Origin of the sequence: Luteolibacter pohnpeiensis (assembly GCF_016595435.1) — a bacterium.
GTDB lineage: Bacteria > Verrucomicrobiota > Verrucomicrobiia > Verrucomicrobiales > Akkermansiaceae > Luteolibacter > Luteolibacter pohnpeiensis.
In genome coordinates this window covers 115,343-167,023 of record NZ_JAENIJ010000008.1, presented here as the reverse complement: position 1 = coordinate 167,023, position 51,681 = coordinate 115,343, and the positions used below count along the sequence as shown (strand labels likewise).

The following is a 51,681-nucleotide window of genomic DNA, read 5'->3' as shown; positions in this document are numbered from 1 at the left end:
TCGATGCCTTCGTGGATGATCTTGTCTCCGAATGGATCGTATTCCTGGCGTGCCACCACCTGACCGGTCGCTTTATCAGCCCATGCGACGATGTTGCCATTGCCATCATAGCCGGGAGCGTAGCTGGAACCGCCTATCACTGCGACAGAGCGGAGCCCACCGACACCACCGGCTCCTTGCTCGGTTCCCGATAGGTCCAATCCCCATGCGTAAGCGCGCTTAAGGGAGAATACACCACTCGTCACCGAATACTCTGAGTATAAGTTCCAGCCATCATAAGCAAATCGCAAATCCTCAGTTGGTGGCCAGGCTGATGCACTACTGAATGCCTGTTTCCGCATCCGACGCCCCATCCAATCGTAGGTGAAGCGAAGTTTCCGATAGGATACTCCGGCGGATTGGGATGCGGTACTCGTGGTCATCGAAGGGATGCGATTTTCAGCAAATCTAACGTAATTCTAACCACTGTCGGAAGTCAAGTTGTCGTTTCCGTCGCAAACCGCAAAAAAATCATGAAACCCTTGCCCACCTAGCCCATAACTGGACCTACTAACACACATTTTTCTACACTGATTTCATGTCCATGCAGCGTTTGCCGCGAAATATTTTCTACTTTCACCGCCGCCTTCGATGTAATACTCTTAGGTGCAACATTACAAGTGACAGCAGCAGACAGTTCACCAAAATCAATATTTACATGAAATGAGTCTCCTGTCCAACCTCCACAATTCTGCACCGTAGACGATCCAGATTGCATTGTCACTATTTTAAAGGCCCATTCAGGTGATGCACTTTTAATCGAATTCAGCAATTCATCATTAATAGAATATACTTCTATAACATCAGAGAACCCCATTGGTAAAAATATATACTTTTTATCACCGCCCTTCGGGCTGAATGGGATCAGCCTTAATCAGACTAGATGAGGCTATCAAAAATACCATAAATAGTGCGGCATGTATATTTATCATTTTTGTTTATTTGTTGCGAGTTTCATCATCTGTATGGTACCATACAAGTCCTTACCAACTGGAATCAACGTTATACCACGAAATAAAAAAGCCCTTTGCGGACTTTTGACATCTCACTTTTACTGACATGGGTTGCCGGATGTGCCCTGAATTCAGTGATGTCGCGTTGCCGTTGTTTGGATTTCCTGCGAGTTGGTGAAGATCCTCGCAGGTTCAGAAATCTAGCTCACCTGAATCAGCACTCTGGATCAATGATCTATTGATTCAGAAGGATACGCATGCTCTCAAGAACCGCATGCTGAACCGTTCAATTCACGGTTTCAGAAGGTCAATTGGGGAAATATTTGACAAGTTTGATTAAAAAACAACCCCGAACGACGCATCGTCCGGGGTTAGATTCGAAACGGATTCAGTGAACTGATTCGGGATCAATAACGGTAGTGGTCCGGCTTGTAAGGACCTTCGACAGGAACACCGATGTAATCCGCCTGCTCCTTGGTGAGCGTCGTGAGCTTGGCGCCGATTTTGGACAGGTGGAGGCGTGCCACTTCTTCGTCGAGATGCTTTGGCAGCACTTTCACCTCGCCAGCCTTGTAGCTATCTTTGTTCTTCCAAAGATCAATTTGTGCCAAGGTTTGGTTGGTGAATGAGTTCGACATCACGAAACTTGGGTGACCGGTAGCGCAACCAAGGTTCACCAGACGACCTTCAGCCAGCATGTAAATGCTGTTGCCCGTTGGGAACGTGTACTTGTCGACTTGCGGCTTGATGTTGTTGCGGGCGACACCGGGAGCTTCGTTGAGCTTATCGATTTCAATCTCGTTGTCGAAGTGACCAATGTTACAGACGATCGCCTGATCCTTCATTTTCTCCATGTGCTCCAGGCGAATGATGCCGAAGTTTCCGGTGGTGGTGACGTAAATATCGCCCCAGCCAAGGGTGTCTTCGATCGGCAGAACGCGGTAGCCTTCCATGGATGCCTGTAATGCGCAGATCGGGTCGACTTCGGTCACGACGACCTGTGCGCCCGCTCCACGAAGTGCCTGGGCGCAGCCTTTACCGACATCGCCGTAACCGCAAACCACGCCGACCTTGCCGGAAATCATCACGTCCGTCGCGCGTTTGATGCCGTCGAGAAGCGACTCGCGGCAACCGTACAGGTTGTCGAATTTCGACTTGGTAACCGAGTCGTTCACGTTGATGGCAGGAACCAACAGCGTGCCTGCTTTCGCCATTTGATAGAGGCGATGCACGCCAGTGGTGGTTTCCTCGGAAACGCCCTTCCAGTCTTTGACGATCTTGGCGAAAATCCCCGGCTGCTCCGCATGGATTTTCTTGAGCAGGTTTTTGATCACCTTTTCTTCCAGGCTGCTGGACGGGCTATCGACCCAGGTTGAGCCATTCTCAAGCTCATAGCCTTTGTGAATCAACAAGGTGGCATCGCCACCATCGTCGACAATCAATTCAGGTCCGAGGCCAGCTGGATTCACCATCGCTTGCCAAGTGCACCACCAATATTCTTCGAGAGTCTCACCCTTCCAGGCGTAAACCGGGATTTCACGGGCAGCGATTGCTGCAGCAGCGTGGTCCTGGGTGGAGAAAATGTTGCAGCTGACCCAGCGAACTTCGGCGCCGAGATCTACCAAAGTTTCGATCAGCACCGCCGTCTGGATGGTCATGTGCAGTGAGCCCATGATCCGCACGCCTTGGAGCGGCTTTTCCTTGCCGTATTTTTCACGGGTAGCCATCAGGCCCGGCATTTCATGCTCCGCGATTTCGATTTCCTTGCGGCCGAAATCGGCAAGGCTCAAGTCCGCGACTTTGAAATCGGTAAATCCACCCGCTGCCGGTGTGGCTGGTTGTTCTTTGCAATCTGTAGCGCTCATATTGGTTAAAATGGATTGGAGTTCGTGATGATTCCTCAGGCAATTGCCGCTTTGAGAGCTTCCGCTTTGTTGGTTTCCTCCCATGGAAGCTCGGCATCTTCTTTCCCGAAGTGGCCGTAGTTGGTGGTCTTCGAGTAAATCGGCCGGAGCAAGTCCAGTTGCGCAACGATATCGGCTGGTTTGAACGAGAACACTTCCAAAATCGCTTTCAAAATCACCGAATCCTCCACGGTGCCAGTGCCGAAGGTATCGACATGGACGCTAACTGGCTGGTGGTGACCAATCGCATAAGCAAACTGCACCTCGCACTTGGTGGCGAGACCAGCGGCGACCACGTTTTTGGCAACCCAGCGGCCCATGTAGGCAGCCGAGCGATCGACCTTCGATGGGTCTTTTCCGGAGAAGGCACCACCGCCGTGGCGTCCCATACCGCCGTAGGTGTCGACGATGATTTTCCGTCCGGTCAAACCGCTGTCACCTTGCGGGCCGCCGATGACAAATTTGCCGGTCGGGTTGATCAGGTAGCTGGTCTCTGCGGTGAGCATTTCGGTCGGAAGGACCTTTTTGATCACTTCCTCAATGCAGAATTTTTCGATTTCCGCGTGAGTCGTGCCTTCCGCGTGTTGGGTGGAAATGACGACGTTGACGATGCGGGTCGGCTTGCCATCGACGTATTCAACGGAAACCTGGCTTTTCGCATCGGGGCGAAGCCATGCCACCTCGCCGCTCTTGCGAATGCGGGTCAGCTCCCGACCCAGGCGATGGGCGAACATCACCGGTGCCGGCATCAGCTCGGTGGTTTCTTTGGATGCATAACCGAACATGATCCCCTGATCCCCTGCTCCTTGTTCTGCGTGAGATTTGCCTTCGACCTGTTTGGCATCAACGCCTTGAGCAATATCCGGAGATTGCGTCGTCAGGTAGTTGTTGATGAAAAGTTTATCCGCGTGGAATACGTCGTCGTCATTGACATATCCGATGCCGCGGACGGCATCACGGATGATCTGCTCGATATTGATCACCGAACCGATTGGTTTTTGACCGATGCTCGGGATCGTGATCTCGCCACCGACGACGACGACGTTGCTTTTGACGAACGTTTCGCAAGCGACGCGGCTTTTTGGATCAACTGCAAGGCAGGCATCAAGAATTGCGTCGGAAATCGTGTCCGCAACCTTGTCCGGATGGCCTTCGCCAACGGATTCTGAGGAAAAAATGTAGGTGCTCATTCGCTTTTCGTTTTTCGTATCGTCAAATCGTGATGCGTTGATATAACCGCCCCACCATGTCGTCAACGTTGAAATCCCTGAAGCTTCTTTCCGACCCGACGCGTCTCCGAATCCTCATGCTTCTTGCTCAGGAATCGTTGTCGGTGGCGGAGTTGCAGGAAATTCTCAACATGGGGCAAAGCCGGATTTCCACCCAACTTTCGCAGCTCAAAAGCGGTGGACTGGCAACCGATGAACGCAGCGGCAAAAACAACATTTACTCCTGCAAGGCGGATTCCGATCTAATGAAAGTCGCCAACATCGCTGCGGCGGAAGTTCCGGAAATCGAAGCCGATCAGGCGGCTCTGCGGCATTTGCTGCGCAAGCGCAAGGACACGGCGCGCGCCTATTTCGATGAACTGGCTGGACGCTTCGGCAAGGATTACGTGCCCGGTCGTTCGTGGAAGGCGCTCGCAGAATCATTGATCAAAATTCTCAATTACCGAGTTGTGGCCGATCTCGGAGCGGGTGAAGGAACGCTCGCCCAGCTTCTCGCCCAGCGGGCGGAAAAAGTGATCGCGGTGGACCTATCGCCAAAAATGGTCGAATTCGGCCAACAACTTGCCCACCAAAACGGTCTTCAGAACGTCGAGTATCGGCTGGGCGACATCGAAGAACCGCCGATTGAGCCCGGCGAGCTGGACCTGGCCATTCTCAGTCAAGCGCTGCATCACGCGGAGCATCCGCAGCGGGCGCTCGACGCGGCTTTCCGCATCCTGAAACCTGGCGGTCGGCTGATCGTGCTCGATCTGGTGCAGCATAATTTTGAGCAAGCCCGCGAACTCTACGCCGATCGCTGGCTCGGATTCGCCGAAGGTCATCTTGCCTCCATGCTGGAAAAGGCCGGATTTTGCGGGATCGAGACCGTCGTTGCAGACCGGGAAACAGAAGCTCCCAAATTCCAAACCTTGCTGGGCATCGGAGTGAAGTCGGAGTAAGAGCATTGCGTTGCCATCCTGCCGACTTTGTGCGATGCGCAACCATGCGATCGCCGCTTGTTCTGCTTCCCATCTTTGCTTTGACCGCCTGTTCGCCGGTCCGGCCATCGGCTCACTCCCCTGCTCCGATTCGCCCTCCCGCCGCAGAGCGAGTTGTCGAAAACAACCCTGCTCCCCAAACGGAGCTCGTGGAAAAATCGAGCGATCCAACTCCTGCAAGACAAGCCACACCGGCACGTGCGCCGAAAATGACTCGAATCCGACTGTCTGGGATTGAGTTCATCGGCATCACGTTCGATTCACAAACGCATCATCTGATTGTCGTCGATCAGCCCCGTGGTCCCGGAAGTCTTTGGCCGGATGCGGAATCCGCCGCGCGTGCGAAGCATGGAATCGCCGCGATCAACGCCGGATTTTTCACCCCGGAAGGCGCCCCGCTTGGCAAAGTCGTCTCGGCAGGAAATCCCGCAGGTGCCTGGAATCGCTCATCGCTCGGCAGCGGAGTTTTCTTTGAATCCCGCTCGGGAATTCTCTCCATCGAGCGTCGACAAAAAGTTGATTCGAATCAGCAGGAACTCCTTCAAGCCGGGCCCTTTCTTCGCGAAAATTCGCGTATGGTGGACGGCTTATCCGATGGTAAAACCAGCGCCCGGAGCTTCATCGCCTGGGATGGCGCCAATCGCTGGTGGATTGGGCGCGCCTCGCCATGCACGCTCAAAAAACTGGCGTCGACGCTGGCGCAACAATCGCCCTGTGGCTTTCCGATTCAGACCGCGCTGAATCTCGATGGTGGTCGTTCCTCCGACCTTTTTATTTCTGGAAACGTGTCAGGCGGACCAATCGTCGAGCGCGGGATCCTGAACCGTCCGGTGAGAAATTTCCTCATCTTAACGCGCAAAAATCCTTAATTTTTCTGAAGAGATTGTTTCAAAAGACGAAGTGGACAGGACCGTGGAAGCTGGTAAGTTCGCTGGTCAACCAGCTCCCCACCATGAAAGCCATGTCCCAGGCTCGCCATTTTTTCATCCTCTCTATGCTCATCCCTTTGTCCCTGACATCTTGCGGCTCCATCAAGGAGACGACGAGTGCGCAGGTCTCAAAGATCTCCAATTTTTCCATAAGCGGCTTACTTCCCGGCCACATCCCGGTGGTAGAAGCTCGGGAAAAAGATCTGGTCGATTTACCTAGCGGCAAAGAACGCGCTCTCGCGTATGAACAGGAAAAAGCGCAACGCGAAATGCTGCTCGCTGGGCCAATCAATATCAAAGAACCTGCCCTGCCAGAAGGAGATGATTTTGTGATTGGGGGGCTGCTTCCAAGCAAACCTGAGTGAGCGCGATGGATTCCCGCTTGAAGACAGGCGGGACATAGCGATCATCGATTCATGTCACGCCAGCTCTGCGTCATCATTTCCGCGCTGACCTTCACGGTCTCGCTCATCACGTCTTGCGGAGGAAATCCGCCACCGCTTTCCCGCACTCCGAATCCTGCACCGAACGCCACGCCCGTTCGCGTTGCCGCGATTCCACTCAACCCGCCACCCAACATCGCGGGCGAAAGCGCAATTGTCGTGGATATCGATAGCGGCCGGGTTCTTTACGCGAAAAATGCGGACGTACACCGCCCGGTAGCTAGTACCCAGAAAATTGTCACCGCTCTTTGCGTGATGGATGATGGCAACATCGACAAAAACGTCACCATCACCTCGTCCGATGAGGCCTGTGAGCCCACCAAGCTATACGTCAAACCCGGCGACGTTTACACCCGGCGTGATTTGTTGAAAGTCCTCATGGTGAAAAGCGCCAATGACATCGCACGTGCACTCGCACGCGATGTTGGAGGCTCCCAGGAAGATTTCGCCAAACTGATGAACGCGAAAGCGGCTTCTCTCGGCATGCGGAATTCCTATTTCGTCAATCCGAACGGCCTGCCTGAACCGACTCAGTATTCGACTGCCCGGGATCTCGCGATCGCTGCCCGAGCCGCCTACCGCAGCCCTTTATTGCGCTCCTTTTTCGCGACAAAGGCTTACACTTTCCGCTACGCCGACGGTCGAACCAGATACATTGAGAACACCAACAAAGTGCTGAAAACCGTGGCCTATTGCAACGGCATGAAAACCGGCACCACCAATGCAGCTGGCCGCTGTCTAGTTGCGACCGGCACCCTGAATGGGCGCTCGGTCGTTACCGTCGTTCTCAAATCCAACACTCCGAACATCTGGTCAGATTCGAAAAAGCTGCTGGCTTGGGCTCTCGAACGCCCTGCTTCTGAATCCTGATCACCGCCGCGATGCGAAATCCCGCAGAAAGCCTGCGCCAGATCTCTGCCGACGGCCTGCTGCGAAAGCTTCGCACGATCGAAGCACCCGGAATGCGTATTGCGCGTGAGGGGCGTGAGTTGTGGAATTTCGCCTCGAACGACTATCTGGGGCTTGCCGGGCATCCAGCTGTGGCCGAGGCCTTGATTGAAGGGGTGCAGCAATTCGGCGCGGGGGCGACCGCGTCGCGTTTGGTAAGCGGATCACATTCCCCTCACCTGCAATTGGAGGAAGACATCGCCGCAGCGAAACACGCCGAAGCGGCGCTCGCCTTCAGCTCCGGATTTGCCGCGGCGATGGGAGCCATTCCGGCAATTGTTGGCAAAGGCGACACCATCGTGTTGGACAAGCTTTGCCACGCATCGCTGGTGGATGCCGCACGCCTTTCCGGGGCAACGATCCGCGTTTTCCCTCACAATCGGGTCGAAAAACTGCGACAACTTTTGGAATCGATCCGCAAAAAAGACGCCGCAAGCCACATCCTTGTCGTGACGGAATCGGTCTTCAGCATGGATGGCGATCTGTGCCCGCTCGCGGAAATTCTCGATCTGACCGAGCAATTCGATGCGGATCTTTTTCTGGATGAAGCGCACGCTGTAGGCGTTCTGGGCGAAACCGGCATGGGGCTGGCGGACGATGCCGCCTTCCGGAAACGAGTCGCGTTTCAGATGGGCACCCTCAGCAAATCGGTCGGCCTTTCCGGTGGCTACATCGCCGCAAGCCGCGAATGGATCGACCTGTTCATCAATCGCGCCCGCTCCTTCATCTACTCCACCGCCCCGCCGCCTACGATTGCGCATGCAGCGAGACGCTCTTTGGAGATCATTCGCTCCTCTGAAGGCGACACCCTGCGATCCGCCCTGCGCTTCAACATTTCCCTGCTCGATCCCCAACAAACGACTCCGATCGTCCCTGTGATTTGCGGCAGCAATGCCTCGGCAATTGACGCTTCCGGTAGGATGGAAGATAACGGCTTTCTCATTCCGGCTATCCGCTGGCCCACCGTGCCTCGTGGCTCCGCCCGCCTCAGGGCAAGTCTTTCCGCCGCTCACCCGGCGGACGTGGTGCGTGAACTGCGGACTCGTCTGGATGAGATGTTCTACAAAACACAATCCCCGTAAACGACCTATGAAAAAACTACTCGCATGCCTATTGCTCATCGCCAGCCCCGCCTACGCGCTGGAAGCTGGATTCAAGGAGATCTTCAATGGCAAGAATCTCAACGGCTGGACATCGGTCAATGGCGACGGCAAATACGAGGTGAAAGACGGAGAAATCGTCGGCACTGGTGACAACACCAAGGCCAACACTTTCCTCCGCACCAAGAAAACCTACAAGGACTTCGATTTCCGCTTCGAGTTCAAATTCGACACCCTCGAAGGCAATTCCGGTGTCATGTTCCGCGGCCTCCAACGCGACGGCAAAGACGGTCGTGTTTATGGCTACCAGTGCGAGCACGATCAGGACAAAAAGCGCGCCTGGACTGCTGGCATTTACGATGAAGCGCGCCGCGGCTGGTTGATGCCCGCTTCCAATTCCGACGAGGCAAAGAAGGCATTCACTGCTCAAGGCCAGGAACTCATGAAATGGGACGACTGGAACGAAGTCCGCATCGTCGCCGAGGGCAAGCATCTGACCATCTACCTGAACGGCAAGCTTCGCAGCGACTACACCGACAACGACGAGAAAAACTTCACTCCTGAAGGATTCTTCGCGCTCCAGGTTCACGCTGGCAAAGCCTGCAATGTCCGTTGGAGAAATCTTCGCGTCAAAGAGCTCTAACACTTAAAGCGGCTTGCAATTGGCCGGTTCATTTTCCACGACTTCGTGCCTATGGCCGGCTTTTTCAAATCCCTGATCAACAAAATCTCCAATCGTGCCGACATTGATTGGGACGATCTGGAGGCGAGCTTGATCGCCGCTGACCTGGGAGTTCACCTCACCACTTACATCATCGACGACCTGCGCGATCTCGGTCGCAAAGTCACGGTCGATGATGTGGTGGAAATCACGCGCCGCCATCTTTCCGACAAACTGCCACCGGATTTCCCCGAACTCACCCCTCGCCCGGACGGCAAGCCCTTTGTGATCCTCGTGGTCGGCGTCAATGGCACCGGGAAAACCACCTCATCCGCCAAACTCGGGCTTTGGTTGAAAAACCGGGGTCACTCGGTTTGCCTGGCCGCGGCCGACACATTCCGCGCTGCAGCCGTCGAGCAATTGCAACGCTGGGGCAATCGACTCGATATTCCCGTGGTCGCCGGAGCACCGAATGCCGATCCGTCATCGGTTTGCTTCAATGCCCACAAGCAAGCGATCGCTGACAAAACCGATTTCCTGATTTGCGACACCGCTGGCCGCCTCCACACCCGGCACAACCTGATGGAGGAGCTGACCAAAATCCGCCGCACCATGGCGAAGCAGGACGAAACCGCGCCCCATCTGACCCTGCTCGTGGTCGATGCCACCACTGGCACCAACGCGATGCAGCAAGCGAAGGAGTTTCACAAAGCCTCTCCGCTTGATGGCCTCATCGTCACCAAAATGGACGGCTCCGGCAAAGGCGGCATCGCCATTACCATTTACGAAAATCTCGACATCCCGCCGCGTTTCCTCGGCATGGGCGAAGAGCCGGATCAGTTCGCCATTTTCCGCCGCGACACCTTCGTCAAAGAAGTCCTCTGAGTTCCTGTCGAAGTTGCCCGAATCAGGGCTTCGGCAAATGCTCCTCGCAATACTCCCTGCCATCGGCACCGATGCGGAACTCCAACTCCGGATCGGAGACGTCGGTTCGCTTGCAAACCGCGCAACGGTGAAACGCCTCTGAATCCGGGATTTGCTTGGATTTGAAAGCGCGTCGCCGTTTCGCCGATTGCGCCAACCTTGCGCCACCGCGCAGTGCCGGAATCCCGACGAACAAGATGTAGTTGGAAAAATATATGAGCAGCAGTGGAATCCAAACCACCAAGGAAATCGGGTGCTTAAGAACTGGCAATAAAATCAGAAATACTGTTCCGATCGCGATGAATCTGACCTGAACCGGTATCAGCATCATCAGACGAATTTCCACTTTTGGATAATAGGTAGCGAACGCAAAGATTACCGAAGAGTATAAGTAGAATTTGCTGTCGATCTGGATCGAACCCAATAGGAAATTGATGACGATGTAAGTTAGAATGCCTAAGTAGCAATACATTGAGGTCCGAAATGTTCCCCAGACGCTTTCCAAGCCATCACTGAACATGAAGATCAGCTGAACTACGAAAAAAAGGAAAACAATATTGACGACGCTCAGACTCAAGAACCCCGAGCTAGCAAAGAGAAAGGTAACCAACCTCCAAACCTCGCCTGACATGATTCGACCTCTGTCAAATACCAGAAGTTCCTGAAGATCAGGGCGTATAAGCAGCAATCCATAAGTCAGAATATGGAAAAGGACGTAGAACCGCAGAAATCCGGGAAATGCCAACCAGCCAAAACGCCGTTCCATTCGATCGAGAAAAGCCATACGCAGCGATCTTCCACCTGTTCGCCAGATTGACAAGCGCCAGTCGCTCTCACACTCTCCGCGCGTGACCGCTGACGATCTTAAACGCACCCCGCTTGAAGCCTCCCACCTTGCGCTTGGCGCACGCCTTGTGCCCTTTGCCGGTTGGAACATGCCGGTGCAATACACCTCCATCCTGGACGAGCATGAAGCCGTGCGCACCCATGCCGGCATTTTCGACATTTCCCACATGGGCCAAATCTTGGTCAGCGGCCCAAGTTCCGCCGAGTGGTTGAATCGTCTGCTCACCAACAACGTGCTCACCCTCGCCCCCGGTCATGGCCAATACACGCTCATGCTCAACGACAAGGGCGGCGTGATCGATGACCTGATCGTTTACCGCACGGGAGAAACGGACTACCTTTTGGTCGTCAACGCATCGATGATCGAGGAAGATTTCGACTGGATGGTCCGCCATCAGGATCCGCAAGCGACCCTTCGCAACGAAAGCGGACTTTGGGCTGGCATGGCCGTTCAGGGTCCGAAATCGGCTGAAGTTTTCGCCACCGCATGCCCGGGCGAGTCGCTGCCACCACGCAACCAGATTTTCCCAACTGGCGACGGTGAATACGTTTGCCGCACCGGCTACACCGGCGAAGACGGATTCGAGTTTTTCTGCCCCGCTGCCGATGCTGCGATGTGGTGGGACAAATTCATCGCCGCTGGAGCAAAGCCATGCGGCCTTGGCGCGCGTGATACCCTGCGCTTGGAAGTCGGCTATCCGCTGAACGGAAATGACCTCGCACCGGACAAAACTCCGCTCGAAGCCGGCCTCGGATTTTTCGTCGATCTGAAAAAAGGCCCGTTCATCGGCTCTGAGGTTTTGACCGAACAAAAAGCAAACGGATTGACGCAAAAACTCGCCGCCATCCGTTACCTCGACAAAGGCGCACCACCACGCGCACACTATCCAGTGCAGGATTCAGAAGGAAATGTCATCGGCGAGCTTGCCAGTGGCGTTCTTTCCCCCAGCCTGAAAACCGGCATCGGCATGGCCTACCTGCCGATTGACCAAGCAAAGATTGGCACCAAGGTGAACATCGATGTCCGTGGACGTCTGTTCCCTGCAGAAGTCGTCAAAAAGCCGTTCTACAAGCCTGCCTGATCCACCCATTTTAAAACGAACCAACAACCAACACCATGTCCATCCCTGCTGAACTCCGCTACAATCCTTCCCACGAATGGGTCCTCCTCGAAGGCGACATCGCCACCGTTGGCATCAGCCATCACGCCCAGGAAGAACTGACTGACGTGGTTTTTGTCGAGCTCCCAGAAGTCGGCAAAGCCGTTGACAAAGGCGACCCGACCGCGGTGGTTGAGTCCGTGAAAGCTGCCAGCGATATCTACGCCCCAGCCGGTGGCGAAATCGTCGAGGTCAACCCGGATGTCGAAGCCGATCCTTCCCTGATCAACACCGATCCCTACGGCAAAGGCTGGATTTTCAAAATCCAGATCAAGTCCATGGCAGACATTGATGAAATGCTGACCGCCGAGGCATACGCCGAACACATTTCCTGATTTTTTCCCGTTCACTACCCGATCCACTCGACCCCCAGTAATGTCCGCTCGACTTGATTTCCGTTCCCGTCACATCGGCCCCTTTGGTTCCGAGCGCGAGGAAATGCTCCGCGATATTGGCTACGAATCGCTGTCCGCCCTTGCTGACGCAGCCGTGCCCGCTGGCATCCGTCTCGATGACTCATTGAACCTTCCGGAACCGAAGTCCGAACAGGAAGCTCTGACTTGGCTGAAGTCCATCATGGGCAAAAACCAGGTGGTCAAATCCTTCATCGGCCAAGGATACCACGGCACCCACGTTCCCGGCGTAATCCAGCGCAACATCCTGGAAAATCCAGGCTGGTACACCGCTTACACCCCGTATCAGGCGGAAATCGCGCAAGGCCGTCTCGAGGCGTTGCTGAATTTCCAGACGATGATCACGGATCTCACCGGTCTCGACATCGCCAACGCCTCATTGCTCGACGAAGGCACCGCTGCTGCTGAAGCCGTCACGCTCGCCCTTTCCAGCAAGCCAAAGGGCAAAGCCATCTGGGTATCGGATCGCTGCCATCCACAAACGATCGACGTCCTGCTCACCCGCACCGAGCCGCTCGGCCTCGAGGTGATCATCGGCGACTGGGAAAAATTCGAGCCAACCGAAGGCGTGTTCGCCGCTTTGGTTCAATACCCGGACACCCGCGGCCGGATCGATGATTTCGAAGCGTTCTTCCGCAAGAACACCGAAAACGGCATCGTCAACATCGTTGCCGCTGACGTGCTGGCGCTGACCGTGTTGAAGGCACCGGGCGAATTCGGTGCAGACATCTGCGTCGGTTCTTCCCAACGTTTCGGCGTGCCGATGGGCTTTGGTGGTCCACACGCTGGATTCATGGCGTGTAAAGACGCTCTCAAGCGCAAAATGCCAGGCCGGATCATCGGTGTTTCGGTCGATCCCTACGGCAAACCAGGCTACCGTTTGGCATTGCAAACCCGCGAGCAGCACATCCGCCGCGACAAGGCGACCTCCAACATTTGCACCGCGCAGGTTTTGCTCGCCGTCATGGCCTCCATGTTCGCCGTTTACCACGGCCCAGAGGGCTTGATCCACATCGCCAACGAAGTGCACTCGAAAACGGCGGCCCTCAAGGCAGCGCTCGAAAAAGCGGGCATCGCCATCGAGGAAGGTCCGTTTTTCGACACCTTGGTCGCCAAGGTTCCAGGCAAAGCCGCGACTTACCTCGCTGCCGCTCTGGAAGCTGGATTCAACCTTCGCTCGATCGATGCCGATCACCTCGGCATTTCGTGTGACGAGACGACCACGCTGGAGGAAATCGCCGCTCTCGCCGCTGCATTCGGTGCCAGCGCACCGGAAGCAAGCACCGGCACCGCTTGGCCGGATTCGCTTTCTCGAAATACGCCGTTCCTCACTCAGAAGGCCTTCAATTCGTATCATTCCGAAACGGAAATGCTGCGCTACCTGAAGCGCCTGGAATCGCGCGACCTTGCACTCAACGAGTCGATGATCGCCCTCGGTTCCTGCACGATGAAGCTGAACGCGACCTCGGAAATGATGCCGCTCAGCTGGCCGGAAGTTTCCAGCATTCACCCGTTTGCGCCAGAAGCCCAAACCGTGGGCTACCGTGAAATGCTCAGCCTGCTCGAAGACTGGCTCGCGGAAATCACCGGTTTCGCCGCCGTTTCCCTGCAACCGAACGCCGGTTCGCAAGGCGAATACGCCGGATTGCTGGCCATTCGCAGCTATCACAAGTCGCGCGGTGACGATCACCGCAACATCTGCCTCATCCCCGTTTCCGCGCACGGCACCAACCCGGCGTCCGCCGTCATGGTGGGCATGAAGGTGGTCGGCGTGAAGTGCGATGAAAACGGCAACATCGACATGCAAGACCTGGCGGCTCTCACCGAGAAGCATCGCGACAATCTCGCCGCATTGATGGTGACCTATCCATCGACCCACGGTGTGTTCGAGGAAACGATCCGCAGCATTTGCGAAATCATCCACGAAGCAGGCGGTCAGGTTTACATGGACGGCGCGAACATGAACGCGCAGGTCGGACTCACTTCGCCCGGCTTCATCGGCGCGGATGTGTGCCACCTCAACCTGCACAAAACGTTCTGCATTCCGCACGGCGGCGGTGGCCCGGGCGTCGGCCCGATCGGTGTGGCATCGCAACTGGTGCCGTTCCTTCCGGGACACGCCACCTTGGAAAACAAAGCCAATGCCGTTTGCTCCGCACCATGGGGCAGCGCCTCGATCAACACCATTTCGTGGATGTATATCGCGATGATGGGAACCGAGGGCCTGACCGAAGCGACTCAGTCGGCAATTCTGGGTGCCAACTACATCGCACGCCGCTTGGCTGAGTTTTTCCCGATCCTCTACACCGGCAACGAAGGTCTCGTCGCCCACGAGTGCATCATCGACGTCCGTCCGTTGTCCGATCAAAGCGGTGTGACGGTGGAAGACGTCGCAAAGCGCCTGATGGATTACGGATTCCACTCCCCGACCATGTCCTGGCCGGTTGGTGGAACTTTGATGATCGAGCCGACTGAATCGGAATCGAAAGCTGAGCTGGATCGTTTCTGCGACGCAATGATTTCGATCCACGGTGAAATCACCGCCATCATCCGTGGTGAAGCCGATGCCAATGACAACCTGCTCAAGAACGCTCCGCACCCGACCGAGGTGATTTGCGGCAACGAGTGGACTCATGTTTACACCCGCGAACAAGCAGCGTTCCCGCTCCCTTACCTGCGCCAGCACAAGTTCTGGCCATACCTGGGACGGATCGACAACGTTCACGGCGATCGTAACCTGGTCTGCACCTGCGACACGGTGGAAGCCTACGCCGCTGCTGCTGGAGCCTGAGTTTTGAAACCGCCCTCCCTCATCGATTGGTCGCGCTGGATTCCAGAGATCCAGGCGACCATCATGTTCATCATCCGGGACGGGCGGATTCTTTTGATCGAAAAAAAACGCGGCCTCGGAGCGGGCAAAATCAACGGTCCCGGCGGGAAAATCGATCCCGGCGAGACACCGCTTCAGGCTGCGATTCGCGAAACGCAGGAGGAACTTCACGTGACTCCTGCCGATCCGCGCAAGCTCGGCGAGCTGCACTTTTGGATGAGCCAAGAAGTGCCGCACATCCTCTGCCACGTCTATCGCGCCGACGATTTCACCGGCATTCCCACGGAAACCGAGGAGGCAGTCCCGGTCTGGACTCCGCTTGATAAAATTCCCTACGACCGGATGTGGGAAGACGATCGGTATTGGCTTCCTCTTTTGTTAGAAAATCAAAGTTTCCTCGGCAAATTTGCCTTCGAGGGCGAAACTTTGATAACGCGTGAGATTGCCACCGATCTCTCTAGCGACCCTCTGAGATCCTGAGGTTGTTAGAATTTCGACGCGTCGTTCTTTGCGAATCCGGCCGCCGCTTTACCGGCGGCTTCTCCGGTGGCGAAACAAGTGCCCATCACCCGGATTGATGCGTGCGCTTCGTGGTCGGCTGAAATACAACGGCCAGCGACGAAAATCCCATCCATCCCCTTCGGCTTCAAGCAACGCAAAGGAATCCCGGCAGGCTTCTGGTCCATTGGAAATTTCAACTTCGGCCCTTTGGCATTCTCTCGAAATTCCATCGGCCAGGCGGCCAACGCGATCTCATCCTCAAAACGTCGGGACTGCCGGATATCGTCACCTGTTAGAACATATTCACCCATCCAGCGTCGACTTTCACGCACGCCCGCTCGCACCGGCCAGTGGCTCACGTAGGCATGACTCCAGTGATCCGCATTTTCCTTCAGGTAGCGGATGGCATCGGATGCAATCCGACGTCCTGAAAGCTCCAATTGCCCGAGGCATGCTGCGTCTAACGGATCGTAATTTGCAGTATCCTCGCCGCCTGTTAGATCAATCGTGCCAAAAATTTCCCCTGCGCGACCCGATGCTCTGAAACTCAGGCCCAACGTTGCTTTGGACAGCTGCCCACACCGGATGCCTTCGACCACCGTGCCCGCAATCCTCAACCGCATGGCATCGTCAAAGCCGACCACGCCTTGAATGCCGAACACGTAGGCTGGCCTTTGCAATCGTGGAGCGTGGGTCATTTCCGTTTCACACTCCAGAAAATCGGCAACCACCGCATCGCCGGATGCATCGACCAACGCCTTGGCATTGAGAAACTCAGATCCGCCTCGCCCCGCCAAACCGAATGACCAGAGCGAATTTTCCCGTTTCACTGACACGACTTCGGAGTGGAATCGAACGGTTAGATGCGGTTCGTTGGCGACCAGCTCATCCGCGATGTTCACAAACTCGACCGGATGTTGGGGCAGAACTTCCACCCGCCCCATGCGAATCGGGCCGAGGCCTGTCGCGGCAATCATGCGCCGCGCCATTTCCTCAGCAAATCCGGAATTGGCGAGAACCGGATTTCCAACCTCACCTTGAAGATAGAGGCCGCAAAAGGTATGCACCAGCGAGGCAGTCCCCATTCCTCCGAGGAAACCGTAACGCTCTAACAAAATGGTCCGGGCACCGAGGCGAGCCGCAGTTACAGCAGCGGCGAGACCGGCACTGCCACCACCGACCACCGCCACATCGTATGCCACGGGTTCCGGATTCATGACTGCTTCCGGCAAATCAACTCTGCCAACGCTTGGGCTGTTGCCAGATTTTCGCGATTGATATCTGCGGGGCCAAGCACCACGCCGTATTTTTCTTCAGCGAGAACCACGAGTTGCATCACCGCCATCGAATCCAAACCAGCGGCAAATAAATCGCCGTCCTCGGGAAATCCGTCTTCGATTTCCAATAGCTCCTCAGCCGAAAGCCAATCCAAGACCTCACTCGCATTCACCATGCCGAAAACGCTGCGCGGAGCCATCATGATTCGCAAGCGGAAAGCCGTCAGGATCTGCAGTGCAAATGTCGGATTAAGTCAGCCGTTGCTGTATTGCTTCATCAAACGCTCGGCCAGTTTCTTCAAATCCTCGACCGGGATGGCATAACTTTCCGCACGATTTGCCCGCGCGATGTTCATGCCCAGGCACCTGCCCTGCAAGTCGAGCAACGGACCACCGATCATCTCCTTGTTAGCGATGATGTCGTGCTGCAGTACACGAGGAAATCCGCTCCGCCGCTGTGAAAACGCACCACTCATCGTGTCATTTCGAGTCAAAGGGCCAGGTTTGAGCAAGGGCTCCGCAGTGATTTCCTTGCCGTCTCTCAAGACCATCATTTTCACCGCCGTGCCTGCGCGGCGCTCCTTCATCACTTCAACCACATCATCGAAACTGCCGATTTGATGGCCGTCTATTTCAACGATCTGATCGTCCTTCTTCAGCCCCGCCAAACTGGCGCCGCCTTTCGGGTCCAAATCTTCGATGATGACGGCACCCGACTTTTCCTGAATGGAAATCCCCAGATTACCACCACCATCGGGGATGGTTCGGGTTTTCGCGCTGATGATGCCGACCAAGGCACGCCTGGCTTTGAGGCTGGTTGCACCGTTCGCGACCACCCACGTTCCCTGGGGCACATCGCTCGATGGCGCATAACTGACCGGTGTTAGATCCGTCGCCTCGATTTTCAGTAAGGCCACATCCCAATCCTCATCCGTGCCGAGCAGCTTCACCTCGCGATAAAGATCGGTATCCACCCGAACCCAAAGATTGCTCACTCCAACAAGCTCGCTCGCCTTCGCCAGGATGTAGCCGTCTGCTGAAATCACCACGCCATATCCAATCTCGGCGCGTTTATCCAGAATCACCGCACTCGATGTCTGAAGGACCTGGCGTTGCATTTCAAAAGCCGCCACGACTGAATTTCCATTCCGACGATTGGCCGTTTCCAGGGTCTGGGCTGCCTGCAATGACCCAGCAAGCAACAGTATGAATGGAATCAGTTTAGCGTTCACCAAGTCTCAATTTCAGGGTTTCCTCTTTGCCGTTTTTCCTCAGCATTTCGAGCTGCAGTGGATCACCGGCAGCCATCTCATCCAAAAGCTCCACCAATTGATCCTTGGTGGTGAGCTCGGTGTCGTTGAATTTCAAAATCACATCTCCTTCTTCGATCCCCGCTTCTTCAGCCGGCGATTCACGGCCGACTTTGGTGACCGACAAGCCTCCCTCCGGGCGTGGTTCCGCAGCCACGCCAAGAAAACCGGAGCCTTTTTTAGGCCTCTCGGCAAATGGACCATCGCCAAGAAACTGCGATGCCAGCATCTCATCCCAATGAGCGGTGAACTCCGACATGGGAACGTGCATGTTCACTGGCAGGTTCGTGCCTACGCGGGAGTGAATGCCGATCAGCTTGCCATTCAAATCAAACAACGGGCCGCCTGAATCACCGCCGATCAGTGAGCAATCGGACTGAAAGGTTGAAGGCGAAATGCGAACCAGGCGCCCCAGCCGCAGAACCGATCCGCGTGCCTTGTCAAAACCACCGGAATGCCCCAACGCAAAAACCCAGTCGCCCAAGCGTGTCTGGTCATTGCGATCCAGTTCGACGAAAGGATACGGGCCACCTTTTGAATCGGTGATTTTCACCATGGCGGCATCCGTATTCGAAACCAATCCGAGACTTTCGCCATCGTGCTCGGTGCCATCTTCCATGATCACCTTGACCTTTCTTCCCACCCCGCCGCTGACGTGCGCAGCTGTTAGAATCAGCCCCTCTGGTGAAACAATCACGCCGCTGCCTGAGCCTTCTGCAATTTCGAGGCAGACTGTTGCCTTCCGTGCATGAGGCAACGCTTTGATCAGAGCCGACTGGATCGCCTCCAGATCCTGGAGATTTTCGGGAACCTTCTTATCGTTTACATAAAGCCGATCCTCCTGAGCCATGGCACCCAGTGGCAACATGGCCGTCAGCAAAAACATGGTGAACGCTTTCATCAATCGGTGAATCACCGGACCTTAAGCATAACCGCACGAATCTGCAACCCGCAGCTGATCAGGCCCGGCGCAAATAGTCCGGCATTTGGTCACGCTGACGTGCTGGCGGCAAATTCGCGGAGGCAAACGAAATCACAGCTCCAACACCCGCCGCATGGGATGCTCCCAACCGAGGTTCGGCATCGAGATCGGCAAAAACGAATTGTGCCCGACGGCGCCAGTGGATTGCCAGGACCAAAACTCCGATCGCGACAAACAAAACACAACCCGCAACCGGTCCCCAATCCTTGAGGAATTTCACCACATTCTCTTCCAAAACCACTCTGGCAGAAACCGGCTTTTCGGGCACCGGACTAACCTCCGCCACTGCTGGAGTCGCAGGGGTAAAATTTCCCTCCAGCGTTCGCTCCATCCAATACAGACGGATCGACATCTGCATCGTAAATGCCTTCAGCTGAGCTGCAGGGTCATCTTTCGCCATCGTCTTCAGCACCGAGCTCTCCATCGCGCGGCGTTGCTCAGGAAGGGCAATTTTCCCAGATAGCTCGGGGCTCAGTGCCATTTCTGAACGTTGCGGATCTCCCAAATAATAGAAGACTACCGCCGCTGGCCGACCTGTGGAAAATAGCCGTTCGACGAATTCTTCCGATCGGACTTCGCTAGGAATTTCCTGGATTTTCCCGAAGACGTAAACGAAAAGGTCAATGGCGGAATCTCCCGCGTGGTATTTCAGAAAACCAAGCTGGCTCGCTGATTCATCAGCATTCAGCAAGCCTTGAGGATCGATCAGAAATTGCGTTGGCCGGTTTTCGAAGTAAGCGTCCAGAAATTCATTTGGAACAGGATCCAACGGCGCATCTGATTCAGCCAAATCTTCTGGAGTAGGCGGTGCCACATCGACCGGCTTCAGAGAATCAAGCAGCGACATCTCAAGCTCCGGATCTGCAGCGAGGCCATGATTCAAAATTTGGTCCCCGGCGATCCATCCATCTTTGATGGCCTGTTCACGCTCACCATCCAGCCAACGAGGCAGTGGCATTTCTTCGGCCAACAGCGAACCTGTAAAAACTGCCAGCAATAGCAAAGGCAGCTTCATCGGGCTACCTCCTGAGATTTTGATGGCCTTGAATTAGAAGTCTGATGGCCTGATCGGATTTTTTTAATCAGGTCCCGCTTGGATGCGGCAGGTTGATGTTTTTTCTCGAATCGCTCCGGATCACGACGCGCTTGCCGCGAGCGCTTTTTCAACACACCTGCGAGGTGATCGACCAACCTTACGATCCCATCCGCATACTTGCCCTCCAGCCAATGGGCGTGGGCACGCGACAATGAAAGAAACGTATCCGCTTGATCCAGGTATGGATCTAACAAATAGCCAAAGGTGATGGTCGCAGCCTTCGATTCGGGATCGATGGTCAACAAAATCCCAGCTTCGTTGGGAATTTCCACTGGAACATCTTCGAACGCACCCCGATTCAACAACCAAAATCCGAACTGGCGGATGTTTGCAACTTCACCAAGCGACCCGGTATAAACGGCAAAAAACAGCTGTGGAAAACTGCGGGAGAACTTCGCCAGCGCAGCTTCAACCCGAGCACGATCGCCACGCCGAATCAATCCAGCAGCATCGGTAAGACGTCTCAACCTCACTTCCTCAGCACCGAACGCAAAGTCTGCATCCGCCAACGTAAACCCACAATGCGGGCACGATTCCGCCGCACGGTGGATTTGTTGCACACAGCGAGGACACTTCATCTCAATCTCAGGATAAGCTGAGACTACGATGCAGCCCGTAGTTCGTCAAAGTGAATGATTAAGAAAACTTAAATTTTATTGCGCAATTCTAACGCAAATCCCCCAGGCGCTCCAACTCAGCCATTCTTCAATAGTGCTGCTGCGTAGAAGCCATCGAAGCCGGTCTGGTGTGGAGAAACGGGTTTTTCTTTGATCAAACTGAAACCACCGGACGCAATCAAACGGTCAACTTGCTGGCGGTTCTCGGATGGCAGGATCGAGCAGGTGGCGTAGACCAGCCGACCACCGGGCTTTAGCATGGCGGTGTAATTTTCTAACAATTCCTGCTGGATTGCTCTTACGCGATCCAACTGGGCCGGCTTCAACCGCCATTTCAGATCCGGCTGACGTTTAAGGGTTCCGAGTCCCGAGCATGGTGAATCGATCAACAATCGATCGGCCACCCCGGCGAAATCCTCGGCCATGGTCTCGACGATGAGCTTGGTCTTGAGGCAGCTAGCGCGGGCACGTTTGGCACGGCGCTCCAGCTCCGATAGCTTTTTCTGGTCCACATCCATGCCAAACACCCTGCCCTCGTTTTGCATCAGCGCCGCCAAATGCAGGGACTTCCCGCCGGCACCAGAACAGGCATCGATGATGCGTTCACCCGGTTGCGGATCGACCAGAGGAGAAATCATTTGTGACCCGGCATCCTGAATTTCGATCCGTCCGTCGAGCCGCAGCGGCTTCGGCAAAACTTTTCCGGCCGGAAGGACGAGGGCATCCGGCAAGCCTGGGACTTCGCTGGCCGTGACGTGATTCTCCGCCAACCAGGAAATCGCCTGATCGCGAGTGGCACACAGCGTGTTGACCCGTAAATAGACAGGCGCGCGTTGGTTGAGCGCGGCGATTTCCGCATCCCAGGCATCGCCGAGTTCTACAACACCCAACTCGTCCAGCCAATCCGGGATTGACTCACGAATCGCTCTTGGCTGGCCAGCGATTTCCGCTTCCCGACTGCGGATCTCGTCCACAGAAGCGCCATTGTAGTTCCACCAATCCGGCAAATCATAGCCCATGCGCACCCATTGCGCCGCGCAGAGCGCCGTGGTTTCTTCACTATCCACCAAAAATCCGAGCACTCGCCGCCAGCGCACAACCTCAAACACCGTCTCAGCGATGAAGCTGCGATCGCGCTTGCCCCAACGCGGATTCGCATCGAATGCGGCGGCCAATTCGTGATCCAGAACGCGATGTTCCCGGAAAACGGATTTCGCGATTTCGGCGGCGGCTTCGGCCAACAGGCGGTGCATTCTCATGCCGCCATCCTTCCTGAATCGCGGCCGACGACAAAGGCTTTCTTCATTCGACTTCCAATCTTTCTCGAACAATGATCATTCTCCGCCTGTGCCGACTGTCCGAATCAAATACCAAACTTTCCATCCATCCATCTGGCCGAAAATGATCGGCGAGGTTTCCCGTGACGCGACCCCAGGTGCCCTGGTCCAGGTGCTGGGAAAAGAAGGCACACCTTTTGGCTGGGGACTGTGGAATCCGAAGTCGCGCATGCCGCTGCGTGTGGTCAGCCACTCGCTCGACGATCTCGACGAAACCTTTTTCGAAGACGCAATCCGCCGCGCCGCCAGCCTGCGCCGTGAAGTGTTCAAACTGGACGAAGAAACCGACGCCTATCGCGCGATCCACGGCGATGCCGATTTCCTGCCGGGCCTGGTCGCTGACAAATTTGGCGATGTGCTTTCGCTCGAAATCACCAACCTCGCCGCTTGGCAGCGCGTTCCTGGCTGGTTGCCCTTGCTCCACGAATGCTTCGATACCCGCCGGACCATCATCAGCGTGGACCCGGATTTAGGACGGATCGAAGGCATCCCCCGCTACGGCGGCCCGGAATCGGATCAAATCCGTAGCGTGAAAATCCGTGAAAATGGGGTGCGTTACGAAGTCAACTTTGCAGACGGTCACAAGACCGGATTCTTCTGCGATCAACGCGACAACCGCGCGAAATTTGCGAAACTCGCCGCCGGAAAATCCGTCCTTGATCTCTGCTGCTACACCGGTGGATTTTCCGTCTCCGCCGCGCTTGCCGGTGCGGCGGATGTGACGGCTGTCGATCTGGATGAGGCCGCAATCGAAATGGCCAAACGCAATGCCAACCTGAATTCGGTGCGCGTGAAATTCACCCACGCCGATGCCTTTACCTGGATTCGCACCATGATCGAAAATGGCCGCACCTGGGACCTGGTGATCGCGGATCCACCAAAATTCATCCATGGCCGCGAAGACGAAATCGGCGTAGCAAAGTATGCGGACCTGAACAAACTCGCCACCCAACTGGTGACACCCGGCGGCTTGTATGTCACCTGCTCCTGCTCCGGTCACCTCAGTGCGGACGCGTTTGAACGCATCGTGATTTCATCCACCCACCGCCAAAACAAGCGTCTGCAAACCTTCGATCGCACGGGCGCCGGTCCGGACCATCCCACGCTCTCAAATTATCCGGAATCCCGTTATTTGAAGCTGATCTGGTCGCGCTTGATTTAACGGCGGCGTGAATTTCACTGCCTGGTCACGATCCGATAAATCAGGAATCCGATTCCCAAAAGGATGACGGCGCCAAACAGAAACAATCCGGCAAACGGATGAATCACCATCACAGCCATCGCGACTAGCATCAGTGAAATCGCGATCAGGGTTGGAATTCCAAATTTCATAAGCAGTGGCCACGCGTTCGCTGGTCCTCGAAGACTCAATCAGGATCAGCAAATTCGCAAAGGAATCAATCGGAATTCCGATTGAACACCACCTGCGGCGAAATCTCGCTTGACGTTCGCCGTCGGCAATGCAAGTAACCGCTTACATGCAAATGGACGAGGAAACGCAGGAGCAATCGACCGAACAGCGGCTGCTATGTGCCGCTCGAGAAGTTTATTCCCGGGAGGGAATTGCCAAAGCGACGACTCGTGAGATTGCCAAAGTCGCCGGTGTCAATGAGGTCACCCTTTTTCGCCGATTCCAGAGCAAGCAGGGATTGCTCGCTGCGGTGCTTGAGGAAACTTTTCTGAACGTCGCAAAATCCCCTGGTTGCCGCACGGTCGCCGATGGCGCGACTTTGAGAGACATCGTCACCTTTTATGCCAATGCCGATTTTGATCGGATCAATAACAACATCTCGTTGATGCGGGTCATCATCGGTGAAAGCCACCGCCTGGGTGAGCTGGAATCTGAAGTTTTGCTGCGAATTTTCCGCCCATGGAAAGAGGAGTTTGCGGGCAAACTGCAGGAAGCAAAAGACCACGGATTGATGCGAGCGGACCAAGAGCCAATCATCGTGGTTGATCAATTGAGTGCGATGATCTTCGTCGGCGCATTGCGGGCAGATACCCGCCGCTGCATCAACTACACGCCGGAGACTTACCTGTCCGCCTGCATCGAAAATATTCTGCGGGCCATCGCGCCCTGAAGCCAAACGCATGAGCGAATCACCCACTTTGTACGGCGCGGATCCCGCGTTCCTGTCGCCACTTGCGGCCCGATTGTTAGAGCGTGGACTGCTGAAATGGATCATCGCCATCAGCGCCTCGCTGGGGGCGATTCTGGAGGTGATCGATACCGTGATCACCAACGTCGCGCTCGTCGACATCCGGGGAAATCTTGGCGCGAGTTTGTCGGAAGCGGGCTGGATTTCGACCAGCTACGCATGTGCAAACGTCGTCGTGATTCCACTTTCCGCGTGGCTCGGATACCGCTTCGGCAAACGGAACTACTTTGTTTTTTCATTGCTGGGATTCACCGCGGCATCGCTGCTGTGTGGCCTCTCCACCAATTTGGGAATGCTCATTTTCGCCCGTGTGTTGCAGGGGCTGGCGGGCGGCGGATTGCTGGCGAAAGCGCAATCGATCGTCTTCGAGGCTTTCCCGGCAGGAGAACGGGCGGTTGCTCAGGCCATTTTCGGCATGGGCGTGATTGTTGGCCCTGCGATTGGTCCGCTGTTAGGCGGCTGGCTCACGGATAACATGGGCTGGCGCTGGATCTTTTTCATCAACATCCCGGTGGGACTGCTGGCCGTTGCCATGTCGCGGATTTTCATGCCTGTGGATGACAAAACGAAACTCAAAAAAGATTCGACCGTCGACTGGTCTGGAATCGGTCTGCTCGCCGTCGGACTGGCCTGCTTCCAGATCATGCTCGAAGAAGGCCAGCAGGAAGACTGGTTTGATTCACCGTTAATCTGCATCACTGCCATCGCCAGCGTCATTGGCATCGCCTTGTTCATCTGGCGTGAACTCACCACCGAACATCCAGCGGTGGATCTGCGGGTGTTGAAATATCCGTCCATGGTTGGAGGCACGATTTACTCCGCGATTCTAGGTATCGGCCTTTACGGGATCATGTTTGCGGTGCCGGTCTTCGTGCAAGATTACCTCCACTACACCGCGTTCCAGAGCGGCCAGTTGTTAGTCCCCGGTGCCCTGGTGTCAGCGGTCGGCATGATGCTTTTCGGACGAATCGGCAACATCGTCCCCCCCAGACGCTTGATTTGCATCGGCGCACTTCTCACCAGTGTCACGGGATTCCTGTTGATGAACATGAATCCGAACACCGGCTACGGCCAAATCATCCCGGCATTGCTGTTCCGTGGAATGGGAAGCGTGTTGATTTTCATGCCACTCAGCATCGCCACCCTCGGGCCATTGCCGAAAAAAGACATCGCCGCGGGTTCGGGGCTATACAGCCTGACCCGCCAGCTTGGCAGCAGCATTGGCATCGCCCTCATCACCACCATGCTTGCCCGTCGAGAAGCGCTTCATCGCAGTGTTTTGGTGGAAAAACTCACCGCCTACCGCCCGGTGGTTCAGGATCGGCTCAACACATTGACCGGTGGATTTTCCGGGTTCAATCCAGATCCGGTCGCGGTGAAGCATCAAGCCTATCAGCTGCTGGATCAGACTGTGAATGGCCAATCCACGCTGCTGGCGTTTGAAGACATCTTTTTCTACATCGCCATCATGTTCATCTGTTCGCTGCCGCTGCTTTTCCTCCTCGGAGGCAAAGGCGGAAAAGACGCATCCAAAGCCGCCGCTGCGGCACACTAAATTTCCCACGCCTCCCCCCTGATTTCATATGACAACGAAAGCTCTCACCACGCCCAGCGACATCCCTGAGACGGATGCGCCTGCCAGCAAAAGAAGCCGCACCGGGATCAAAGTGATCGCCGGCATCGCCGCCCTTGCCCTCGCCGCAACTGCTGGCAATCATTTCATCCGCCTTTCTTTATTCACAGAATCCACTGACGACGCCTACATCAGCGGCCACGTTCACCGGGTCAGCGCCAATGTTGCCGGTCCGTTGTTAGAAGTCCTCGCGGACGATAACGAATTGGTCAAAAAAGGTCAGGTTCTGGCAAAAATCGATCCTCGGGAATTCGACATCATGGAGAAAAAAGCCATCTCCAGCATGGAGCAGGCGCACGCGGCCGAGCTGCAAGCCGCTGCAAAAGCAGCCGAAGCACGCGCTGCCGATCTCCAGGCAAAGGCGGGCATTTCCAGCGCCGAGGCGGAAATCAAAGGCAGCGAAGCCAGACTCGAATTGGCGAAAATCACGCTCAATCGGAACGAATCCCTGCTCGGCAGCGACAACCCGGCCGTTTCGCAATTGGTGGTCGATCAAAATCGCAGCGAAGTCGAGGCGTCCGAAGCACAGCTCAATGCGTCCAAGGCAAATCTTGAGGCCGCGCAAGCCACTCATGAATCCTCGCAAGCTTCCATCCAGGCAGCCGAGGCGGATATCGCATCTGCCAAAGCGGAGATTGATGTGCAAAAAGCCGCGATCGATGACATTCATCGCCAGCTTTCCTACACCGAAATCATCGCTCCAGAGAGCGGGCGGGTCGGCGCAAAGAACGCGGAAAACGGCAACCGCGTCGAAGTCGGCCAGTCACTCTTTGCCTTGGTCGAGCAAGACTACTGGATCGTCGCCAATTTCAAGGAAACCCAGCTGAAAAAAATGACCGCCGGGCAGAAAGTCGACATCGAAGTCGATTCGTTAGGCGGCAAGCATTTCTCCGGAACGGTCGATAGCATCGCCCCGGCAACCGGCTCACAATTCGCGATTCTTCCTCCAGACAATGCCACTGGAAACTTCACCAAAGTCGTCCAGCGCGTGCCTGTGAAAATCACTTTCGATCCTGAATCGATTCGTGGATTTGAAGATCAACTCCGCCCGGGTCTGTCCACGGTAGTGCGCGTCCAGACCCATTGAGAGGCGACTCAGTCCTTCACCTCGATTTGCGTCGGGTCCCAATCGACCTTCGGGAAATCCATATTCAGGCTCTTCAGCGTGTCGCACATGATCTGCGCCACGCATAAATTGCGATACCATTTGCGATCCGCCGGGATGACATACCACGGTGCAAATTCCGTGGACGTTTGTTCTAACACATCCTCGTAAGCACGCATGAACTCGCCCCAGCGGGCGCGATCGGCCAAATCATCCGGGTTGAATTTCCAGTATTTCGCAGGGTTCGCCAGACGCGATTCCAAGCGCTCTTTTTGTTCGTCCTTCGAGATGTGGAGGAAGAGTTTTACAATCGTTGTCCCCTCCTCTGCCAACATGCGCTCGAACTCGATCACATGACGCTTGCGGCGTTTCCAGACTTCATCCGGAAATAGATTTTTCACCCGCACCGCGATGATATCTTCATAGTGGCTGCGATTGAAAATCACCAACTCGCCATTTTTCGGCACCTGCTGGTGGATGCGCCAGAGGAAATCATGCGCCAGTTCGTTTTCGCTGGGCTTTTTGAACGCCTGGACGCGGATTCCTTGGGGGTCGATCCGTGAAAATACATGCTTGATGCACCCATCCTTGCCACCGGTGTCCATCGCCTGGATCACCACCAGAACCCGATGCTTGTTTTGAGCGTAGAGCAGTTTCTGAAGATGCTGCAGTTCGCTTTGCATCGCTTCGAAAAGCGGTTCGCAGCTGCCTTTTGACTCATCTTCGAACAGGGTTTTTTCGCCGCTATCGATTTGGTCCAGATGCACATGGCTCCCCGGTTTTACCAAATATCGTTCGCGCGCTTCTTTTACGGCCATGAAGAGTTATCCCTCCACTCCGCATTTTTGACAAGCGAAGTCTCGCCCAAAGCAGATTTGTCACCGATTTCGGGATTGAAAATGAGCTAGTCCGCAGTTTTATCAATGGATGCCGCCAGCGACGAAATCGAACGACCTCCCGGATAAAACGGCGTCAGCAGCCGTCACGCTGCAAACCGCCCTCCACATTGGAGCCAGTTCGGTGTCCATGATGGTGGCTGAATTTCGCGAAGATCACACGCTCGTCCCGATCGATTTCCTTGAGCAACCAGCTCCGCTCGCCCACGACATTTTCAAAAATGGCAGCGTCAGCGCCCAAACCACGGAACGCATCGTCTCCATCATCAAAGGCTACCAACGCTCGCTGGTCGAGCTGGGATATGATGGTAGCGACTTCACCCGCGCCGTAGCCTCAAACATTCTCGCTGAGGCCGCGAACCAAGACATCGTGATGAACCGCATCCGCATCGCCTGCGGGCTCCGCATCAATACGATTGATGACGGGGAAATGACACGCCTGATCTACCTAAAAACCCGAAGAAGATTGCAGGATCTGCCGGCCATGCACGACCAGAATACCCTGGTCGTCCACGTCGGACCGGGCAATACCCGCGCGCTTTTGTTTCAGAATGGCAGAATCAGCCGCTACACGTCCTACCGGCTCGGCACCCACCGCACCCGGGAAGCGATCGATGGCTCGCATTCGGAAGGACCCGGCTTCATTCGCGTCATCCGCGAGCATGCTTCGGGAAACTTGGGCCAGCTTCGCTTTGATTATTCCGATGTCGAAATCGAAGGCCTGATCTCGATTGGCTATGAAATCCAATCCGTGGCTCCATCACTCACGAAATCCGGCAAAGCCTGCTCGGTGAAAACACTACGGCAGGTCACCAATGAAGCCGCCAGCCTAACCGATGTGGAGTTGGTGAAACGCTTCCAGCTCGATTATCAAACGGCCGAAGCCCTGGTCCCATCACTGGAAATCAACCTGGCCATCGCCGAAACGCTGAAGCTGCCGGATTTGCAAATTCCTTTCAGCGAATACGAGCACGGCCTGCTGCACGATCTGCTTGTCTCACAAAATCTAACAGGAACCTTCGCGGATGAAGTCGTGCGCTCCGCACGCATCCTCGCCGCGCGCTATCAATCGGACGCCAGCCACGGCGAGCATGTCGCCAACTTGTGCGCCAAGTTTTTCAACGATTTGGCGGATCTGCATCAAATGACCGAACACGATGCGCTCTTGCTCCAGGTCGCTGCCATCCTTCACGAAGTGGGCACCTACATCAGCCCTCGCGCCCACCACAAGCATTCGGAATATATCATTCTCAACTCCGAGATCTTCGGTCTGGACCGTCTCGATATCACCATCGTCGCGCTGGTCGCACGCCACCACCGGCATTCCGGGCCCAAGCCGGAGCACCGCAGCTACGCGGCTCTGTGTATCGACGATCGCATCCGGGTTTCCAAACTCGCATCGCTGCTGCGCGTCGCAGACGCTCTGGAGCGCACGCACGTCCAGCGCGTGAATCAGATTGAACTTAAACGTGAACACGGCAAACTCGTCATCCGCCTCCCCGGCCTGGCTGATGCCGCAGTCGAACGCCTGGCGATGGACGCCAAGGCAGACCTCTTTGAACAAACATTCGGCCTGGCCGTGGTCATTGAAGAAGACAGCTGAACCAAAATCCCTTTCATCTAACATCTTTCACCGTTCCGCATGACCGTCCCCTATCTCAATCGCGAGCTTTCCTGGCTTGAGTTCAATCAACGCGTGCTCAACGAGGCATTGCGGCCGGATGTTCCCTTGTTAGAACGGTTGAAGTTTCTTGCGATCACCGCCTCAAACCTCGACGAATTTTTCCAGGTTCGTGTGGGCGGTCTCAGTTTGTTGCGCCGCAGCGGTCGCAAGACGAGCGATGCATCAGGCCTCACTCCGGCTAAAAATCTCGCCGCGATTCGCAGCCGCATTCTGGAAATGAGCGCCGCACAATACGAGCTGCTCAACCAAACGCTCCTGCCGGAACTGGAAAAGGCTGGCATTCGTAAACTGCGGCCAGCCGATCTCAATCCAGCACAGTCCGCCTACATCGCCGCTGTTTTCGAAGACGCGATTTTCTCCCTCCTCACACCGCTCGCAGTGGATGCCGATGGGACATGCCCGATCGTGCCCGCACTTCAGATCATCATCGCCTGCCGCCTGTTCGACCCGGAAACCGGCAAAATCCGCCACGCGCTGATTCCGATTCCTGAAATGATCGGCCGCCGTGTCCCGGTTACGAATGAGGAGAACAACTTCGACTACCTTCTCATCGAAGATGTCGTCGCCCTCCATGCGGACCAGCTGTTTCCCGGTGAACTGGTCAACGCGACAACCGCCTTTCGCGTGACGCGGAATGGAGACATCGCCGTGCAGGAAGAAGACCAGACAATCGATCTTTCGGAGAACATGGAAGATGTTCTAACAGCCCGCAAATTTGCCGGCACGGTTCGGTTGGAACTCCGCTCGAACGCACCGCGCGATCTTGCACGGATCATTCAAATCGTCACCGGCACAACCCCTCAGGATGTTTATCGAATCGATGGACCTCCTGGGCTGGCTGCATTCATGGACATTGTCGCCGTGCCTGGTTTCGACCATCTGCGCGACATCGATTGGCCGCCGCAAAACTCACCAGCCATCACGCCAGGCGCATCCATGTTCGAGACGATCGCGGCTGGCGATGTGCTGTTATTCCATCCCTACGAATCATTTGAGCCGGTGCTCCGCCTGATCGAAGAAGCAGCCGTCGACCCCGACGTTATCGCGATCAAGCAGGTCCTCTACCGCACTGCACGACGTTCTCGTATCGTGGATGCATTGATCCGTGCTGCGGAAAATGGCAAACATGTCACTGCCTTGGTTGAGCTCAAAGCACGCTTTGACGAAGCCAGAAACCTAACCCGGGCTGACGAGCTTCAGCGGGCTGGCGTCCAAATCGTCTACGGCGTGAAAGGGCTCAAGACGCATGCGAAAATTCTACTCATTGTCCGACGTGAGTCCGGTCACCTTCGCCGCTATCTTCACCTTGGAACCGGGAATTACAACGAATCGACATCCCGGCTTTACACCGATTTATCCTATCTAACCTGTAAGGCGGATTATGGAAACGATGCATCGTTGTTTTTCAATGCCGTCACAGGCAGATCCAAGCTGATCCGATTCCAGAGGCTCGTGCCTGCACCGAACGCGATGAAACCGAAACTTCTCGATCTCATCGCCGGAGAAACGGAACGCGCCAGCCAAGGACTCACCGCCCGTATCATTGCCAAAGTAAACTCGCTGCAGGATCCAGATATCATCAGCGCCCTCTACGCGGCATCTCAAGCTGGAGTGGAAATCAAACTCAATGTCCGCGGGATTTGCTGCCTGAAACCAGGTGATCCAAAGTTCTCAAAAAACATCGAAGTCATTTCCGTCATCGATCGATTTCTGGAACACGCGCGACTGTTCTATTTTCATCAGGGTGGAGATTCTGAAGTCTACATCGCTTCTGCGGACTGGATGATCCGCAACTTGGAAAAACGGGTCGAGCTCATGATCCCCATCGAGCACGCAGCTTCAAAGCGACGCCTCATCCGCATTCTCGATTCCTATTTCATGGACAACGTGCAAGCTTCCCGCCTGCTACCAGATGGCACTTCACAGCGCCTTACCAAGGAGCGTGGCAAGAAGGCCTTCCGCGTTCAGGAGCACTTCTATCAACAAGCGCGCAAAGCTGCGAAAGCCCGGGAACATGAAAGATCCATGACCTTTGAACCGCATGTACCTGCGGACTAACCCATTGACGAAATGAGCAAGAAACTTGAGGACATTGATGTAAAATTGGCCGAATGGATTGGCCTGCAAAAAATCTTTTTCGTTGGGACCTCTCCGCTATCCAGCAGCGGACACGTCAATGTCTCGCCAAAAGGCGGTGATAGTTTCCGCATTCTAGGGCCACTTGAAGTTGCTTATCTCGATTACACCGGCAGCGGCGCGGAAACCGCCGCTCACTTGCGCGAAAACGGCCGCATCGTGATCATGTTTTGTGCGTTTGAGGGCCCGCCAAAAATCGTCCGATTGCATGGTACGGGGACTGTAGTTGAGTCCGGTGATCCTGAGTTCGAGCGATTGATTTCGCACTTCCCTGAAAACCCAGGAACCCGATCCATAGTGCGCATTCTGGTCGAACGTGTTTCCGATTCATGCGGCTACTCCATTCCATATTTCGATTATGTGGAACCTAGGGAAACTTTGGATAAATGGGCCGCCAACAAAGGCAAGGACGGCTTGGTAGAATACCGCTCCACGAAAAACCGATCAAGCATCGACGGCCTACCCGCCTTTGATCCTCCTTCTGAAATCTAACAGAACACTTCGCATGAAATTGCTAGCCACCAAAACCTACCAGCAGATCCCAGTAGTCATCGGCGGATTCGCTGGATGGATCCTGGCCACCGCGCTGATTCCCATCAGCCATCCATGGAATGTGGTTGCCAGCCTTTATTACGCAGCTTTTAGTTTTTTCCTCGTTGCCTGCTTTTTACCTGAATACCAGCGCAAGCGCATCCTTACGCGGCAAGTGTCGCTCCGGGTGTCCTCGTTCTTCATATGGATCGGAACGAGTTGCATTTTATATGCTCTTCACAAATCCGAGATTGCCGATGGATTGCCGAATATGACTCTGATTATTCTATCCGGAGCGATCGTGTTGGCATTTGCTAGCTACTTCCCGGCTCTTTGGATGATTCGTGGCATCCGAACCAAACCATTTTACGCTGACGATTTGCTTACCTCATCGACTTTGGAACATAAGTCCGAAACGACGACGATACCGTCTGAGGCTGATCCGGTTTCAACTGAAACAAAAAGCAGCCCGCCTGATCATCTCGCTGGAAAAACCCATTAATCCCGGAGCATCTCAGGCGGACTGCCCTGTCGTGTCGCGACGGGCGAATGGATCAATATTTAGAGAGTGGAGTCCACCCAGAATGGCAATTGTGACCAAGGTGTCACAGGAGCTGGATCTATAAAAAAGCGGCCACCCCGCAATGGGATGGCCGCCACGAAACGAGTGATTGATCTAAGTTACTCAGTATAGATCACATTGAGACGGAAGAAGCTTTTGGCTTGATCCGGTGTGATATCAATCGAGATCTCAGTTGTATCATTGACCGTAGCTGTAGCTGTGGTCCAATTCGTAAGATCCGAACTGCTTTGCAACTCATAGGTCAATTTTGCATCCGCTGCTGCCTCAGCACCTTTGATGAAGGTGAGTGACATCGAATCGCCAGCCATGACAGGTTGTGGCAAGGAGCTTGCGACCATCGGGTCCAGTCCAAGGGCATACTCTAGCAAGTCGGTGATACCATCGGAATCTGAATCAGAGGTAACACTAGCACCACTAAGCCCATTGTTAGCGGCCCATTGTTCAAATGCTGATGGATCTGGTGTCGTAGTATCAACTTTGGCGGTGATCACTCGAAGAACCGGAGCCAGGGTCGTGGCCATGGTCCCAGGCATGTACATCTGCCAGCCATCGGTGGTTTCCGGTTTGATGTTGAGACCGTAGTTCGGCTCCCCACCACGCCAGCTTTGAACAGGCAAGGTGACATCAAAGGTCGCGGCACTGCTCTCACCAAGACCGGTAGCGCGACTGATCGCACTCGTAATATCTTGATCCACCACAGGACCGTCTGCACCAAAGGTGCTGGTGACATCCCAATCGACGAGCATACGGTGAACTGCGATCGGACCTGGCGAGCGAGAATTCGCACTTCCCTCACCCTCTTCACTAGGACCCGGTGTTACGGTCGTTAGCACCAACTCAGCTTTCACGATTTCCTCGTCGGCAGGGATTTGACCTTCCAGATCACCAAACTCGACAGGGAAATGCAACAAAGCCTCCTGCGTGGCCCCGCCGACAAGATCCAGGAAACCGAATGCCAGCGTAGAACCATCTTGCGTATCTGCCTGCCCCGTCAGAAGCGCAGAGACATCGGCATTGAAGGTGTAGCTCTTGGTTTCTTCCATGACATAAGAAACCACAAGCTTAGGCCTCAATACTGGATTGGTATTACCAACCGTGCAGTATTCCCAACCATCGGAAGTTCCGCCGGTGAAAATGCCAACACCATAATTGTCTGCTCCCGTTGCCCATTCGCGAACGATCGATGTGATATCAGCCACCTCAACGGTGTTAATCGTCATCGAACCATATGCAGACACCAGGAATCCAGCACCCGCGCCACGGGCACCTTCGAAGCCAGCACCAGCACTAAGGTCATCGTAGGTAGTCTCTGCGGTGACAGGATCAATCAGACGATCAATGACATATGGACCGCCAGACATTGAATTTGCACCTCCTGCTGTGGTTAGCATCAACTCTGCCTTCACAACGGTTGCACCTGGTGGAATTTGTCCTTCACCGGTTCCGATGAGGTTATCAAAACGGATAATCCCGTTGATGTCAGGGCTGCTCGCATGACCTGGAAAACCATCCAAGTAGTAGGACGCAACAGCCGTTCCTAATTCGTTCGTACCGTCGCTACCAATCCGCTTGTCAAACTCACCGGTGTAGCCATCGACACCTTCCTGGAAGCTGACGGTCGTCGTTTTGATCAACGAGGCGATATTTCTTATCGCAGCAGTAGCCGAATAAGATGAACCCAAACTATAGCCACTGCCTTCGGTTAACGTGACCACCACCGATTCATCGGTTTCGTAGATGACATCTTCCAAGACATTCAAGGTGAGTGTGGCGGTATTTGATCCAGCCTCGAACGTTACGGTGCTTCCAGATACAGAATAGTCCGATCCGCGTGTTGCTTCGCCGCTGGTCGTGAAGCCAACTGTTAGAGGAGAAGAAACATCACCAAAACGAGTCAGTTCGAAGGTCAATGCATGATCTTCATCGCCTTCAGTGACCAAAGGCTTTGTAGAAGCGATGACGACTTCACTCTCTTCAACGCCAGTCGGAGAGAGTGGAGTTGCCAGGAAGCGGAAACCTGAACTCAATTGATTTTTACCCGACAAATTGGGTAAATCTTGTGAGAAAACCACGAAAGCATTCCCCTTCGCAGAGTAGGCGTAAACGTTGTCACCACCATTGCCTTTGTTGAAGTCCGAAGTGACCAACAATGCATAGTTGGATGGATTGATCGATGTCCCATCCCCAAACGTGATCTCATATCCATCCGAACCTGCGACGATAGTAGCCCCCACTGCGGCAAGTTCAGGATTGAGCGCTTCCAGAGTTCCATCAGCAGCAACGCTGCCACTGAACATGTGCTGGACCGTATTTGGCACGTATAGGAACGCGAAAGCATCGTTTTCCAAGTTCTGACTGCTATCATAACTGCGAACAATCCAAGTTCTTCCGCTACGCCCGATCGATGCAAAGTTGTTAGAAGCCGAACCAATCGTTGTCGCGATCATGTTCCCTCCATCAGGCAAGCCGTCGATGTAGTAAACACCAGCGGATGGATTGGTAATGGTCACCCCATCCGGCAAGTTGGAGCTTCCAGCAATGACCTGACCACCTGCATCAATGTTACCTCCAATCCAGCCCTCTGAGTAAGGGAAGTAGGCGAGCGAAAAGCTCGAAGACTCGGGTTGCGTTGCAAGCACTTCAGCTGCAGGACCCGCATTATCCATCACAGCGACTGAATAATTACCGCCATCATTGTAGGGGGCGACGATATTGTCTGCCGCACCACGATTCTCAGGATCGGTGAAATTCTCACCACCATAGTTCGCACCCAGCATTAGGCCCGAATTGTAAGCTACAGATGCCCCATTGATGCGAACAGCCGGGAAACCGGATACGGTTCCGGGATTGCTGAAATCTAGAGGAGATGGTGTGCTTTTCAGTATTTGCCAGTTCGGGGAAAGACTTGGCGTCTCAAGATCGGCATCTGCATCACCACCATCAAAAATCGCTACTGCGGATCCCGTAGCCATTGGCGTTCTTGGTTCCGAATAGATCGATACACGAGCGGCATCACCCATCGCCCCATCGGAACTGGTGGCAACTGCTTCCACCATCAGATCACCCACTTGATTCACGGTGTGATTGATTTCAAACGGAGCCGAGTCATCACTTCCGATGAGCAATCCATTCAGATAGAAGTCCACTTTCGTCGTATCAGCGGAGACTGTTGCAGCGAATGCAATCGATTCACCAACATTCACGACCGCACCATTGATAGGGCTGGTCAGAGAAATATCTGGAGCTGGTGTTGCGGCTTCTGTTGAGAAGAACGCGAAGCTGAACATCGCCTCATCATCCGTCAGTCCGTCTTCCAAAGTCGCTGTCGGAACATCGCGGCTCTGGATCAACCAACCACCAAGAGCATCATCCCATTCATAGCTCGCGAAGTTATTCACATTGCTTGGCAAGGGTTCCACCGTGCTAACAGGATACCCCCCTTCAGGAGAAACAATGAGTGTTCCAGACTGATCATTCATTCCTGGAATTTTGAGCAACCACTCCCCGACACCTTGCTTGGTGATCGTAAAATCACCGGATGCAATTTGAGAAGCACCGCCACTCAGTATCCGGCCAACAGCCACGACCTGGCTTTGACCAACTGCAGCCAAAGGGATATAGACAAATGCCACTCCATCTTGCTCATATCCGAGAGCGGATGTGGCACCGTTATCCTTGATACTGAGCGTAAATGACCCGTCGGCATTTGGACGAGACATCGCATAGTTGTCCTCATTTTTACCCCCGGTAACAAGCAGCACACCGTTATCCGCAGTCGCAGCCACTCCGCGAGTGTGAAGTTTTGTTAGATTCACCGTGGAAATACCTGCTGCAGAAGTATCAATGAATTCATATCCGAGATTAACTCCCGGAGAAGAGATCATGTCGGTCAACGCAAGGCCATTTCCTGTGGAGTGGTTGGTGGCATGTCCAGCCAGCCAGCCTTCAGAATGCGGAAAATAGGCAGCTGCCACATTCATATTAAACTCACCGCCACCTGCCTCCGCGCTGCCGTCCGCAGCCGATACCGGAATGTAAAATCCCGCAGCACCATACTCAACCGCACTGGTTCCATAGGAAATCCCATCAACCCCACCACCAGATACATTATTCCGTGAATTTTGCGATACACAGGAGATCAAAATTCCGTTCAGAGGATCTGATGCACGATCTGCACTGTAGATTGAGTCATAATCACCGCGGTTCGCATTCTCCACGTAGTTGAAGTTGGCGGTGGATCCGGGTTTCACTGCCAACGAGATCGAGGCAGTCGCAGAGGTAAGATTATCGTTACCAGTGTTGAGCTGTGTTACAATAAAGCCACCATGCTCGACCGCTTGGGTAACACTTGGCAAAGCACCTATGGATGCGGCCAATGCAAAAAGGAAGGAGCGTTTTCGTTTCATGTGGAGCCAGAGATGATGATTCCGGACGAATCGGTCCACGATTGCAAAGTGACAGATGAGACACGTTCGCACCGTTCAAACCATTGTCTAACTATCCACTTTTTTGTGACCAATTCGTTGCTACTTCAAACCTGACGACTCTCAAAATCCATCAATCGTAACTTCATGAAATCCTCAACTTCTCCAGTCCCGCAACTCTACCCTCAAGGCTCGCCAAGCCTCAGTCGTCGGACATTTCTAGGAGGCTCTGCGTCGTTAATTTTTGCTCTGACCGCATCCAAAGTCCTGGGAAATCAGGGGTTCGTCCGCAATCATCCAACCTTCCCCGCATACCCTTTTTCCCTGGGTGTTGCTTCAGGGGATCCGACGGCAGATGGCTTTGTTTTATGGACGAGACTGGCACCGATTCCATTAATGGGCGGAGGCATGCCAAATGAATCCGTTCTGGTTCATTGGCGTGTTGCCGAGGATGAAGCGATGACCAAGGTGGTAGCATCAGGCAGCGAAGTTGCGAGTCCGGACTGGGCACATTCCGTCCACGTCGAAGTGGAGGGACTAAAGCCTGATCGCTGGTATTGGTACGAATTCAAGGCGGGATCAGAAATCAGCCCACGTGCAAGGACTCGCACCATGTGCCCACTGGACACTCCAGCCGAAAAAACGACACCGATCAAAATGACCTTCGCTTCATGCCAACATTATGAAACAGGTCACTACACCGCTTATGAGCACATGCTGGCGGAAAATCCCGATATTGTCTTCCATCTTGGCGACTATATTTACGAAAACAAAGGCAGGGAGGATCTTGTTAGGAAGCACATCGGTAACGAAATCATGGTAGTGGATGATTATCGCAACCGTCATGCCCAATATAAAACGGACCCTGCACTACAGGCAATGCACCATGCAGCACCTTGGGTCGTCACCTGGGATGATCATGAGGTCGACAATAACTATGCCGGAGATATTTCTGAAAAGCTGAAGGTCAAACCCGAAAGTTTTCTGAAGCGCCGCGCCGCAGCCTATCAAGCCTACTACGAACACATGCCAATCCGACGCAGCGCCATGCCTACCGGACCTGACATGCAAATTTATCGCACGATCAGTCACGGCCAATTGGTTAATTTCCAAGTTCTGGATACCCGACAATTCAGAACGGACCAACCGAATGGCGACGGGCTTAAAACCCCTGGTGAGGCTGCCATGCGACCTGATGCAACCATACTTGGCACCGTTCAGAAAAAATGGCTCGATCAACAATTAGGCAATTCTAATGCACGATGGAATGTCCTTGCCCAGCAAGTCATGATGGCAAGAGTTGACCGTGCTCCGGGCGAAGAAGTCAAATGCGCGATGGACCAATGGCCTGGTTACGAAATGGACCGACGCCGCGTTCTGCAATCGTTCCGAGACTTGAAAGTATCCAATCCGGTCGTCATTACCGGTGATATCCATTCACATTGGGCCAATGACCTTGTCGTGGATTTCGAAGGGAATAAAGCGGAAACCGTGGCGGTAGAGTTCGTAGGCACATCCATTTCCTCTGCAGGAGACGGCATTGCGATTCCTGAAGATCACGAAACGGTGATGAAGGAAAACTCATGCGTGAAATTCTATAACAAGCAACGCGGATATGTGAGCTGCCAAATCGATCCAAAACGTTGGCACGCTGACTATCAGAACGTCGATTATGTCTCACGCCCGGGCGCACCACTCAAAACTACGGCATCCTTCGTAGTTGAGGACAAAACCTCCGGACTTCAAATCGCCTGATTTAATCAATTGTCATTCGGTTGCAACGGGATTGTCACCATTTCCGTGGTGAATCCCGAGGCGGCTGTCTACATATCGGTTGCCTTATGCGATCAACCGCACTCATTCTTGCGTTCATTTCCTTTGGGATTCTACCTGGTCAGCTACGTGCTCAAGAAAATGAACCACCGAAACACACACTGCGCATACTGCCCTTGGGCGATCCCCCGCCCTTCAAACAACAAATCCGGGACAACGTTCGCTATGAGCTACCAGCGGAACCCGGCACAGTTCCACCTCGATCGGTCAGCATCAACTGGACACCACCAGGAGAGCAAAAATTGCCGGAACCACTACCACTTCGTTTGCGATTAGGAACCATATCGGCGCCCCAGACATTCACGCTGCCGAAGGATCGGATCGTAACGGTGAAGACCGAGGACGGTGCACTCTGGTCGAGATTATCTCTATCTCAATCAAACGCAACTCTGGCTCTTGTCTGGAGAGGCGGAAAAACCTGGGAAACTGCTAGAGCCATGTCCATCCCTGATTCGCCCGAAGGAGATCTTCACCAATCCGTACGCTTCGTGAATCTAACAGCTGCACCAATGGGTATAACATTCGGCAAGGAAAAGGTGCGTCTTGATACAGGAAAGTCGTTGATAAAGACCTTGGCGACCGCTGATCCAACCACTGTGATGATTCAATATCAGGGCAAAGATGGCACGCTGCAAACCTGCCTGTCCACGCAGATCGACCGGAGCTCACGAACCTTCCAACAATACTTTATCTATGCTGCGGACACTCAAAGTTCGCGAACTCCTGTAAAGGTGCTATCGATTGCTGAACCTCGCTAACAAGTATGATGCAAGCACCTAAGCCACCAATTCGTGGTGAAGCTGATCAGGGCAAGCTTCAACGCTATTTGAAGTCCGTTGGAGCTGGCTCTCTATTTGTCTCATTAGGCATCCATCTCGGACTATTGGCACTATTCGGTGTTGTGGTCCTGACCATTATTCCTCCTGATCCAAAGCCAGAAATTGAATTTGCACCTGGAAATCGTGGTGGTGGTTCCGGCTCACCAACCTCAAACGCCAGCTCCAAGAAAATCCATCAAAGGGCACCGCTTGCACCAGCAATGTCACGAGTTTCCGCGCTTGATGCCGTATCCTCGATTCAACTTCCCGATCTCGATCTTGGAAGCAGCACTCTCTCACCATTACCCTCGTTAGGTGGATTTGAAGGCTCAGGACTCGGCTCGGGCTCCGGCCGCGGTTTTGGGTCAGGCGCTGGTAACGGATCAGGTATCGGAATTGGCAACAAAGGCCTCTCAGACTCAACCCTGGCAGGCAAAGCCAGTTTCTTCGAACAGAAAGTTTCAGCGGACCGTGTCGTATTCGTGATCGATTACTCCGGTTCCATGAACGGTGAACGCAGCAAACTGATGCGCTCGGAGTTGTCCAAATCCGTATCGGCGCTCTCCCCTCTCATGAAATTCCAGCTAATCTTTTTTGCAGGCCCCACCTGGATCGCTGGTGATCAGGTAAAAATGATCAAAATCAATGATTCTGACAAATCTCCAAGACGAGCAGAAGTGACCACTTCAAAACGAACCTATCAATGGGAAAACGTAGGTAAAGGCGTCTGGGAACCGGATCGCCGCATCCCCACTCCACCTTGGAGGATGGTCGACGCCGATTCGATCCATAACGCTGTAGATCAGATCAAATCGACTCCTTTCCAGTATGGTGGCTACTGGGTTGCCCCGCTCGAACTTGCTCTCGCAATGGATCCCCCGCCTGATCAAATCTTTTTCATGACCGATGGTGCATCCTCAGATAATACGCGAGACGCCATGAGAGATGTGATACGTCACGCAAAATCGAGAAAAACCAAAATCAACACCATTGCGATGATGGAACCCGAGGCTGAGGAAGGTATGAAAGCATTAGCCCATGCAACGGGAGGCATGTTCACCATTGTCGAAAGAGGAGGCAAAGTCACCGTCGTGAATCCTGAGTAAAAATTCAGAATCACTAAATTTGAGTCAAACCTACGATTGTATTTTAATCCTTTATGAAAACCCTTCTACCTATTGGCATGAGTTGTGTCATGATCGCCTTCGCAAATGCTGGTCCGGTCAAACTCATCGCGCACCGCGGTGCATCCCACGCCGCGCCGGAAAACACCCTATCTTCCTTTCGTCTCGCCTGGGAAGAGGGAGCAGATGGGATTGAGGGAGATTTCTATCTAACACCTGATGGTGAGGTGGTTTGCATCCATGATGCTGATACAAAACGTGTGGCTAATAAAAATCTCGTCGTTCAAAATACCCCCTGGCCGGAATTGGCAAAGTTGGACGTTGGTTCCTGGAAGAGTGAAAAATATCACCATGAACACATCCCCAGATTAGGTGATGTGTTAGACATTCTTCCTGAAGGAAAAATGTTTTTCCTGGAAATCAAGGATGGGATCGAAATTGTAGCTCCAATCCGGAAAATCCTGGAAACGAAGAAGGCAAACCCCAAACAGGTTGTGCTGATTTCATTCGACCAAGAAGTCATCAAGGAATGCCGCCGCCAACTGCCACAGTTCGAGGCGCACTGGCTATCTTCACTGAAAAATTTCAAACAACCCGGAATGGCGGACGGATATTTTGAGGAATTGAAAAGTCTGGGAGCTCAAGGCTTCCAATTCAATTCTGAAGCTCCTGTCACATCATCATGGATTAATCAGCTAAAACAATCCGGCTATAAAATCGACGCATGGACGGTGGATAATCCCATCATCGCCAAGCAAATGATCGATCTGGGAGTGGATTTCATCACCACCAATCAGCCAAAAGATCTTCGCACTCAGCTGTTCCAGAATGAATCCAGCTGGAATGTTCGTCAGCATATCCCTCGGCAAAACTTTATCATCCAAAGCCATCGCGGAGCGGGAGAACTCATGCCTGAAAATTCTGCAGAGAGCTTTCGCCTCGCCTGGAAATTAGGGACCATTCCGGAAGCTGATTTGAGGACAACCAAAGATGGGGTGATCGTCGCATTTCATGACAACGACTTTACTCGAATTCTACCCAACGAATCGGATGAAATAAGGAAACGCAGTGTGGAAGACTTCACCTGGGAAGAATTGAGCAAACTCGATATCGGAGCATGGAAAGGCGATCATTTCCGAGGGCAGCGCATCCCATCTCTGGAAGATATTTTTCAAGAATTAAAAGAAGATGACACTCGCCGAGTGTATGTAGATATCAAAAATATCGATTTGAAGCAACTTGCGAAAGAAGCGCACCTTCAGGGCCTGGCAAATCGATTAATTCTTGCAAGCACGCACATTGAGGTCATTCGAGAATGGAAGGAGCTTGCTCCTGAATCCTCGACCCTGCATTGGATGGGTGGCAGTGAGCAAGATCTGGAAAAGCGTATTCATTCATTGGAGAAGGAAAACTTCGCTGGAATCGATCAACTTCAAATCCATGTAAAACCGTCCCAGTCTGCTCCAGACGGATTCACCCCCTCTGCTGATTTCCTCCGAAATGTCGGCTCCAGACTACGCAAACACGACGTTCTCTTCCAAACACTCCCATGGGGAAGCCGCGATCCGGAATTATTCACCCGTTTGTTAGATCTCGGTGTGGCTAGCTTTGCGACCGACTTTCCTGATGTCGCTGCGGAAACAGTGACTTCATATTATCAAAAGGCTGAGTAATGATGCGATTTTAAGATTCGCATCAAGGATCTAACAGGCGTAGATTTCCGATCTTCGCCCGTGGATCATCGCAAACATTCCTTACTTTTTGCAAGCAGCGCACTGGTATTGGTGTTGCTGATCATTTCAGGGCTACATCCCTATGATCGAGCAACTTGGTTCATGGAAGTCGCCCCGGTGGTTCTGGTCTATCCGGTGTTGTGGTGGACTCGGAAACGATTTCCACTCACCTCGCTCCTTTACTGCCTGATCGCGGCGCACGCGATGGTGTTGATGCTTGGCGGAGCATTCACCTATGCAAAAGTCCCATTGGGTTTTGAACTGCAGAGTTTCTTCCATCTCCAGAGAAATCCCTATGACCGCATCGGGCACTTTTTCCAGGGATTCGTGCCATTTTTGCTAGCTCGTGAAATATTAATCCGGACCAAAATGGTTCAAAATTCAAAACTGATATCCGGGCTGGCAGTTTGCATCGTCATGACGATCAGCTCAAGTTATGAGTTAATCGAATGGGGTGCCGCATTGGCTTTGGGGAAAGGTGCGGATGCATTCCTGGGAACCCAAGGTGATCCCTGGGACACCCAATCGGACATGTTCATGGCACTTATCGGTGCCATAAGCGCTCTTGTATTCGTGTCACGCTTTCAGGATCGACAGATCATGCGGCTTCAGATGAAGGAATTTTGAATCAGCAGCTCAGTGTTCGAGCATGCTGAGAAACTCCCTCAACGTGTTCGGCGTTACTGGTTTGGCCGCATGACCATCGAATCCAGCCTCTGCAGAACGTTGCCGGTCCTCCGGCCGATCCCAACCACTTAGAGCAATCAGGATGACCTCACTGTCATCCTTGCGGATTTCCCTCGCTGCCTGATAGCCGTCCATTTCCGGCATTCCGAGATCCATGAAAACGATATGAGGCTTGAACTCTTTAGCCAAGCTCACCGCGCGCTTCCCATCGTAAGCAGTTTTCGATTCGACGCCTTCGCTTTGCAGAAACATGGCCAACATGTCAGCAATGCTCTTGCCATCATCCACCACCATGGCCCGGGCTGAATGCAGCTTCTCGGCATCGACAATCAACTTTTCATCCTGCTGTGCCGTTTTGATTTCACCGCCTTCCAAAAGAGGTAGTGACACTGAAAACTCACTGCCCTTCCCTGCGCCTTCACTAAAAACGGATATCGAGCCGCCATGCATCTCCACCAGGTTTTTCACCAACGTCAAACCGATGCCCAATCCGTTCTGCCGGCTTGAATCAATCTGTTCGAACATTTTGAAAATTCGCTCCTGTGCATCCGCAGTGATCCCTTCTCCATTGTCTCTAACGGATATTTTCACCCAGCCTTCTTCAGGCACCTCGGTGCATAGCTCGACCCGACCATGGGCAGGTGTGTATTTGGCCGCGTTCGAGAGCAGATTCGAGATGACCTGTGAAAGGCGATGGCGATCGACATCTACCACCATGGATTCATCGACGGGGACAAATACCAGTTCATGATGTTGAGCATCGATCAAGGGACGTGATGCCTCGACCGCCTCATCCAGCACCGATGCCAATGTGACTTTCTCACGCTTCAGGGAAATCTTGCCGGTATTGATGCGCGATACATCTAACAAATCATTGATCAAATGAACCATTTGCCCCATCTGGCGACGCATCATTCTTGCCAGCTCAGTGACCTGATCAGGACAGCCTTCGACTGAATCGACCATGTCCAATCCCATCAAAATCGGGGCGAGTGGATTTCGCAACTCATGGGCCAATACCGCTAAAAACTGATCTTTATTTCTATCAGCTTCTGCCAGTGCCTGATTGCGATGAGCCAATTGTTCATTTGCGATTCGCAGGCGTGTTTCACTCTCGCGGAGTTCTTCCCTTTGGCGAGCCAGCTCAAAAAACGTCGCCGCTTTGGTTAACAGATTTCCCGGATCAATCGGCTTCGGTAAAAAGTCAACGGCACCGGTTTCATAACCTCGAATCCTCCGATCTTGATCGACCACACCTGCGGTTAGGAAAATGATGGGAACATTCCGGGTCCGATTTGTTCCGCGCATGATCTCCGCCAGTTCGAATCCGCTCATCCCTGGCATTTGCACGTCCAAAAAGGCCAATGCCACATCATGGGCCAGCAAAAGCTCCAGTGCTTCAGGGCCAGATCGAGCCTTGAGCACCTCCAGGCCATCGCGCTTGATCAACTCCTCCAGAGCCAAAAGGTTGGCTTCCAGGTCATCCACGAGCAGAAACTTGATTTTTCGGTCTGGGGTCATTTCAAAATATCAACGATATCGGCCGATAAAATGGCCGCGATTTCATCAAGACGCAAGGAACGTGCATCCGGGCAAAGATCAAGCGCAGCCAGAGGCATCGTCTGGCCAGCGGCTGTTTCCGGATCTTGAACGAGCGCTTTTCCTCCGGCCAAGCAGATCGCACGCAATCCTTTGGCACCATCGGTGCTCGCACCGGTCAGCACGATGCCAACCAAACGATCTCCATAGGCATCTGCAGCGGAATCGAAGAGGACATCAATGGCTGGACGTGAATAAAGGACCGGTTCCTCATTCGATAGCGAAAGGCTGAAATCATTTTCCACCAACAAATGATAATCCGGCGGGGCGAAATAGATCACTCCACCCTGAATCGGTTCCTTATCCTCCGCTTCTTTCACGGGGATCCGGCAACGATTCGCAAACAACTCCGGCAAGCCGCTTTTACGATCTCGCGCAACGTGAACAACAACCAAAACCGGCAAGGGATACCCCTCCGGCAACACGGGCAAGATTTCCGAAAGCGCTTCGATCGCGCCCATCGAAGCCCCTATCACGATGCCGCCAGGCGGAGGAATGGAGGGTTCAATCGTCATACTCCCTCCCCCTCTTTCTGATAGATTCTTTCTGATAGATCGAACTCACTGAATCGATCTGCAAGAGATGAAAATCGCAGACTTTCCTTCGAACCCAGACCAAGAAAACCACGACGGACGAGCGACTCATGGAATAAGCCGACCACGCGGTTCTGCAATTCCCTGTTAAAATAGATCAACACGTTGCGACAGGAGATGAGGTGGGTTTCCGCAAACACCGCATCCGATACCAAACTGTGATCTGAAAACACGGTTCGCTCCCGCAAACTCTGATCAAATTTCGCCCGTCCATAGCCAGTGGTATAATATTCAGATAACGATGACTTCCCGCCTGACTTTCGGTGATTCTCCGTGAAAAGGGCGATACGGTTGAGATCATATACTCCGCTTTCCGCCTTTTTCAATGCTTCCGTGTTAATATCCGTTGCATAGAAAATCGTCCGACTCTCCAGACCTTCCTCGCGAAATAAAATGGCCAAGGAATGAAGTTCTTCGCCAGCGCTGCAACCTGCGACCCAGACCTTCAGAGACGGATAAGTCCTCAAATGTGGCACCACTTTTTCCCGGATTGCCCGGAAATACTCGGGATCACGAAACATATCACTCACCTGAACCGTGAGAAATGGCAACAACTGCGAAACCATGGTCGAATCATGAAGCGCCAGGTGTTGCAGTTGCGAGTAGCTCTCACAACCGAAGTGATCCTTCGCCTGAGCCAGACGGCGTTTCAGCGATGCCGGCGAGTAGTTCCGAAAATCGTAATGATACTTCCGGTAAATCGCTTCTAAAAATAGCGATAACTCGATCTTCTCCGTTTCTGACACTTCGCTACTCATCGCGGCATCCAGACCCGGATCAGGGACAATAGTTTTTCAACGTCCAGCGGCTTCGCCAGGTAATCATTCGCGCCTGCTGCAAGGCATTGCTCTTGATCACTTTTCATTGCTTTGGCTGTCAGGGCAATGATCGGAAGTTTGCTCCACTCCCTCCGCTTGCGGATTTCACGCATGGCGGCCAAGCCATCCATCTCCGGCATCATGATGTCCATCAATACGAGATCAACCGCTGCTTTCGGATCCTTCGCCGCACGATCAAGCGCATCCACAGCTTCCCTTCCGTTTCGAGCAATTTGCAGCTTCACTCCGCGGCCTTCCAACAAACTGGTAAGCGCGAACACATTTCGGACATCATCTTCCGCCACCAAGATTCGGCGTCCTTCCAATGCGGCATCGCGATTGCTTGCTTTCTCAAGCATGCGTTGTTTCTCGGGTGGAAGATCTGAAACCACCTGGTGAAGAAATAGCGAAACTTCATCTAACAACCTCTCGTGTGATTTCGCGCCCTTGATGATGATTGACTTGGAATACTTGCGCAGCCGTTGCTCTTCCATTCCTGACAATTCACGCCCGGTGTAAACGATCACCGGGGGGAATGAATACGTATCCTCCTGACTTAACTTCTCGAGCAATGAAAACCCGGATTCATCAGGCAAGCTGAGATCAAGCACCATGCAGTCAAACGAAGTGCTCTTCAAATGCTCAAGGCATTCCGCCGCCGTACGTGCGCCAAGAGTTTCGACATCGCGGGAGCCTAACAACTCACTCATGGCCTCCATTTGCACCGGATCATCTTCGACGACCAAGACACGTCGCATTTTTTGCGTCAGGCGCTGTTCCAGATTACGGAATGCCAGGGCAAGTTCTTCCCGCTTTACTGGCTTCAACATATATCCAACCGCGCCCAGAGCCATCGCGGTTTGAGTGTAGTCACTGGCAGAAACAACGTGGACAGGAATATGCCGGGTTTTGGAATCGCTCTTTAATCGTTCCAGAACAATCAGACCGGAATTGTCGGGTAATCCGACATCCAGGACGATGGCACTCGGCAAATGGCCACGAGCAAGCACCAGCGCCTCCTCCGCACTGGTTGCGATGATGCATTGGAAATCCATCTCATGAGCGAGATGATAGATGATCTCCGCAAATGGCCGATCATCCTCAACCGCGAGAATCAGTGGGCGACTGCCGTTGAGTGTTTCACGATCGTCCGGCACTACGCCAAATTCCGCAGTTGGGAGAGTTTCAACCGGCTCCTCGGATTTCAAGTTTGCTGTCGGCGGTTCAACTTTTCTGTGGTTTTCCAACGGAAGCAACGCGTCGTGGACGTCGAGTGAACTCTCGAACTTCTCCGGAAGAGTTACGGTGAAAGTCGTACCCTTTCCTGCCTCACTTACCAAATCGATTTCTCCGCCTAGCAAGCGTGTTAGATTGCGGGAAATGGAAAGCCCGAGTCCGGTTCCGCCGTACTTTCGGCTTGTGGTCCCATCACCTTGGAAGAATGGATCGAATATCGCCTGTTGCTGCTCCGACTCGATGCCGATGCCCGTATCACTCACGGCAAATGCAATCTGATCACCGGGAGTTCGGGAGATCCGCAACGCAACCGAACCGCTTTCGGTGAATTTCAGCGCGTTTGATAGCAGATTCTTCAACACCTGCTCCAAGCGCTGCCGGTCCGTGATCAGACTGTCAGGAACCTGCGGACCGATTTCAATTTGGAAGCCGAGGGATTTCTGGGTGGCCACTGGTTCAAAGACATCCTGCAGGGTATTGACCAAACGATCGAGCTGCATGCGCTCGGGATGTATTTCCATGTGACCGGCTTCGATTTTGGAAAGATCCAAGACGTCATTGATCAAGACCAACAAATCATTGCCGGAAGACTCGATGGTCTGGGCGAACTTGATCTGCTCATCGGTTAGATTCCCATTGCGATTTTCCGCCAAAAGCTTGGCAAGGATCAGGGATGAATTGAGCGGCGTGCGCAATTCGTGAGACATGTTGGCCAGGAAATCCGACTTGTAGCGGCTCGCACGCTCCACTTCCCATGCCTGCTTCTCAAGAGCTTCCTTGGCATTGACCAGATAGCGTTTTTGTTGTTCGAGCATCTGCGTTTGCTCCTCCAACTGGACATTGTTTTGCTCCAACTCGGTTTGCTGCAGTTCCAGTCTGGACTGGGATTCCATCAGGGCACGGGATTGTTCCTCCAGCTCTTCATTGGAAACCCGGAGTTCTTCGCTTTGCGCCTGCACTTCCTCAGACTGCTGCTGAGTTTGCTCTAACAACTCACGCAATCTCATGCGATACTTCACCGAACGGATCGCTACCCCGATGGATGATTCCACCCGTGCCAGCAATTCCTTGTCACTTTCCTGAACCGGTTTGAAGAAGCCCAGTTCCAACACCGCCTTCACCTGGCCTTCCACATGTATCGGCATGACCAGCAAATGGCGTGGTGCTGATTTCCCGAAGCTCGAACCCACGGAAAGGTATCCATCAGGAACATCGCTGACGACGAAGCACTGACCATCTTTGACCGCCTGGGAGAGAACGCCGTCACCCTTTGAAAATGTTTTTGGAACCGAATCCACCGCCGCCGCATAGGTCGAAACGCGATGAAACTCCGTGCCATCCTCCACAAACATCGCTCCAGCTTGGGCATCAAGATATCCGCAAAGGAATTTTAGAATCCCATCGCCAAGGGCATCCATCCATTGCTCTCCCACCAGCTTGATACCCAGTTCCGTCTGGCCTGCACGAAGCCAGTTTTCGCGGCGTGAGACCAAACGCGCTCTGATGAAGATCATCCCAATCGCCGAAACCACCCATAGCGTCAAAATGCAAAAACTACGGTTCAATTGGACCATCTCGGGATTTGGCCCCACCGGCGTCATGATGTAATTCATCAAGATCAGCGTGGTGGAAATAAAACCCGCAATGATTGGCAATAAAGGCCGCCAGGAAAAGAACGTCAGAACGACCGGAACCAGAAAAAGGATGAAGACCGCGATACCCGGGTCCGAAAAGAAATCCACCACATAGACCGCTGCAAGCGTAACCCCGGCAGCAATGAGGGCAATGGGGGCGGACTGAGTTTTGAAGCGATTCATAGATTCACGGTTTCTTGCCGCATCGTGCCTCCTTCGGGCCGATGCGGTCAAGAAGTGCGGAATCTACGCCATGATTCACAATCTGCATCCAATTTCGCCGCGAAATTTGACATCGGTGAGGCACTCACCATTTCGCGCTCTTACAGACGTCCGGCAGCTTTGATGTCCAGATAGCGATTTGCCAAAGCGACCGCGAAATTTTGTGCGGTTGAGTCTAATGACAAGACACCCAAAGCGCCCAATTCCCGCAGGATTTCCTCCCGTTCACTCATGTAGCGACCGGCGGCGAGATATTTCAATGCATCTGCAAACGACTCGACGGGACTCTCCACCGAATCGGAAATCGATCGCTCTTTCAAGCTGGCAAGCAGAACCAAATGTTTGGTCTTCAAGACCTGCATCGCTGGGACCAATTCCTTGCCGTCTTCACCACGAAGGTTCGTCATCACGATGACCAAGGATCGTCTGCGCTGGCGAGCCATCAGTTGCTCCACAGCGCCCGCGAAATCGCTGGGTGCCGCGGTGGTCTGATAATCGTAAAGGTGATTCAGGAGGACGGGCATCGCATGAGCTCCTTTGACCGGTGGAAGCCAGCGCTCGGTGCCGCCGAATGATTTCACCGCGACCTGATCCCCTTGTTTCAAAGCAATGTGGGAAACCAGCAAAATGGCATTCAGCGCGTGATCGAATTGCGGCAGATCTCCATCCATGGCTCTCATCCGGCGGCCTGTATCTAACAGAAAGACCACCGATTGATTGCGTTGTTCCTGGAAATCACGACTGATCAAAATCTGTCTGCGCGATGTCGCCTTCCAATCAATTTGCGAGAGCGGATCTCCATCGCGGTAATCGCGTAGTTGATGAAACTCGCGGCTGGTACCTGCCAGCGAACGGTGCACGATGCCAAGCGGGTTTTCACGATTCGCCATCGCCAGCAATGCAAACCGAATCACCGGCTCATAGTTCGGATAGACCCGGACGGTCTGAGGTTCCAGATGGTAGGTCTTCCTCGCCCAAAATCCGATCGGCGAGGTCCGTCTAACATGAACCGGGCCAAAGACTTTTTCTCCACGTTCGAACAACCGCACAGGATGAAAAATCCGCGCTTCACCGCCGACTGGTATCACTCCCCCCCACGGCATTCCTGTGGCCGTTGCCCCTTGTGGGACACCGTCAAAAATCTCAACCTTAGCGATCCATTTACCGGAATTTTTCAGAATCAATCGGACTTCGCCAGCCTCGCCCAGAGCGAACCTCCCCGGCAGCCGACGCTCCACTTTCATGGGAGCATAGGCAAGAAGCAGAAGACCATCGATTAACAAAAGACCGCCGAACACCGCCCCCAATCCCATCCAGACGATCGCCGCTAACGGGTTCAACACGGCAATCACGGAAACGATCAACCAGACCGTCGCGAGGCCGAGCCATTTTGATGTTGGGCTCATACTCAAGGGCGCTTTTTCCGTCGGATTGGTGGATGGTGGTTCATGCCCGATTACTGCCGTGGTGCGGGAACGCTATCCACAATCGCACGCAGAACTTCGTCGATGTCCTGGCCGCTGATCGCCACTTCAGGTGTCAATTGAACCCGGTGCCGCAGCACAGGGAGTGCGGCTTTTTTCACATCATCTGGCACCACATAATTCCGTCCATCCAAGGCCGCAAAAGCCTTGCCGATTTTAACCAAACTGATCGCACCGCGCGTTCCCGCTCCCAGTCCGATCGACCTTGCTTCCCGCGTTGCTCTTGCGATTGCGACGGCATAGTTGGTCACTTCCGGCACGACCTGCACCGCA

General features: G+C 53.8%; 43 protein-coding genes and 1 pseudogene (1 of these 44 running past the window's edge). 24 read left to right on the top strand and 20 right to left on the bottom strand.

What is annotated here, in order from left to right:
- The 3 genes and pseudogenes from JIN85_RS07360 to metK form a co-directional block, all read right to left on the bottom strand.
- Positions 1 to 422, bottom strand: a pseudogene (locus tag JIN85_RS07360) (hypothetical protein); the annotation flags it as partial.
- 977 nt (positions 423 to 1,399) lie between these two features.
- Positions 1,400 to 2,857 carry an adenosylhomocysteinase gene (gene ahcY / locus JIN85_RS07355; protein WP_200269165.1) on the bottom strand — a complete coding sequence of 486 codons (1,458 nt, stop codon included), beginning with the start codon at positions 2,855 to 2,857 and terminating at the stop codon, positions 1,400 to 1,402.
- A 35-nt stretch (positions 2,858 to 2,892) separates the two neighbouring features.
- Positions 2,893 to 4,086, bottom strand: coding sequence for a methionine adenosyltransferase (gene metK / locus JIN85_RS07350; protein WP_200269163.1), 1,194 nt, complete (start codon positions 4,084 to 4,086; stop codon positions 2,893 to 2,895).
- A gap of 56 nt (positions 4,087 to 4,142) precedes the next feature.
- Here metK and JIN85_RS07345 point away from each other — a divergent pair, with 56 nt between their 5' ends.
- The 7 genes from JIN85_RS07345 to ftsY all read left to right on the top strand — a co-directional run bounded on the left by JIN85_RS07345 (position 4,143) and on the right by ftsY (position 10,068).
- Positions 4,143 to 5,063 (top strand): ArsR/SmtB family transcription factor, encoded by a 921-nt coding sequence (locus tag JIN85_RS07345; protein ID WP_200269161.1) that lies wholly within the window; start codon positions 4,143 to 4,145, stop codon positions 5,061 to 5,063.
- A gap of 44 nt (positions 5,064 to 5,107) precedes the next feature.
- A complete protein-coding gene (locus JIN85_RS07340) occupies positions 5,108 to 5,971 on the top strand; it encodes a phosphodiester glycosidase family protein (RefSeq protein ID WP_200269159.1) in 864 nt (287 codons plus the stop codon).
- Between the two features lie 92 nt (positions 5,972 to 6,063).
- Positions 6,064 to 6,396: a hypothetical protein gene (locus tag JIN85_RS07335; protein WP_200269157.1), complete on the top strand. Its 333-nt coding sequence runs from the start codon at positions 6,064 to 6,066 to the stop codon at positions 6,394 to 6,396.
- A 51-nt stretch (positions 6,397 to 6,447) separates the two neighbouring features.
- Entirely contained in the window at positions 6,448 to 7,344 is an 897-nt protein-coding gene (locus tag JIN85_RS07330) for a D-alanyl-D-alanine carboxypeptidase family protein (protein ID WP_200269155.1), read from the top strand.
- Positions 7,345 to 7,355: 11 nt separating this feature from the next.
- Positions 7,356 to 8,504, top strand: a complete 1,149-nt coding sequence (locus JIN85_RS07325; protein ID WP_200269153.1) for an aminotransferase class I/II-fold pyridoxal phosphate-dependent enzyme — start codon at positions 7,356 to 7,358, stop codon at positions 8,502 to 8,504.
- 7 nt (positions 8,505 to 8,511) lie between these two features.
- Positions 8,512 to 9,165, top strand: a complete 654-nt coding sequence (locus JIN85_RS07320; protein WP_200269151.1) for a 3-keto-disaccharide hydrolase — start codon at positions 8,512 to 8,514, stop codon at positions 9,163 to 9,165.
- 51 nt (positions 9,166 to 9,216) lie between these two features.
- Positions 9,217 to 10,068 carry a signal recognition particle-docking protein FtsY gene (ftsY, locus tag JIN85_RS07315; RefSeq protein ID WP_200269149.1) on the top strand — a complete coding sequence of 284 codons (852 nt, stop codon included), beginning with the start codon at positions 9,217 to 9,219 and terminating at the stop codon, positions 10,066 to 10,068.
- A gap of 22 nt (positions 10,069 to 10,090) precedes the next feature.
- Here ftsY and JIN85_RS07310 read toward each other — a convergent pair whose 3' ends face one another.
- The gene (locus tag JIN85_RS07310; protein WP_200269147.1) at positions 10,091 to 10,579 is read right to left on the bottom strand and encodes a hypothetical protein; all 489 of its coding nucleotides are present in this window, start codon (positions 10,577 to 10,579) and stop codon (positions 10,091 to 10,093) included.
- 376 nt (positions 10,580 to 10,955) lie between these two features.
- Between JIN85_RS07310 and gcvT the strand changes: the two genes are divergently transcribed.
- The 4 genes from gcvT to JIN85_RS07290 are packed head-to-tail and all read left to right on the top strand — an operon-like array spanning position 10,956 to position 15,836.
- Positions 10,956 to 12,035, top strand: coding sequence for a glycine cleavage system aminomethyltransferase GcvT (gcvT, locus tag JIN85_RS07305; protein ID WP_200269145.1), 1,080 nt, complete (start codon positions 10,956 to 10,958; stop codon positions 12,033 to 12,035).
- 35 nt (positions 12,036 to 12,070) lie between these two features.
- Positions 12,071 to 12,448, top strand: a complete 378-nt coding sequence (gene gcvH, locus JIN85_RS07300; RefSeq protein ID WP_200269143.1) for a glycine cleavage system protein GcvH — start codon at positions 12,071 to 12,073, stop codon at positions 12,446 to 12,448.
- Positions 12,449 to 12,488: 40 nt separating this feature from the next.
- Positions 12,489 to 15,317, top strand: coding sequence for an aminomethyl-transferring glycine dehydrogenase (gcvP, locus tag JIN85_RS07295; protein ID WP_200269141.1), 2,829 nt, complete (start codon positions 12,489 to 12,491; stop codon positions 15,315 to 15,317).
- A 3-nt stretch (positions 15,318 to 15,320) separates the two neighbouring features.
- Entirely contained in the window at positions 15,321 to 15,836 is a 516-nt protein-coding gene (locus tag JIN85_RS07290; RefSeq protein WP_234047292.1) for an 8-oxo-dGTP diphosphatase, read from the top strand.
- 5 nt (positions 15,837 to 15,841) lie between these two features.
- Here the strand turns inward: JIN85_RS07290 and JIN85_RS07285 are convergent, their stop codons facing one another.
- The 7 genes from JIN85_RS07285 to JIN85_RS07255 all read right to left on the bottom strand — a co-directional run bounded on the left by JIN85_RS07285 (position 15,842) and on the right by JIN85_RS07255 (position 22,398).
- Positions 15,842 to 17,074, bottom strand: coding sequence for an FAD-dependent oxidoreductase (locus JIN85_RS07285; RefSeq protein ID WP_200269139.1), 1,233 nt, complete (start codon positions 17,072 to 17,074; stop codon positions 15,842 to 15,844).
- Positions 17,071 to 17,337: an acyl carrier protein gene (locus JIN85_RS07280; RefSeq protein WP_200269138.1), complete on the bottom strand. Its 267-nt coding sequence runs from the start codon at positions 17,335 to 17,337 to the stop codon at positions 17,071 to 17,073. Before JIN85_RS07280 ends, JIN85_RS07285 begins: the two co-directional genes overlap by 4 nt.
- Before the next feature lie 51 nt (positions 17,338 to 17,388).
- The gene (locus JIN85_RS07275; RefSeq protein WP_200269136.1) at positions 17,389 to 18,366 is read right to left on the bottom strand and encodes a S1C family serine protease; all 978 of its coding nucleotides are present in this window, start codon (positions 18,364 to 18,366) and stop codon (positions 17,389 to 17,391) included.
- Positions 18,356 to 19,345, bottom strand: coding sequence for a S1C family serine protease (locus JIN85_RS07270; protein WP_200269134.1), 990 nt, complete (start codon positions 19,343 to 19,345; stop codon positions 18,356 to 18,358). Before JIN85_RS07270 ends, JIN85_RS07275 begins: the two co-directional genes overlap by 11 nt.
- Before the next feature lie 58 nt (positions 19,346 to 19,403).
- Complete coding sequence (locus tag JIN85_RS07265; RefSeq protein ID WP_200269132.1) at positions 19,404 to 20,441, bottom strand: hypothetical protein; 1,038 nt, start codon at positions 20,439 to 20,441, stop codon at positions 19,404 to 19,406.
- Positions 20,438 to 21,100, bottom strand: a complete 663-nt coding sequence (locus JIN85_RS07260) for a TPM domain-containing protein (RefSeq protein WP_200269130.1) — start codon at positions 21,098 to 21,100, stop codon at positions 20,438 to 20,440. Before JIN85_RS07260 ends, JIN85_RS07265 begins: the two co-directional genes overlap by 4 nt.
- 116 nt (positions 21,101 to 21,216) lie before the next feature.
- Complete coding sequence (locus JIN85_RS07255; RefSeq protein ID WP_200269128.1) at positions 21,217 to 22,398, bottom strand: RsmB/NOP family class I SAM-dependent RNA methyltransferase; 1,182 nt, start codon at positions 22,396 to 22,398, stop codon at positions 21,217 to 21,219.
- 88 nt (positions 22,399 to 22,486) lie between these two features.
- Here JIN85_RS07255 and JIN85_RS07250 point away from each other — a divergent pair, with 88 nt between their 5' ends.
- Positions 22,487 to 23,638: a class I SAM-dependent rRNA methyltransferase gene (locus JIN85_RS07250; RefSeq protein ID WP_200269126.1), complete on the top strand. Its 1,152-nt coding sequence runs from the start codon at positions 22,487 to 22,489 to the stop codon at positions 23,636 to 23,638.
- Positions 23,639 to 23,652: 14 nt separating this feature from the next.
- Here the strand turns inward: JIN85_RS07250 and JIN85_RS07245 are convergent, their stop codons facing one another.
- The gene (locus JIN85_RS07245) at positions 23,653 to 23,808 is read right to left on the bottom strand and encodes a hypothetical protein (RefSeq protein ID WP_200269124.1); all 156 of its coding nucleotides are present in this window, start codon (positions 23,806 to 23,808) and stop codon (positions 23,653 to 23,655) included.
- A gap of 128 nt (positions 23,809 to 23,936) precedes the next feature.
- Between JIN85_RS07245 and JIN85_RS07240 the strand changes: the two genes are divergently transcribed.
- The 3 genes from JIN85_RS07240 to JIN85_RS07230 are packed head-to-tail and all read left to right on the top strand — an operon-like array spanning position 23,937 to position 27,355.
- A complete protein-coding gene (locus JIN85_RS07240) occupies positions 23,937 to 24,557 on the top strand; it encodes a TetR/AcrR family transcriptional regulator (RefSeq protein WP_200269122.1) in 621 nt (206 codons plus the stop codon).
- 10 nt (positions 24,558 to 24,567) lie between these two features.
- Positions 24,568 to 26,190, top strand: a complete 1,623-nt coding sequence (locus JIN85_RS07235; RefSeq protein ID WP_234047291.1) for a DHA2 family efflux MFS transporter permease subunit — start codon at positions 24,568 to 24,570, stop codon at positions 26,188 to 26,190.
- 28 nt (positions 26,191 to 26,218) lie between these two features.
- Positions 26,219 to 27,355, top strand: a complete 1,137-nt coding sequence (locus JIN85_RS07230) for an HlyD family secretion protein (protein ID WP_200269120.1) — start codon at positions 26,219 to 26,221, stop codon at positions 27,353 to 27,355.
- An 8-nt stretch (positions 27,356 to 27,363) separates the two neighbouring features.
- Here JIN85_RS07230 and JIN85_RS07225 read toward each other — a convergent pair whose 3' ends face one another.
- Positions 27,364 to 28,191 (bottom strand): polyphosphate kinase 2 family protein, encoded by an 828-nt coding sequence (locus JIN85_RS07225; RefSeq protein ID WP_200269118.1) that lies wholly within the window; start codon positions 28,189 to 28,191, stop codon positions 27,364 to 27,366.
- Positions 28,192 to 28,300: 109 nt separating this feature from the next.
- Here JIN85_RS07225 and JIN85_RS07220 point away from each other — a divergent pair, with 109 nt between their 5' ends.
- From JIN85_RS07220 to JIN85_RS07205, 4 genes are read left to right on the top strand one after another with little or no spacing between them, the layout of a single operon-like run.
- The gene (locus JIN85_RS07220; protein ID WP_200269116.1) at positions 28,301 to 29,872 is read left to right on the top strand and encodes a Ppx/GppA phosphatase family protein; all 1,572 of its coding nucleotides are present in this window, start codon (positions 28,301 to 28,303) and stop codon (positions 29,870 to 29,872) included.
- 39 nt (positions 29,873 to 29,911) lie between these two features.
- Positions 29,912 to 32,011: a polyphosphate kinase 1 gene (gene ppk1 / locus JIN85_RS07215; protein ID WP_200269114.1), complete on the top strand. Its 2,100-nt coding sequence runs from the start codon at positions 29,912 to 29,914 to the stop codon at positions 32,009 to 32,011.
- 12 nt (positions 32,012 to 32,023) lie between these two features.
- Positions 32,024 to 32,581 carry a pyridoxamine 5'-phosphate oxidase family protein gene (locus JIN85_RS07210; protein ID WP_200269112.1) on the top strand — a complete coding sequence of 186 codons (558 nt, stop codon included), beginning with the start codon at positions 32,024 to 32,026 and terminating at the stop codon, positions 32,579 to 32,581.
- Positions 32,582 to 32,594: 13 nt separating this feature from the next.
- Entirely contained in the window at positions 32,595 to 33,122 is a 528-nt protein-coding gene (locus JIN85_RS07205) for a hypothetical protein (protein ID WP_200269110.1), read from the top strand.
- 179 nt (positions 33,123 to 33,301) lie between these two features.
- Here the strand turns inward: JIN85_RS07205 and JIN85_RS07200 are convergent, their stop codons facing one another.
- Entirely contained in the window at positions 33,302 to 37,609 is a 4,308-nt protein-coding gene (locus JIN85_RS07200) for a DNRLRE domain-containing protein (protein WP_200269109.1), read from the bottom strand.
- Between the two features lie 165 nt (positions 37,610 to 37,774).
- Here JIN85_RS07200 and JIN85_RS07195 point away from each other — a divergent pair, with 165 nt between their 5' ends.
- From JIN85_RS07195 to JIN85_RS07175, 5 genes are all read left to right on the top strand, one after another.
- Positions 37,775 to 39,382 carry an alkaline phosphatase D family protein gene (locus JIN85_RS07195; RefSeq protein ID WP_200269107.1) on the top strand — a complete coding sequence of 536 codons (1,608 nt, stop codon included), beginning with the start codon at positions 37,775 to 37,777 and terminating at the stop codon, positions 39,380 to 39,382.
- Between the two features lie 86 nt (positions 39,383 to 39,468).
- Positions 39,469 to 40,218 (top strand): hypothetical protein, encoded by a 750-nt coding sequence (locus tag JIN85_RS07190; RefSeq protein ID WP_200269105.1) that lies wholly within the window; start codon positions 39,469 to 39,471, stop codon positions 40,216 to 40,218.
- Between the two features lie 5 nt (positions 40,219 to 40,223).
- On the top strand, positions 40,224 to 41,384 hold the full coding sequence (locus tag JIN85_RS07185) for a vWA domain-containing protein (RefSeq protein ID WP_200269103.1): 1,161 nt from the start codon (positions 40,224 to 40,226) through the stop codon (positions 41,382 to 41,384).
- A 53-nt stretch (positions 41,385 to 41,437) separates the two neighbouring features.
- On the top strand, positions 41,438 to 43,075 hold the full coding sequence (locus tag JIN85_RS07180; RefSeq protein ID WP_200269101.1) for a glycerophosphodiester phosphodiesterase family protein: 1,638 nt from the start codon (positions 41,438 to 41,440) through the stop codon (positions 43,073 to 43,075).
- A gap of 60 nt (positions 43,076 to 43,135) precedes the next feature.
- Positions 43,136 to 43,762 (top strand): DUF2238 domain-containing protein, encoded by a 627-nt coding sequence (locus JIN85_RS07175; protein WP_200269099.1) that lies wholly within the window; start codon positions 43,136 to 43,138, stop codon positions 43,760 to 43,762.
- A 9-nt stretch (positions 43,763 to 43,771) separates the two neighbouring features.
- Here JIN85_RS07175 and JIN85_RS07170 read toward each other — a convergent pair whose 3' ends face one another.
- From JIN85_RS07170 to JIN85_RS07145, 6 genes are all read right to left on the bottom strand, one after another.
- Positions 43,772 to 45,343 carry an ATP-binding response regulator gene (locus JIN85_RS07170; RefSeq protein ID WP_200269097.1) on the bottom strand — a complete coding sequence of 524 codons (1,572 nt, stop codon included), beginning with the start codon at positions 45,341 to 45,343 and terminating at the stop codon, positions 43,772 to 43,774.
- The gene (locus JIN85_RS07165; protein WP_200269095.1) at positions 45,340 to 45,936 is read right to left on the bottom strand and encodes a chemotaxis protein CheB; all 597 of its coding nucleotides are present in this window, start codon (positions 45,934 to 45,936) and stop codon (positions 45,340 to 45,342) included. The genes JIN85_RS07170 and JIN85_RS07165 overlap by 4 nt, the downstream gene beginning before the upstream one ends.
- Positions 45,933 to 46,772, bottom strand: a complete 840-nt coding sequence (locus JIN85_RS07160) for a CheR family methyltransferase (protein WP_200269093.1) — start codon at positions 46,770 to 46,772, stop codon at positions 45,933 to 45,935. Before JIN85_RS07160 ends, JIN85_RS07165 begins: the two co-directional genes overlap by 4 nt.
- On the bottom strand, positions 46,769 to 49,885 hold the full coding sequence (locus JIN85_RS07155) for a response regulator (RefSeq protein ID WP_200269091.1): 3,117 nt from the start codon (positions 49,883 to 49,885) through the stop codon (positions 46,769 to 46,771). Before JIN85_RS07155 ends, JIN85_RS07160 begins: the two co-directional genes overlap by 4 nt.
- Positions 49,886 to 50,025: 140 nt before the next feature.
- The gene (locus JIN85_RS07150; protein ID WP_200269089.1) at positions 50,026 to 51,330 is read right to left on the bottom strand and encodes a DUF58 domain-containing protein; all 1,305 of its coding nucleotides are present in this window, start codon (positions 51,328 to 51,330) and stop codon (positions 50,026 to 50,028) included.
- A 50-nt stretch (positions 51,331 to 51,380) separates the two neighbouring features.
- On the bottom strand, positions 51,381 to 51,681 hold the final stretch of the coding sequence (locus tag JIN85_RS07145; RefSeq protein WP_200269087.1) for an AAA family ATPase. The gene runs 689 nt beyond the window's last position; only the last 301 of its 990 coding nucleotides appear in the window; its start codon lies beyond the right edge, outside the window — the gene reads right to left on this strand; its stop codon occupies positions 51,381 to 51,383.

What these genes read in the sequence shown, in the direction of transcription:
- ahcY (WP_200269165.1), bottom strand. Translation starts at nt 2,857, where the DNA reads ATGAGCGCTACAGATTGCAAAGAACAACCAGCCACACCGGCAGCGGGT.
- metK (WP_200269163.1), bottom strand. Translation starts at nt 4,086, where the DNA reads ATGAGCACCTACATTTTTTCCTCAGAATCCGTTGGCGAAGGCCATCCG.
- JIN85_RS07345 (WP_200269161.1), top strand. Translation starts at nt 4,143, where the DNA reads ATGTCGTCAACGTTGAAATCCCTGAAGCTTCTTTCCGACCCGACGCGT.
- JIN85_RS07340 (WP_200269159.1), top strand. Translation starts at nt 5,108, where the DNA reads ATGCGATCGCCGCTTGTTCTGCTTCCCATCTTTGCTTTGACCGCCTGT.
- JIN85_RS07335 (WP_200269157.1), top strand. Translation starts at nt 6,064, where the DNA reads ATGTCCCAGGCTCGCCATTTTTTCATCCTCTCTATGCTCATCCCTTTG.
- JIN85_RS07330 (WP_200269155.1), top strand. Translation starts at nt 6,448, where the DNA reads ATGTCACGCCAGCTCTGCGTCATCATTTCCGCGCTGACCTTCACGGTC.
- JIN85_RS07325 (WP_200269153.1), top strand. Translation starts at nt 7,356, where the DNA reads ATGCGAAATCCCGCAGAAAGCCTGCGCCAGATCTCTGCCGACGGCCTG.
- JIN85_RS07320 (WP_200269151.1), top strand. Translation starts at nt 8,512, where the DNA reads ATGAAAAAACTACTCGCATGCCTATTGCTCATCGCCAGCCCCGCCTAC.
- ftsY (WP_200269149.1), top strand. Translation starts at nt 9,217, where the DNA reads ATGGCCGGCTTTTTCAAATCCCTGATCAACAAAATCTCCAATCGTGCC.
- JIN85_RS07310 (WP_200269147.1), bottom strand. Translation starts at nt 10,579, where the DNA reads ATGTATTGCTACTTAGGCATTCTAACTTACATCGTCATCAATTTCCTA.
- gcvH (WP_200269143.1), top strand. Translation starts at nt 12,071, where the DNA reads ATGTCCATCCCTGCTGAACTCCGCTACAATCCTTCCCACGAATGGGTC.
- gcvP (WP_200269141.1), top strand. Translation starts at nt 12,489, where the DNA reads ATGTCCGCTCGACTTGATTTCCGTTCCCGTCACATCGGCCCCTTTGGT.
- JIN85_RS07285 (WP_200269139.1), bottom strand. Translation starts at nt 17,074, where the DNA reads ATGAATCCGGAACCCGTGGCATACGATGTGGCGGTGGTCGGTGGTGGC.
- JIN85_RS07280 (WP_200269138.1), bottom strand. Translation starts at nt 17,337, where the DNA reads ATGATGGCTCCGCGCAGCGTTTTCGGCATGGTGAATGCGAGTGAGGTC.
- JIN85_RS07270 (WP_200269134.1), bottom strand. Translation starts at nt 19,345, where the DNA reads ATGAAAGCGTTCACCATGTTTTTGCTGACGGCCATGTTGCCACTGGGT.
- JIN85_RS07265 (WP_200269132.1), bottom strand. Translation starts at nt 20,441, where the DNA reads ATGAAGCTGCCTTTGCTATTGCTGGCAGTTTTTACAGGTTCGCTGTTG.
- JIN85_RS07260 (WP_200269130.1), bottom strand. Translation starts at nt 21,100, where the DNA reads ATGAAGTGTCCTCGCTGTGTGCAACAAATCCACCGTGCGGCGGAATCG.
- JIN85_RS07255 (WP_200269128.1), bottom strand. Translation starts at nt 22,398, where the DNA reads ATGAGAATGCACCGCCTGTTGGCCGAAGCCGCCGCCGAAATCGCGAAA.
- JIN85_RS07245 (WP_200269124.1), bottom strand. Translation starts at nt 23,808, where the DNA reads ATGAAATTTGGAATTCCAACCCTGATCGCGATTTCACTGATGCTAGTC.
- JIN85_RS07240 (WP_200269122.1), top strand. Translation starts at nt 23,937, where the DNA reads ATGCAAGTAACCGCTTACATGCAAATGGACGAGGAAACGCAGGAGCAA.
- JIN85_RS07235 (WP_234047291.1), top strand. Translation starts at nt 24,568, where the DNA reads ATGAGCGAATCACCCACTTTGTACGGCGCGGATCCCGCGTTCCTGTCG.
- JIN85_RS07230 (WP_200269120.1), top strand. Translation starts at nt 26,219, where the DNA reads ATGACAACGAAAGCTCTCACCACGCCCAGCGACATCCCTGAGACGGAT.
- JIN85_RS07225 (WP_200269118.1), bottom strand. Translation starts at nt 28,191, where the DNA reads ATGGCCGTAAAAGAAGCGCGCGAACGATATTTGGTAAAACCGGGGAGC.
- JIN85_RS07220 (WP_200269116.1), top strand. Translation starts at nt 28,301, where the DNA reads ATGCCGCCAGCGACGAAATCGAACGACCTCCCGGATAAAACGGCGTCA.
- ppk1 (WP_200269114.1), top strand. Translation starts at nt 29,912, where the DNA reads ATGACCGTCCCCTATCTCAATCGCGAGCTTTCCTGGCTTGAGTTCAAT.
- JIN85_RS07210 (WP_200269112.1), top strand. Translation starts at nt 32,024, where the DNA reads ATGAGCAAGAAACTTGAGGACATTGATGTAAAATTGGCCGAATGGATT.
- JIN85_RS07205 (WP_200269110.1), top strand. Translation starts at nt 32,595, where the DNA reads ATGAAATTGCTAGCCACCAAAACCTACCAGCAGATCCCAGTAGTCATC.
- JIN85_RS07200 (WP_200269109.1), bottom strand. Translation starts at nt 37,609, where the DNA reads ATGAAACGAAAACGCTCCTTCCTTTTTGCATTGGCCGCATCCATAGGT.
- JIN85_RS07195 (WP_200269107.1), top strand. Translation starts at nt 37,775, where the DNA reads ATGAAATCCTCAACTTCTCCAGTCCCGCAACTCTACCCTCAAGGCTCG.
- JIN85_RS07190 (WP_200269105.1), top strand. Translation starts at nt 39,469, where the DNA reads ATGCGATCAACCGCACTCATTCTTGCGTTCATTTCCTTTGGGATTCTA.
- JIN85_RS07185 (WP_200269103.1), top strand. Translation starts at nt 40,224, where the DNA reads ATGATGCAAGCACCTAAGCCACCAATTCGTGGTGAAGCTGATCAGGGC.
- JIN85_RS07180 (WP_200269101.1), top strand. Translation starts at nt 41,438, where the DNA reads ATGAAAACCCTTCTACCTATTGGCATGAGTTGTGTCATGATCGCCTTC.
- JIN85_RS07170 (WP_200269097.1), bottom strand. Translation starts at nt 45,343, where the DNA reads ATGACCCCAGACCGAAAAATCAAGTTTCTGCTCGTGGATGACCTGGAA.
- JIN85_RS07165 (WP_200269095.1), bottom strand. Translation starts at nt 45,936, where the DNA reads ATGACGATTGAACCCTCCATTCCTCCGCCTGGCGGCATCGTGATAGGG.
- JIN85_RS07160 (WP_200269093.1), bottom strand. Translation starts at nt 46,772, where the DNA reads ATGAGTAGCGAAGTGTCAGAAACGGAGAAGATCGAGTTATCGCTATTT.
- JIN85_RS07155 (WP_200269091.1), bottom strand. Translation starts at nt 49,885, where the DNA reads ATGAATCGCTTCAAAACTCAGTCCGCCCCCATTGCCCTCATTGCTGCC.
- JIN85_RS07150 (WP_200269089.1), bottom strand. Translation starts at nt 51,330, where the DNA reads ATGAGCCCAACATCAAAATGGCTCGGCCTCGCGACGGTCTGGTTGATC.